The 44538-nt window shown below is 41.8% G+C and carries 31 protein-coding genes, 1 tRNA gene and 5 pseudogenes; 22 read left to right on the top strand and 15 right to left on the bottom strand.

The window, feature by feature from the left end:
* From HMPREF2794_RS29210 to HMPREF2794_RS00985, 9 genes are all read right to left on the bottom strand, one after another.
* Positions 1–278 (bottom strand): hypothetical protein (locus tag HMPREF2794_RS29210; protein ID WP_210403586.1); only part of this gene is annotated, 278 nt, incomplete at its 3' end.
* 229 nt (positions 279–507) lie between these two features.
* Entirely contained in the window at positions 508–2499 is a 1992-nt protein-coding gene (locus HMPREF2794_RS01020) for a glycoside hydrolase family 97 protein (protein WP_070750650.1), read from the bottom strand.
* 31 nt (positions 2500–2530) lie between these two features.
* Entirely contained in the window at positions 2531–4810 is a 2280-nt protein-coding gene (bglX, locus tag HMPREF2794_RS01015) for a beta-glucosidase BglX (RefSeq protein ID WP_070750648.1), read from the bottom strand.
* A 191-nt stretch (positions 4811–5001) separates the two neighbouring features.
* Positions 5002–5985 carry a glycoside hydrolase family 43 protein gene (locus HMPREF2794_RS01010; protein WP_083311991.1) on the bottom strand — a complete coding sequence of 328 codons (984 nt, stop codon included), beginning with the start codon at positions 5983–5985 and terminating at the stop codon, positions 5002–5004.
* Between the two features lie 152 nt (positions 5986–6137).
* A complete protein-coding gene (locus tag HMPREF2794_RS01005) occupies positions 6138–8096 on the bottom strand; it encodes a RagB/SusD family nutrient uptake outer membrane protein (protein WP_070750646.1) in 1959 nt (652 codons plus the stop codon).
* A gap of 11 nt (positions 8097–8107) precedes the next feature.
* The gene (locus HMPREF2794_RS01000) at positions 8108–11467 is read right to left on the bottom strand and encodes a SusC/RagA family TonB-linked outer membrane protein (protein WP_070750644.1); all 3360 of its coding nucleotides are present in this window, start codon (positions 11465–11467) and stop codon (positions 8108–8110) included.
* A gap of 272 nt (positions 11468–11739) precedes the next feature.
* A complete protein-coding gene (locus tag HMPREF2794_RS00995; protein ID WP_022301857.1) occupies positions 11740–12753 on the bottom strand; it encodes a FecR family protein in 1014 nt (337 codons plus the stop codon).
* 70 nt (positions 12754–12823) lie between these two features.
* A complete protein-coding gene (locus HMPREF2794_RS00990) occupies positions 12824–13414 on the bottom strand; it encodes an RNA polymerase sigma-70 factor (RefSeq protein ID WP_010539084.1) in 591 nt (196 codons plus the stop codon).
* A gap of 126 nt (positions 13415–13540) precedes the next feature.
* A complete protein-coding gene (locus HMPREF2794_RS00985; protein ID WP_070750642.1) occupies positions 13541–15733 on the bottom strand; it encodes a GH92 family glycosyl hydrolase in 2193 nt (730 codons plus the stop codon).
* A gap of 225 nt (positions 15734–15958) precedes the next feature.
* Between HMPREF2794_RS00985 and sppA the strand changes: the two genes are divergently transcribed.
* The 7 genes from sppA (at position 15959) to HMPREF2794_RS00950 (ending at position 22780) form a co-directional block, all read left to right on the top strand.
* Positions 15959–17737 carry a signal peptide peptidase SppA gene (sppA, locus tag HMPREF2794_RS00980; RefSeq protein ID WP_070750640.1) on the top strand — a complete coding sequence of 593 codons (1779 nt, stop codon included), beginning with the start codon at positions 15959–15961 and terminating at the stop codon, positions 17735–17737.
* 10 nt (positions 17738–17747) lie between these two features.
* On the top strand, positions 17748–18890 hold the full coding sequence (gene lpxK, locus HMPREF2794_RS00975; protein WP_070750638.1) for a tetraacyldisaccharide 4'-kinase: 1143 nt from the start codon (positions 17748–17750) through the stop codon (positions 18888–18890).
* Positions 18829–19638 (top strand): purine-nucleoside phosphorylase, encoded by an 810-nt coding sequence (locus tag HMPREF2794_RS00970; protein ID WP_010539088.1) that lies wholly within the window; start codon positions 18829–18831, stop codon positions 19636–19638. The genes lpxK and HMPREF2794_RS00970 overlap by 62 nt, the downstream gene beginning before the upstream one ends.
* A 15-nt stretch (positions 19639–19653) precedes the next feature.
* Positions 19654–20688, top strand: a complete 1035-nt coding sequence (gene thiL / locus HMPREF2794_RS00965) for a thiamine-phosphate kinase (RefSeq protein ID WP_010539089.1) — start codon at positions 19654–19656, stop codon at positions 20686–20688.
* Positions 20689–20853: 165 nt separating this feature from the next.
* Positions 20854–20926, top strand: a tRNA-Phe gene (locus HMPREF2794_RS00960).
* Between the two features lie 244 nt (positions 20927–21170).
* Positions 21171–22403, top strand: a complete 1233-nt coding sequence (locus HMPREF2794_RS00955; RefSeq protein ID WP_070750636.1) for a site-specific integrase — start codon at positions 21171–21173, stop codon at positions 22401–22403.
* 2 nt (positions 22404–22405) lie between these two features.
* Positions 22406–22780 (top strand): virulence RhuM family protein, encoded by a 375-nt coding sequence (locus tag HMPREF2794_RS00950; RefSeq protein ID WP_070750633.1) that lies wholly within the window; start codon positions 22406–22408, stop codon positions 22778–22780.
* A gap of 206 nt (positions 22781–22986) precedes the next feature.
* On the opposite strand, the gene HMPREF2794_RS00940 is transcribed toward HMPREF2794_RS00950, so the two are convergent.
* Positions 22987–23292 carry a helix-turn-helix domain-containing protein gene (locus tag HMPREF2794_RS00940; RefSeq protein WP_070750629.1) on the bottom strand — a complete coding sequence of 102 codons (306 nt, stop codon included), beginning with the start codon at positions 23290–23292 and terminating at the stop codon, positions 22987–22989.
* A 46-nt stretch (positions 23293–23338) separates the two neighbouring features.
* Entirely contained in the window at positions 23339–23650 is a 312-nt protein-coding gene (locus tag HMPREF2794_RS00935) for a helix-turn-helix domain-containing protein (RefSeq protein WP_070750627.1), read from the bottom strand.
* A gap of 540 nt (positions 23651–24190) precedes the next feature.
* Here HMPREF2794_RS00935 and HMPREF2794_RS00930 point away from each other — a divergent pair.
* From HMPREF2794_RS00930 to HMPREF2794_RS00890, 9 genes are all read left to right on the top strand, one after another.
* Positions 24191–24658: a DUF3408 domain-containing protein gene (locus HMPREF2794_RS00930; RefSeq protein ID WP_070750625.1), complete on the top strand. Its 468-nt coding sequence runs from the start codon at positions 24191–24193 to the stop codon at positions 24656–24658.
* A gap of 279 nt (positions 24659–24937) precedes the next feature.
* The gene (gene mobA, locus HMPREF2794_RS00925) at positions 24938–25360 is read left to right on the top strand and encodes a conjugal transfer protein MobA (RefSeq protein WP_070750624.1); all 423 of its coding nucleotides are present in this window, start codon (positions 24938–24940) and stop codon (positions 25358–25360) included.
* 1 nt (position 25361) lies between these two features.
* Positions 25362–26570 carry a site-specific integrase gene (locus tag HMPREF2794_RS00920; RefSeq protein ID WP_070750622.1) on the top strand — a complete coding sequence of 403 codons (1209 nt, stop codon included), beginning with the start codon at positions 25362–25364 and terminating at the stop codon, positions 26568–26570.
* A 256-nt stretch (positions 26571–26826) separates the two neighbouring features.
* The gene (locus tag HMPREF2794_RS00915; RefSeq protein WP_070750620.1) at positions 26827–28455 is read left to right on the top strand and encodes a hypothetical protein; all 1629 of its coding nucleotides are present in this window, start codon (positions 26827–26829) and stop codon (positions 28453–28455) included.
* On the top strand, positions 28452–29348 hold the full coding sequence (locus HMPREF2794_RS00910) for a hypothetical protein (RefSeq protein ID WP_070750617.1): 897 nt from the start codon (positions 28452–28454) through the stop codon (positions 29346–29348). Before HMPREF2794_RS00915 ends, HMPREF2794_RS00910 begins: the two co-directional genes overlap by 4 nt.
* A gap of 13 nt (positions 29349–29361) precedes the next feature.
* On the top strand, positions 29362–31869 hold the full coding sequence (locus tag HMPREF2794_RS00905; RefSeq protein WP_070750615.1) for an Hsp70 family protein: 2508 nt from the start codon (positions 29362–29364) through the stop codon (positions 31867–31869).
* A 5-nt stretch (positions 31870–31874) separates the two neighbouring features.
* On the top strand, positions 31875–32798 hold the full coding sequence (locus HMPREF2794_RS00900; protein WP_070750613.1) for a hypothetical protein: 924 nt from the start codon (positions 31875–31877) through the stop codon (positions 32796–32798).
* A 1-nt stretch (position 32799) separates the two neighbouring features.
* Complete coding sequence (locus HMPREF2794_RS00895) at positions 32800–34572, top strand: AAA family ATPase (protein ID WP_070750611.1); 1773 nt, start codon at positions 32800–32802, stop codon at positions 34570–34572.
* Between the two features lie 17 nt (positions 34573–34589).
* The gene (locus HMPREF2794_RS00890) at positions 34590–35048 is read left to right on the top strand and encodes a tellurite resistance TerB family protein (protein ID WP_070750609.1); all 459 of its coding nucleotides are present in this window, start codon (positions 34590–34592) and stop codon (positions 35046–35048) included.
* Between the two features lie 419 nt (positions 35049–35467).
* Here HMPREF2794_RS00890 and HMPREF2794_RS00885 read toward each other — a convergent pair whose 3' ends face one another.
* Both HMPREF2794_RS00885 and HMPREF2794_RS00880 read right to left on the bottom strand, forming a co-directional pair.
* Positions 35468–38503: a DEAD/DEAH box helicase gene (locus HMPREF2794_RS00885; protein ID WP_070750607.1), complete on the bottom strand. Its 3036-nt coding sequence runs from the start codon at positions 38501–38503 to the stop codon at positions 35468–35470.
* The gene (locus HMPREF2794_RS00880) at positions 38496–39299 is read right to left on the bottom strand and encodes a hypothetical protein (protein WP_070750605.1); all 804 of its coding nucleotides are present in this window, start codon (positions 39297–39299) and stop codon (positions 38496–38498) included. The genes HMPREF2794_RS00885 and HMPREF2794_RS00880 overlap by 8 nt, the downstream gene beginning before the upstream one ends.
* Positions 39300–39416: 117 nt before the next feature.
* On the opposite strand from HMPREF2794_RS00880, the pseudogene HMPREF2794_RS00875 reads away from it, so the two are divergent.
* The 5 genes and pseudogenes from HMPREF2794_RS00875 to HMPREF2794_RS00850 all read left to right on the top strand — a co-directional run.
* Positions 39417–39653: pseudogene (locus HMPREF2794_RS00875) on the top strand (IS4 family transposase); the annotation flags it as partial.
* A gap of 1 nt (position 39654) precedes the next feature.
* Positions 39655–40473 (top strand): annotated as a pseudogene (gene rhuM / locus HMPREF2794_RS00870) (RhuM family protein); the annotation flags it as partial.
* A gap of 617 nt (positions 40474–41090) precedes the next feature.
* Positions 41091–42301, top strand: a pseudogene (locus HMPREF2794_RS00860) (site-specific integrase).
* 48 nt (positions 42302–42349) lie between these two features.
* Complete coding sequence (locus HMPREF2794_RS00855; protein WP_070750598.1) at positions 42350–43000, top strand: S1 family peptidase; 651 nt, start codon at positions 42350–42352, stop codon at positions 42998–43000.
* Positions 42997–43443, top strand: coding sequence for a hypothetical protein (locus HMPREF2794_RS00850; RefSeq protein ID WP_070750596.1), 447 nt, complete (start codon positions 42997–42999; stop codon positions 43441–43443). The genes HMPREF2794_RS00855 and HMPREF2794_RS00850 overlap by 4 nt, the downstream gene beginning before the upstream one ends.
* Before the next feature lie 142 nt (positions 43444–43585).
* Here the strand turns inward: HMPREF2794_RS00850 and HMPREF2794_RS29355 are convergent.
* Positions 43586–43767 (bottom strand): annotated as a pseudogene (locus tag HMPREF2794_RS29355) (helix-turn-helix domain-containing protein); the annotation flags it as partial.
* A gap of 1 nt (position 43768) precedes the next feature.
* Here HMPREF2794_RS29355 and HMPREF2794_RS29350 point away from each other — a divergent pair.
* Positions 43769–44083 (top strand): annotated as a pseudogene (locus tag HMPREF2794_RS29350) (winged helix-turn-helix transcriptional regulator); the annotation flags it as partial.
* A gap of 89 nt (positions 44084–44172) precedes the next feature.
* On the opposite strand, the gene HMPREF2794_RS00840 reads toward HMPREF2794_RS29350, so the two are convergent.
* A complete protein-coding gene (locus HMPREF2794_RS00840) occupies positions 44173–44439 on the bottom strand; it encodes a hypothetical protein (protein WP_139147220.1) in 267 nt (88 codons plus the stop codon).
* Positions 44440–44538 lie beyond the last annotated feature (99 nt).

Raw genomic sequence — 44538 nt, 5'->3', positions numbered from 1 at the left:
ATACAAGCAAAAAGTGAGAGCATGGGAGCAAAACCTATACTGAATTCACTTGGAGAGAATCCTAAGTTCAAGTTATAAATGAGACAGTTGATTGAGAATATCGTGTAGAAATATAATTTTAGAGAAAAGTTTATAGAAAAGTTCCTATCTAAGAAATCAGGGAGAATCCGATACTTTACTTCAAGTCCTGCAAAGCGGCTCTCTTTGGGTTCCACTTTGAGTTTCTCTTTGAGTTGAACGATATCAAAATCAGCTTTTCCGAATATCAGTATCTTCATAAAAATACTTTATACACATAATTGCAGATAAACCATGTAAGATTTACGCAATACCGCACTGCTTTGCACATTCTATCATATATTAAAGCTGCTCAATGTCTTATGAACACAAAGAAACAAGCCACTCAAAACTTAATACAAAAAAACGATGCTGCATCAGAATATTCCGAAGCAGCATCGAATCTATCTCAAGCTTTCAGATAGTATAGAACTATATGAAATAACAATATTATTTTATCTTAAGGGCAAAGCCTCCTCCCGGAGCTAAATGGACTTTCAACTTACCACCCTTCTTTACCGGGAAAGACTCACACTTATAGTCACGACCATTCCGATGGGCATTCACACCATCTTTAAACAAAGTAGCATTATAAGATTTATCGCCCAGGAAAGAGCAGTCAACTTCAATATCACGTGCAGTCCAGTCTGTAATTCCACCTACATACCAGACATCTCCTTTCCGTCGTGCTGTCACAACATACTCTCCCATTTTACCGTCAAGAACGATACTTTCATCCCACACGGTTGGTATTTCAGCAATAAACGCTGTTGATTCCGGTTCACGCATGTAGTTGCTCGGAGTATCACACAACATATTAAAAGGAGATTCAAATATCATATACAGAGCAAGTTGACGGCAACGCGTTCCCTGACTCATCGGCTCCGAATAACAAGGATAATAATTACCTTTGGAAGCATTTCTCATCGCTCCCTGTGTATAATCCATCGGTCCGGAAACCTGACGAATAAAAGGAAGCATCACATCATACTTTACTTGATCTACCGAAGGAGCACTCCATTTCATCTGCTCCAGCCCATTTACTCCTTCGAAATTGAGCACATTCGGATAAGTACGATTCAAACCAGCCGGTTTATGAGTGCCGTGAAGATCGAGAATCAATTTATATTTAGCACACATTTCAGCAGCACGATAATTGAATGCGGTCATTTCCTGATCATCGCGGTCCATAAAGTCTACTTTGAAGCCCTTTACTCCCATTTCAGCATAATGACGGCAAACATTTTCCATATCCCGCTCGAACGCATGATAACCGGCCCAAAGAATAATACCCACATTTTTGGACGCCGCGTAATCCACTAATTCTTTCAGATCGATCTCCTTTACGACCTGCATCAAATCCGCCTGCAAATTCACTGCCCATCCCTCGTCAAGTATCACATACTCAATTCCGTTTGCAGAAGCAAAGTCTATATATACTTTATAAGTCGGATTATTTACTCCGGTAACAAAATCAACGCCATCCAGATTCCAGTCATTCCACCAGTCCCATGCCACCTTTCCCGGTTTAACCCACGAAAGATCACTCAGACGGGAAGGGGCACCCAGCAGGTAACTAAGATTGGTTGCGGCAAGATCTTTATCGGTTGTCGTAACCACAGCTATACGCCAGGGGAAGTTTCTTGGCTGATCCACTTTTGCAATGTAGTCTTCATGCTCCTTTACCAACATCTGAAGCTGATTGTGTCCACCCTGCACCGTACGTTTCGGATAAGGAGCGTGTTTACTGCTCAAACAGTTTCCACCTTTCTCGGCAGAAAGATAAAGTCCCGGATAATTCTCCAGATCAGACTCCGTGATACAAATCTTCACACCTTCGCCTGCATCCACCACCAACGGCAAAAACATCAGGCGTTGTTTATTCAGTTTCGACAGTTTGTCCGTTGTATACGTATTCTCGAAAGAATTAAAAAACTGTGAGTTATAATCACCATCTTTGCCGCTTCTTACATAAGGCACGGAGGCAACCATATCCGACGGGAAACAATAATCGGATACTTCATCTATAACGTGGAAAGGCTTTTTACCCCGATTGACAAACCGGTAGGCAATACCATCATTGTATGCACGAAACTCTACATTCCAGTCTTTTTTGAAACGCAATGTCAGTTCGTTATAATGATCTCTCAATTCGTTGGCACGGTAGAAAGGAGAAGGTATCATCTCGTCCACACTCTTTCTGGAGGTTCCGGATAATTTCGCTTTTTCTCCCCAGACATTCCCGTTATCCAATGTCATGGATATGGGAGAAGGAGCAAGAATCTGCCTGTTGTTGCAAGTGATATCATAAGTCAGCCGGTCACCTATGCTAATCGTCGTTTTCAGATTTCCATCGGGTGAGACCAGGGTAAACTGCTTTTGAGCTTGCAGTGAAAGCGTACACAATACGCATAATAACAATAGAATTGTAAGTTTCTTCATGGTTGTAACTATATATTAGATTTCAAAATAATTATTCCGCACTAAAGCGCTTCGTCTGTACATCACGACTATTCGTACCGATCATCACGTCAAACTCACCCGGTTCGTAGATATATTGCAATCCGGAGTTATAGAATTTCAGATCATCCTCCGTCATCACAAATTTCACTTCGCGGCTCTCTCCTTTCTTCAGGAAGATGCGTTCGAAACCTTTCAGTTCCTTCACCGGACGCGCTACCTCCGCATAAATGTCACGCAAATAGATTTGTACTGTTTCATAGCCGTCACAATCTCCTCGGTTGGTTACGGTAACGGAAGCTGTCAGAGTCCCGTTTTTGGGCAAGGTTTCCGAACTGAGTTGCAGGTCACCATATACAAAATCGGTATAGCTCAAACCGTAACCGAAAGGATAAAGAGGTTCGTTACTCTCATCCAGATAATTGCTGGCATATCGGTTGAAAACACGATTGTCCGGGTCCGGGCGTCCCGTATTCAGATGATTGTAAAACAGAGGAAGTTGTCCCACCGAACGAGGGAACGTAGTGGTCAACTTACCACTCGGAACGACTTTACCAAACAAAACATCGGCAACGGCATCTCCTGTCTCACTGCCTCCGAACCATACATTCAGAATAGCAGGAACATGTTCATTCTCCCAGTTCAACACCAAAGGACGACCGGTAAACAGAAGCAGCACCACAGGCTTGCCTGTTTTCACCAGTGCTTTCAACAAGTCCTGCTGAGCATCGGGAATCTCCAGATTAGTGCGGGAAGGGGACTCCCCACTCATTTCGGCACATTCGCCCACAGCAGCCACAATCACATCTGCACGGGCAGCCGTACGCAATGCTTCGGCCAACAATTGCTGATCGTTGCCACGTTCCAACGGACGGATGCCGACAGCTCCTTTTTCCATTTCCTCATCATAATACACATTGCTGCCTTTGGCATAAAGAATTTCTGCCTTGTCTCCTGCAGCCGACCGGATTCCTTCCAGCAATGTGCCATGTCCGGACGGAGTGCAAGTCATGCTCCACATACCACACATATTATTACGTGCATCTGCCATCGGACCTATTAAAGCTATTTTTCCTTTTTCCTCCAGTGGAAGAAGATTCTTTTCATTTTTCAGAAGGACAAACGTCTTTGCAGCAATCTCACGTGCAGCAGCACGATGATCAGCCGTATAAAGTTCTTTTTCTACACGCAGTGTATCGCAATATTTATACGGATCGGCAAATAAGCCCAGCTTATACTTGGCTTCCAACACACGGCGGCAAGCTGTATTAATTTGTGCTTCAGTGACTTTTCCTTCTTTCAGTGATTCTTCCAATGTATTCAGAAAGCCGCAGGAAACCATGTCCATATCCGTTCCCGCCTGCAAAGCGCGGACAGAAGCTTCCTCCAAAGGAGCTACCCCATGAACGGCCATTTCAGCAATGGAATTGTAGTCTGTAACCAAAAGTCCCTGAAATCCCCATTCGTCACGGAGTACATCTGTCAGCAACCATTTATTTGCCGTAGCCGGAATACCATCTACTATATTAAAGGAACTCATCACACTACCGACACCTGCCTCAACAGCAGCCCGGTAAGGAGCAAAATATTCATTATACATGCGCAGATGGCTCATATCGACCGTATTATAATCTTTACCGGCTTCTGAAGCTCCATAAAGGGCGAAATGTTTCACACACGAAAGAATTTCATCTCTTCCCTGCATATTATTCCCTTGATAACCACGCACATAAGCCTTTGCCAACAGTGATCCCAGATAAGGGTCCTCACCGCTTCCTTCGGCAATACGTCCCCAACGAGCATCCCGGCAGATATCTACCATCGGGCTGAATGTCCAGCAAATGCCATCCGCACTGGCCTCAATAGCAGAAATTCGCGCCATCTGCTGAACAGCCAACGTGTCCCAACTGCATGAGAGTGCCAACGGTATCGGAAAAATCGTTTCATAACCATGTATGACGTCCGCTCCGACTATCAAAGGAATCTTCAACTGGGTTTCTTCTACAGCCAGCCGTTGCAGGTCATAAATCTTTTTAACCCCTTTCACATTGAAGAAGCCACCTATTTCCTCTTTGCGAATCATATCGCCAAGCTCGGTATTCATCACAGAGCCTGTCACCAAATCGCCACCGGAAGGAAGGTTCAACTGTCCCAACTTCTCACGAATAGTCATTTTACCCATCAGATCCGTTATAAAACGATCCATTTCCGCATCTTTTCCTCCACCGGACGCCGAACAGGAAAAGAATGTTATGCCACAAAGGGCACCCAACACCAGATTTCTTATTTTCATAAGCTCTTCAAATTATTTATTTACTTTTCTGACTTAACCTTCTGTATAATAATGACTGTACCTGTCAGCAGCATCTATTTCGCCAAAGTTAACACTTCCTTCTAAATAATGAGACATATATTCACAAAATAGATTATTTATCTCTGCCAACTGATTCTATACTATAGACGGTTCAGAAAGAAAAAGCCACATTAATTCAGAGCTACAAATTTTCCATCTTTAATATAAATTGGTGTTATCACCGGATGTTCCGTTTGTGAATTAGGTGCATGGTAAGAAATCATCAACCTGCCTTTCAGGTCTTTGAACACCATCGCGTGTCCGCCATCATCGCTATTTAATGTTTCGGGTTCCTGTACCCAAGGTCCCAGAATGTCACCGGACGCTGATATCGCTTGTCCGATAGCATATTTTCCATCTTGCTTCCGGAAACTGGACCACAACATAATTAGTTTGCCGTCATCCAGGCGATGAATAAAAGGAGCATCCGTAACATAGCCCGTCACTCCGGAACTTGTAATAGTACCTGCCCAGGGAGCTTCTGAAGCTTTGAACAACAAATGCGGATCACCTTCGGTCGTCTTCAGATCTTTCGCCAGCCGTTGAGCATAAATCTCACCATCTACAGCCTCCAGCCACTCACGGCAGAACAGCAACCAGGGATTTCCTTCTTTATCGATATACAAAGAGCCATCCAGACACATCCAGTCGGAAGGAGTGATCGCTTTATTTACAAGCGGTGTAAATGGCCCCTTCGGGCTATCGGAAACCAAAATAGAAGTACCCCGCTTCACTCCTGTATTGCTGAAAGTGGTAAATAAATAATAGCGTCCTTCATATTCATACACATCCGGTGCCCAGAAATCCTGTTGTCCCCAAAAGTCACTTTTCGCTATAAAAGAATAGCCCTCATCTTTCCACGTTGACAAGTCTTTACTTTTATAAGCCCTGATTTTCAAGTTATTATTAAAATGAAGGTAATACATCGAAGTTTGCTTGTCGACCAGAATAAACGGGTCTCTCAAACGCAGACTCGATATAGGAATAGTGAAACTTTCTTCCTCCGCTTCACCCGGACCGGCAGAGGAAGTCTCCCCATCATCATTACTACAACTGACAATACATGCTCCCATCAACAGCAAGAGCGAAAGAATAGAATGCTTTAATTTTTTCATATCTCAATGATTAGTTAGTAAAATTCTTATTTACAATCCTATACCGGATAAACCGGGAGCTGAAGCCTGTATGCTTCATCGCTTTGCAGAAAAGCTACCTGCTACAACTCCCTATCTACTTACCTATTGAATACTGATAAATAAATTCATAATCAATAATGAGGATTCTGCTCAATATGAGAATTTTCAATAATGACCGAAGTAGGTATCGGGAACAGGAGATTCTTCTCTGAGAAATTACTGCTGTATTGCTTACCGGTTTCTACGTATTTCCCCATTCGAATCAAATCTTCCCTCCGTTTTCCTTCATACCAGAACTCCCAGCCTCTCTCTTTCAGGATCCAGTCTCGCAATGACTCCTTATCCGGAAAATCGGACAATTGCTTCATTACATCCTCTCCTCCTTCAGCAGCCTGTTCCATCGCTGTAAACTCTATCTCATCAATCCAAAGATCATAGCCGCTGCCTGAATTTCCCAAGGCAAGGAACAGGGCACAGTTTTTATCTTCCGTAGCCTTGCCTGTCTGCGTTGAGAATTCCTTAACTTCGCCAGCCTTCAAAGATATAGTTTCCATATGGCTCAATGGTCCTTCAATACGAATTTCAAACTGAACGTCTTTCGAGGCTTTCAGCTTCATCTTTATCGAATACTTGCGTCCTTTTGCCACCAAAGGCTCTGTCCGCATTTGCAAAGTCCAGAATTCCGTACCAGAAGATTCCACCTCCACATGCAAGCAATTTCCATTGTTCAACGTGTTGTTTTTATCCACATTATACTTCCAGGCAGATCCACCGGCCTGATCATAATTATTCATTGAGAATATACCTATTACATCATCGGCAAATTCCCCGTCAAAACTCTCTTTGAAAACGGGAGTCGCAGGCAGAGAAGTGCCGAAACCAAATGCACGTTTCCGGATATCATTAATCAAGTTAACGCTCTCCTGATTAGGACCATTCAGTTCATTCAATGCTTCTGCCTTAAACAACAACACTTCCGCATACCGATCGAGCACTTTGTCATTGCCTGCCCAAGTACCGGTGGCTTCAGGATCAATCCCATATTTCAAAGGCAGAGCTCCTACATCACCGCTTGCCCTCAAATCAATGGTAGCACCGGATTTTGAAGTATATTCGGCTTGTGCCAGAGCTCTTCTGCGATCATTTTCATCAAACGTATCATAGAACTCCCATGGCATCCGGTGTCCGGACCATCCTTCCACAATGTTTCCATGAGGTGAAGCATAGTCTCCCGGCAAGATATTGGCATAAGTATGATTACCATAATCGGCAAGCGGTTCCGCCCTCACGACAAACATCAATTCCTTATTGCCTTCATTCTGGGCAGAAAATATGCTTGCATAATCCTTTTCCAGTTCATAATAATTCAAACCGATTATTTCATTGGCTGTTTCCAAAGCATTCTGCCACAGTTTTTCGTGCATGTAATATTTCAGCAAATAATGAAGCGCAGCTCCTTTTGTGATACGTCCGTATTCAGCTTGTTCTATCGGAAGCGCGTCGGCGGCAGCCCGTAGTTCTGTTGTTATAAAAGTCCCGACTTCCTCTGCCGTCGGTCTATAAGGTTTATAATCCGGGTCCGGATTAATCGCCTGGTCGGCTTCCAGAATCATCGGCATAGGACCATAAAGCCTATATAAATCGAACATAAAAAATGCTCTGAGTGCCCGAACTTCCGCAATATACAAGTCTTTCACCGATTGTGTCACCGGAGACTCCTCCATTTTCGCTATTGTATAAGTGCAACGGGTGATATTAGGTGCCGTCCAATTATAGAATCCTTTCACCATCTGATCGGCATCCGTCCACGTGCCATTCAGAAAAGCAACCCATGACCATTTGGTAGTCCATTCTTCTGTTGAAACTTCGTCCATCACAAAAGAACTTCCATCGCAGAATAAATAAGGTCCCCAGCCTTTTTGGCGCAATTCATAATAAAGAGCAACAGTGGCAGCCGAAAGATCGGCAGGAGTACTAAACGCATTTCCAGTATCTACTACTCCGTACAAGTGAGGTTCCAAATTACCCTCACAGGCTGCAAACTGAATGCTTATAAATAGTAATATTAGTTTTTTGACAAATTTCTTCATGACATTCCAGTTTAAAATTTCACATCAAGCCCAAATGAAAAAGTTTTTTGTTGAGGATACGCCGCCCGATCGTTTTCGACTTCCGGATCAAGTCCTTTATATCCGGTAAACGTCAGCAGATTCTGACCGGAAAAGTAAAATCTTACTTTCAACTTATTTGCTTTAAACAGTCTGCTCAAATCATACCCTAACGTCACGTTCTTCAGACGCAAATATGTATTCTTTTCCCAGTTTGGAGCACCGTAACTATCATAGCTGTTCACCTCTCCACTAGGCATAGCAGACCCCATGTTATCGGAAGTCCAGCGATTTTTTATATCCGCCAGAAAGTTATTATTGTCTTTCAGGCGTTGAATGCCATTTCCACCATACACCCCATGTTCTACCTGGGTATAAGGATATGAATATCCGCCCACTGAAGCATAAAGATAGATATTCAAATCAAAGCCCTTATATCGGAAATCATTCGAAAAACCCATCGTAAACTTCGGTGCCCGTGTACCCAGATATACCACGTCTGCCTGATCTATTTTACCATCAGGCTTTCCCGTCAGATTCCCTTCCTCGTCGAGTCCGTTCACATCTTTATATTTGCGTTGTCCCGGCAACAGGTCCGGCATGGCAGAAGTATCTTCACCTGCCTGCTTTATACCGTCCGGAATCAATGTATAGATAGCACTCACCGGATCGTCTTCTTTCACATAAGGAGCCAGAATTACTTTCGGATCGCGTTCTTTCCATCTGTCTCGATAGGAAGTGTACGTCAAAGTCGATTCCCAATGCAACGGACCTTCCAGATTCACCGTATTCAATGTCAACTCAAAACCGGTACTTCTTGTTTTTCCAATATTGGACCATATACCGGTAGTGACAGCTGTATGCGGCAATGAACGCCAGCTCAGCAAGTCTTTCACTTCCTTAAAGAAAATATCGGCACTACCATTGATACGATTCCGGAAAAAGCCGAAATCCAGTCCGAAGTTAACTTCTGTGGTGGTTTCCCATTTCAAGTCAGGATTACCGAACTTTCCAAGGTTTACCCCGCGCTTTTCGACATCGCCCAGATAGTAATTTCTTCCTTCGAAGGAAAAATACTCGGAAGCGGCATCGTTAGGTAGATTCTCGTTACCTACCTGCCCCATGCTGACACGCAATTTAGCATCGGAAAGCCAGCTTACATCTTTCAGAAAATCTTCCTGATTCATTCTCCACGCAAATGCTCCCGAAGGAAAAAAGGCATAACGATTGTTCTTGCCGAAACGGTCGCTGCCATCAATGCGAGCTGTAAAAGTGAACAAATACTTGTCCTTGAAAGAATATTGAGCACGACCGAAATAAGAAGCCAGCACGTGTTTATTCTTGTAAGAACTGACAACCGGACGCGTTTCACCTGCCTGTAGTTTGTAATACATCAGTGCATCAGACATAAATCCCATAGCACGTGCATACGCTCCGTCATCATTCTGCACCTGATAGGAATATCCCAGCAAGGCAAGAAGTTTATGCTTCTCTTTGAAAGTCTTCTGAAAGTTGAAAACCATATCTGCCACATAATCTTCGCGGTTGGCGGAATTGATATTCGCGTCTCCATTCACACTACTTCCATATTTTGTAGTCATCGGATAATAACTATGCCGCACTCCGTCGCGAATATCCGCCCCGGCAGACAGTTTCAGCCAGAACACATCTTTTATAAAATAAAAATTCGTAAATGCTGTTGCCAGAAAGCGCTTGGTCTTTGTCTCATCCTCAATGTCCAGATAGGACAAGGGATGATTGAGTAATGCCTGTTTAGGGTCTTCAATCCATTTGCCGGTTGTAGGGTCTCTTTCTGCCTTCACTGTCGGGCTATAACTTAAAGCCGATTCAATAATACCTGCCGTACTGTCATATCCTCCCCCTAATGTCGCATTTTGATCGACTACATAAGAGGCTGTAGCAGAGATACCATAATCCCACCATTTAGTTATTTTATGATCCAGGTTATAGCGAAAACTGTAACGCTTGTAACCGGATGTCTTCACAACCCCTTTTTGGTCGAAGTAGTTCAAGGAAATCAATGATTTCATTTTCTCATTACCATAAGTGACTGTCAGGTTATGTTGCTGGATAAGCCCGGTACGGGTAATCATATCATACCAGTTCGTCCCTTTACCTGCTTTTGCTATTTCTTCATCTGTGTACACAGGTACATAAGGACTGACAGCACTCGGATCAGTATTTCCATAAGGATACACAAGGTTCTGCATTAAATACTGCTCTTTATAGTAACTGTTCTGAGTTGCCATCAACTCTCCTGCTGTCAACAATTCGGGACGTTTATTTATTGTCTGAAAAGACATATTCATATTATACTCAACTTTCGTATCCTGAGTACCTCTTTTTGTCGTAATCAATACAACTCCATTAGCACCCCGCGCACCATAAATGGCAGTTGCCGAAGCATCCTTCAAGATTTCAATGGATTCGATATCGTTAGGATTAATACTGCTCAAAGGACTGTTATTTCCGGCTGTCCACTGATTGCCGCTTCCCGGATTGACCCCTGCATTCACTATGGGAAAGCCATCGACAACATACAATGGATCGTTGCCGGCACCGGTGGAAGCCGCACCACGAATTAATACTTCCAGACCACCACCAGGCTGTGCACTTCCTTGTTTTACAGTAAGTCCTGCCGCACGCCCCATCAACATTTCCGAGAAGTTAGGTGAAGCTGTTTTATTGAGTTTCTCCGACTTTACAGAAACAATCGATGCATTCAGATCGCTCTTTTTCATAGTACCGTATCCCACTACTACCACTTCATCCAGCAGTTCCTGCTTTTCATACAAAACAATGGATAAATCGGTTTGATTTCCAACCTTCACCTCCAAAGGCTGATAGCCGATATAAGATAGTTCCAATACTGCTCCCGGCGATACTTCCAACGTAAACTTCGCATTCACATCTGATACAGTTCCGTTATTCGTCCCTTTTTCTTTTATAGTAACACCAATAATAGGCTCACCGTTCACATCGTTCACTGTCCCTGTTATCTTACGTTTTTTACCGTCTTTTGAAGTATTCTGTTTAGCTTGTCTTTTCTGAACAATTATATTCTTCCCTTTTACTTCATAAACAACGTCCTGTTCGTACAAAATCTGATCAATAGCCTCATTCAGTTCTTTTGCCTTTACGGTTATAATCTTCTTTGTATCCAGATCTCCGACTTTATAAACAAAAGAATATCCGCTCTTATTCTTCAATTGGGTCATTGCTTCTTTCACTGAAACGTTATCCATTTTCAATGAAACAGCCTGGGCCAGTATTGCTACATTAAGGCAAAACAGAGCCATGACCATTAATATGGCCTTCTTCCTGTAATTCATAAAATAAACAAATTATTAATTAAAACTTGAATAACTCGTTTTAAAAGAGATGTATTTTGCTAACTTTGCATATTCTCTTTTGAAAACATATTCACACTAGATGTTTGTTGAAAGAAGAGACTTAAAGGAGCCGGGAGATGTCCGAAATCTTCCGGTTTTTTAGTTGTCTCTCCTTATTAGTCAGCTAAAGATCATTCTGTATTTTTCTCTTTATTCATATTGCTCATTTTTTAAGGTTAAACAATCATAGCATCATAATCTCTGGTAACCGGTTAATAGATAGTTATATTGCGTTCTTCAATCTTATATTGCATTTTTTCCGTAGACGCCAATGCCTCCAGCACTTCCTGAATACTTTGTTCGCGGCGGACGAAATTACCATAAAAACGGAATGTCTTTAAAGAATCATTGGCTATGTGAATCTTCACATTATAGCTACGTTCCAGTTTTTTTGCGATATCCGGCAAAAGTTCTTCATCAAAAAACAAGTAACCGTCAGTCCACTGAGAAGCATTGGATGCAGTAACCGATTCTACTTTCAAAAGTCCGTTCGCCTTATTCAGCACCGCCCTCTCGTCAGGAGCAAGAACTGCTTCTTTTTCCTTCCTTAACAAATTATTTAATTCGACTTTACCCTCTAACAAGGAAACGATTACTTCATGATCTTCCGGATAATCACGGAAATTGAATTTTGTTCCCAGCACCTGCAACTGCAAATCTTTTGTCTTTACGAAAAAAGGAACCTTTTCATTCCGCTTTACCTCGAAATACCCCTCACCTTCCAATTCCACTTTCCGGTTGTCAACCCCGAAACCTTGCGAATAAGTCATTCGTGAACCGGCGTTCAACCAGACCAGTGTACCATCCGGCAAATAAAGTTTGGTTTTCGATCCCAAAGGGGCCTCTACTGAAATATCCGCAAAGGTATCTTTCACATTGACTTCTCCTTGCCAGTAAGAAATACATCCCACAGCTATCATGATTGCAACCACTGCTGCGTAACGCCATATCGCCGACAAGCTAAAACCTTGACGGGAAGTGCTCTGAGTTTTCTTCCGGCTTTCAACGCGGTTTCTAAAATTCTCAAACGCTTTATCCTTATTATAGACAGATGCAGCTTCACGATTTACAGCAGAAAACCAGATTTCCCGCTGCTGAATAAAATATTGCCGATTCTCAGCCGATGCGACAATCCACGTTTTCAGTTCGTCTAGAGCGTTCTTATCCAAACCTTCAGTCAGATAACTGGCAATCAGTTCATCAATATGTCTATTTTCTTCTTCCATATTTATGCTTTCTATAAAGGAGACAGTTGCTTTTTAATTGAGGGTAGTCAAAAAATGATTTTTTTTCGCTTTACCTGAAAAAAAGTAGTAATAGAGAGAGCAGGTACTTGCTCAAATCAACATGTAAAGAAGCTAAAGCATTCTTTATATGATATTTAACTGTATTGACAGATATTCCAAGTTCACGGGAAATTTCTTCGTATGATTTTCCTTCAAAACGACTTTTGGCAAAAACCCGACGGCATTCATCCGGCAATTTATCGATCGCCTTATATATTTCGTTTTCAAGTTCACGCTCCAGCAAAGTGCCCAACGGATACGAATCGGATAATATGATTTTATCATCTGTCATCTCATCAGGCATCAGAGCTGAAAATGCAATTTCCCGTTTTTCACGCTCCGAATTAAGATAGTTAATACAACGATTGCGGACAGCTCTCAACAAGTAACTGCGGATAGAAACTGAGATATCCAACGTTTCACGTATTTCCCATAAATGGAAGATAGTATCCCCTACAATGGTTTCGGAAAGAAACTGATCTTTTAGATAACCATTGGCAACATGACAGAGCAGGGCATAATGATGATCATAGAGGTAACGATAAGCATTTTCATTGCCTGCCTTCAGTTGTTCTACTATTAAAGTTTCAGTATTCTCCATTATGTATCAGCCGGATTAATGGCACAAATTTAGAGAATTATTCGAATTTAATGCATATAAAACAAGAAATCCCTCCAAAGAAAAATTTCTTTAGAGGGAGGTTCTTTATACTATTATATATAAGACCTATTTCATCTTATATACGAGTGTACCACCTTTCAGAATGTCTTCATGAGAAATCGTGTTCTTGGAATAAGGTTCACCGTTTAACGTGATGCTATCCACATATTTGTGCTCCTTCGACAGGTTTTCTGCAATTACAGTGAAGGTCTTCCCATCTGCCAGATGCAACACAATCTTCGGTAACTGAGGAGCACCGAACACATAATCACCGCTGACCGGATTTACCGGATAAAAGCCCATTGCGCTGAACATATACCATGCAGACATCTGCCCGCAGTCATCGTTTCCACAAAGCCCATCAGGCTTGTTCTTATACTGAGTGTCAAATATCTCACGGATTAGTTCCTGTGTACGTTCCGGACGACCTGCCAAGGCATACAAATAAGTAACATGATGACTTGGCTCATTGCCATGTGCGTATTGTCCGATCAGCCCTGTTACGTCAGCCTGAGTTGTTTCCAGTTTCACTGTAAACAAAGAATCCAACTTGTTCAGGAATGCTTTTTCTCCACCAAAGAGAGCAATCAAACCCGGAACATCATGTTGCACATGCCAGGTATATTGCCATGCATTTCCTTCCGTATAATCACCACCTGTACTTTCCGCATGTCCTACATCACTGGGATTAAACGGAGATTTCCATACCCCGTCAGCATTACGCGGACGCATAAAGTTAGTTTGCGAATCGAACAAGTTCTTATAATAATCAGCACGTTTCGCAAAGTAAGCGGCATCTTCTTCTTTTCCCATACGACGTGCCATGTCAGCTGCCGCATAATCATCATATACCGATTCCAAGGTTGAAGATACGGACTCTGCCTTTGTCAGGTCTGTCGGGAAATATCCGTACTTCGTATACACTTCCCAATCAGACTTCAGCGGATGAGATACGGTCTGCGTCTTCTTCACCATATTGAAAGCACGTTCAGCATCAAAGCCATGGAAACCTTTGCGGTAAGCCTCGGCAATGACAGATACACCATGATTGCCAATCATACAGAAGTTTTCTTTTCCCCATAACGCCCAGATTGGCAGGAAGCCTTGCACTTCACCCTGTTCGATTAATGAATTGACAAAACCATCCACACGCTCGGGAACCATTAATGTATAGAATGGATGAGCGGCACGATAGGTATCCCATAAAGAGAATGTTGAGTAGAACGTTCCTGTTCCGGCTTTCACGATCGAATCGGCAGCATTACGATACATACCGTCTACGTCCGAAATCTGGTTAGGCTGAATCAATGCATGATAGAAACAAGTATAGAAATTCGTCTTTTCATCATCAGTACCCTCTACATCAATACGACTCAGATAGCTATTCCATTCGTCATGGGCAGCCAGCTTCACACCGTCAAAGTTCCAGTCGGGAATTTCAGCCTGCAGATTTTTCTTCGCTCCTTCTACGCTGGTAGTTGAAAGAGCGACCTTCATCATCAGTTCCTCTCCCGGTTTCATATCGAAAGTGGCAATGATCCGTTTGCCTTTCTCTGTTTCTCTCATCGGCAGGTAAAGAGAATCTATAACAGGACGGTTAAACTTCATCACAAAAAAATAGTCCTGATCAACCCATACTGTATTGTTGACGTGTCCTTTCAGTGTCTGGGCATCTTCCCAGTTCACCTCACAACTATTCACTTGCGAGTGATATTGTTCTTCTCTCCAGGCGGGTCCATGCTGCAAGTCTATTAATAAGGAAGCCGAATCAGCTTTATGATATGTATAGCGATGAAGAGCCGCATGGATAGAAGCTGTCAGTTCTGCTTTTACCTGAGGGTCAGATAATTCTACTGTATAATATCCCGGAGTAGCAGCTTCCTTGTCTTTCGGGAAGTGGCTGCGGTAAGCATCCCATGCACGGGCACGAGTACCGGTAACCGGCATTACCAGAATATCTCCCAGATCCATACAGCCGGTTCCGTTCAGGTGAGTCTGAGTGAAACCCCAGATCAAAGAGTCCTGATAAGTATATTCCGAGCAGTATCTCCAGCCGACTGCCCCTGTCACCGGACTGGTCTGTATCATTCCGAAAGGATAACAGGCACCGGGAAACGTATGCCCATTGTCAGCCGCACCAATAAAAGTGTTCACATATTGAGTGTAGTCTTTTGTATCCGTTTTTTCTACCGGATCACAAGATGTGCCTAAAAACACACCCGCCAGAGCAGCGGCCATAAGAGGGATTTTTCTTTTCATGATAAGTATGATGTTAAGTTAATGTCGCATGATGACAGCGACAAAGATAAAAAAAATCCCTCTTATAGTAATGGTATAGTATGTTTATTTAAAGAGGGAGGTCCGAATAATTATATTGATTGACTGTGACAAAACAAAAATTCGCACGACTTATTGAATAAATATCAACTCAATTATTTATCTTTGTTAGCTTAAAAATAAGCTGGCTAAAAAAACAATAGTATAATGAAAGATTTCTTGAAATTTACGCTTGCCACTGTGACCGGTATCATCCTGTCAAGCATCGTATTATTTATTATCGGCATGGTAACGCTGTTCGGCATCGTATCTACTTCGGATACCGAGACAGTAGTGAAAAAGAATTCTGTGATGATGCTCGATCTGAACGGTACATTGGTCGAACGCACTCAGGAGAGTCCGTTAGGCATTTTATCAGAGTTGTTCAGCGACGACTCCAACACATATGGACTGGACGATATTCTTTCTTCCGTCAAAAAGGCAAAAGAGAATGAAAATATCAAAGGCATTTATCTGCAAGCAAGCATGCTTGGAACTTCATACGCATCTCTGCAGGAAATCCGCAACGCATTACTCGACTTTAAAGAAAGCGGAAAGTTCATTATTGCCTATGGAGACAGCTATACACAAGGACTGTATTATCTTTCCAGTGTAGCGGATAAGGTATTGCTCAATCCGAAAGGAATGATTGAATGGCGAGGAATAGCTTCTGCTCCTCTGTTCTATAAAGACTTGTTGCAAAAGCTCGGAATAGAAATGCAAATTTTCAAAGTAGGCACTTACAAATCTGCTGTAGAACCGTTTACTTCTACCGAGATGAGCCCTGCCAACCGTGAACAGGTGACCGCTTTCATCCACTCAATCTGGGGACAGGTAACCGAAGGAGTATCCGCTTCCCGCAGTCTTCCGGTCGATTCACTGAACGCTTATGCTGACCGTATGCTGATGTTCTATCCGGCAGAAGAGAGTGTACAATGCGGTTTGGCAGATACATTAATTTACCGCAATGATGTCCGCAATTATCTGAAGCAGTGGGTGGATCTGAAAGAAGATGATCGTCTCCCGGTATTAGGACTGAACGACATGATCAATGTAAAGAAGAATATGCCGAAAGATAAGAGCGGTAACATCGTAGCTGTTTACTATGCATCCGGAGAAATCACTGATTACAGCGGTTCTTCCGCCTCCGAAGAGGGTATTGTAGGTACTAAAGTGATCCGTGACCTGCGCAAACTGAAAGATAACGACGATGTAAAGGCTGTCGTACTCCGCGTCAATTCTCCGGGTGGAAGCGCTTTTGCATCCGAACAAATCTGGCATGCGGTGAAGGAACTGAAAACGAAGAAACCTGTGATTGTTTCTATGGGTGATTATGCTGCATCAGGAGGTTATTATATTTCTTGTGTAGCCGACACCATCGTTGCAGAGCCGACTACATTGACCGGCTCCATCGGAATCTTCGGTATGATGCCAAACGCAAAGGAACTATCCGAAAAGATCGGTTTGACCTATGATGTAGTAAAAACAAACAAGTTTGCCGATTTCGGAAATATCATGCGCCCTTTCAACGAGGACGAAAAAACGCTGATGCAAATGATGATTACACAAGGTTATGATACATTTGTCAGTCGTTGTGCTGAAGGACGAAACATGACTAAAGAAGCGATCGAAAAAGTTGCCGAAGGTCGTGTATGGACAGGAGAAGCAGCCAAAGAACTTGGACTGGTGGATGAACTCGGAGGCATTGATACTGCCTTGGAAATTGCTGTAAAGAAAGCTGGAATAGAAGGATATACAGTAGTATCTTATCCAGCCAAACAAGACTTTTTATCTTCCTTGCTTGACACTAAGCCTACCAATTATGTGGAAGCACAAATACTGAAAAGCAAGTTAGGCGAGTATTATCAACAATTCGGCATGCTGAAGAATTTAACAGAGCGTTCCATGATTCAGGCACGCATTCCATTCGAATTAAATATTAAGTAAACCGTACTACATGGACGAACACTTTATCAAGATACATAAGTGGCTTTACCCTGTCTCGTGGATTTACGGGGCAGTGGTAACAGTAAGAAACAAACTCTTTGACTGGGGATTTCTCCGGTCAAAGAGTTTTGACGTTCCTGTCATCTGCATCGGCAATCTGTCTGTAGGCGGAACAGGAAAAACACCGCACACTGAATATCTGATAAAGTTGCTTCGCAACAGCTATCATGTGGCTGTATTGAGCCGGGGATATAAAAGGCATAGCCGGGGATATGTGCTCGCAACTTCCCAAAGCACCGCGCGCAGCATCGGTGACGAGCCTTACCAGATGTACACCAAGTTCCCGTCTGTCACACAGGCAGTCGATGAGAACCGTTGCCATGGCATAGAACAGCTCCTTGCCATCAAAGAACCGTCTGTTGAAGTGGTATTGCTGGATGATGCTTTCCAACACCGGTATGTCAAACCGGGATTAAGCATCCTGCTGACAGATTATCACCGCCTCTTCTGCGACGATACTTTACTTCCGGCAGGTCGTCTACGCGAATCTGTCAACGGTAAAAACCGGGCACAAATCGTTATTGTCACAAAGTGTCCGCAAGATATTAAGCCTATCGACTATAATATTATCACGAAACGACTGAACCTTTATCCCTATCAGCAGTTATATTTCTCATCGTTCCGCTATGGAAATCTGCAGCCGGTATTTCCATCGGTAGCTCCGGGGGTCGATTCCCCACCTAATGAATTACCTCTGAGTGCTTTGGTGAATACGGATATTTTGCTGGTCACCGGCATTGCATCCCCCGCACGCATGCTCGAAGAGTTGAAAACATATACCGATCAGATCGATCTGTTTTCATTCGAAGATCATCATCATTTCAGTCATCGGGACATGCTACAGATCAAGGAACGATTCAAGAGACTGAAAGGCGAACATAAACTGATTGTCACCACCGAGAAAGATGCGACCCGTCTGATCCATCATCCGGCTTTGAGTGAGGAATTGAAACCGTTTATCTACGCCTTGCCCATTGAAATTGAGATATTACAAAATCAACAAGATAAATTTAACCAACACATTATTGGCTATGTTAGAGAAAATACAAGAAACAGCAGCTTTTCTGAAAGGGAAGATGCACACCAGTCCTGAAACAGCCATCATTCTTGGCACCGGACTTGGCAGTTTGGCGGACGAAATCACCGAGAAGTATGAAATAAAGTATTCGGATATTCCTAACTTCCCGATATCTACTGTCGAAGGTCATAGTGGAAAACTGATATTCGGTAAGTTGGGCAACAAAGACATCATGGCCATGCAAGGCCGTTTCCACTACTACGAAGGTTATTCAATGAAAGAAGTAACTTTCCCTGTGCGTGTGATGCGTGAACTGGGTATCAAAACGCTGTTTGTATCCAATGCCAGTGGCGGAACAAACGAAGCCTTTGAAATTGGCGACCTGATGATTATCACTGATCATATCAATTATTTCCCCGAACATCCTCTTCGTGGCAAGAACATTCCTTATGGTCCCCGCTTCCCGGATATGAGTGAAGCATACGATAAAGAACTGATTCGTAAGGCTGACGAGATCGCCAGAGAAAAAGGCATCAAGGTACAACATGGAATTTATATCGGTACGCAAGGCCCCACTTTTGAAACCCCTGCTGAATATAAACTATTCCACATCCTGGGTGCCGATGCAGTCGGTATGTCTACTGTCCCCGAAGTGATCGTAGCCAACCATTGCGGAATCAAAGTCTTCGGTATCTCCGTCATCACAGACTTGGGAGTAGAAGGAAAAATCGTAGAAGTATCACATGAAGAAGTTCAGAAAGCGGCTGACGCAGCTCAACCTAAAATGACTACTATCATGCGTGAACTTATCAACCGTGCTTAATACTAAACTCTATTTATGAGAACAGAAATAGCGACTCTCGGCGAGTTCGGGCTGATTGACCGCCTCACCGAGGGTATTAAACCAGAAAATGAATCTACCCGATATGGAGTAGGCGATGATGCTGCCGTCCTCTCCTACCCTTCGGAGAAACAAATATTGGTGACAACCGACTTGCTAATGGAAGGTGTACATTTCGACTTGACTTATGTACCTCTGAAACATTTGGGATATAAGTCGGCTGTAGTCAATTTCTCCGATATTTATGCAATGAATGGTACTCCACGGCAGATTACCGTTTCACTCGCTCTTTCCAAACGCTTCAGCGTAGAAGATATGGAAGAGCTTTACTCAGGTATTCGTCTGGCATGCCAGCAGTATCATGTAGACATTATCGGAGGAGATACTTCTTCTTCTCTTACAGGACTCGCTATCAGCATTACCTGCATTGGAGATGCTGACAAAGACAAAGTGGTCTATCGCAACGGAGCCAAAGAAACAGACTTGATCTGTGTCAGCGGTGACCTGGGTGCTGCATATATGGGACTGCAACTCCTTGAGCGTGAGAAAACTGTCCTGAAAGGTGAAAAGGATATCCAGCCTGATTTCACCGGCAAAGAATATTTATTGGAACGCCAGTTAAAACCGGAAGCCCGTAAAGATATTATCGAAAAGCTGGCGGCTGCCAACATTGTCCCGACATCCATGATGGACATTTCCGATGGCTTATCATCCGAACTAATGCATATCTGCAAACAAAGTAACGCCGGATGTCGTGTCTACGAGGAACATATTCCTATTGACTATCAGACAGCCGTCATGGCAGAAGAATTCAACATGAACCTGACCACTTGTGCTATGAATGGCGGCGAGGACTACGAATTACTTTTCACCGTCCCTATTGCCGATCACGAGAAAGTATCACAAATGGAAGGTATCCGCCTCATCGGACACATCACCAAACCCGAACTTGGCTGTGCATTGATTACTCGCGACGGGCAAGAGTTTGAACTGAAAGCCCAAGGATGGAATCCACTGAAAGAAGATAAGTAGATTTTTTCGGTATATTACAGAAAAATATTTCATTCTATACAACACTGATAATAAGCAAACTAGCTTTTTATCAGTGTTTTTTATTTATAGAACCCTTGCAGAATCCAAAAGTTTAACTACCTTTGCAACCGCAAAAGAGAAACAACTTAGTTGAATTAGCATTATGGTGCCATAGCTCAGTTGGTAGAGCAAAGGACTGAAAATCCTTGTGTCCCCGGTTCGATTCCTGGTGGCACCACTTTGAAGAAAAGCAAAAAGAAGTAAAATCCTGATTTCCAAACGAAATCGGGATTTTTTGTTTTCCGAGGGGACGCAAAAAACGGCAGAATATTACCGTTTTCGGTGTTCCAATCGGTGGAGCAAGAAAGGTGGAGCGTGAATCTCCACCGAACAAGATTATTTCTCTCTGATTTGCAATGTTTTGCGTATCGAGAAAGCGTGTATGGTTTCCTACTTTTGTCCAACGAAAAAACTGTAGGAACATGAAACGAAACTCAATGAATGTGCTTTTCTTCATCAAGAAAGCCAAACTGCTGAAAAACGGGGAAGCCTCCGTGTGTATGCGCATCACAGTGAACGGTGTGCGAGTGGAAAACAACATCCGCATGAGCATTGAACCTGCCCTATGGAATCAGGCGAAGGAGTGTGCCAAAGGCAAGAGCCGCAAGGCTTGTGAACTCAACCTCTACATCGAGCAAGCCAAAATCAAGTTACGCAAACTGTTCGATGAACTGGAGGAGCGGAACCACCCTGTCACAGCCCGAATCTTGCAAGAAAAGTTCTTCGGGATTAACGAGGAAGTGAAAGAAGTCCGCACGCTCATCAAAACCATACAGGAGCATAACGACCAATGTCGCGAACTTGTAGGCAAGGACTATGCTCTGATTACCGTCCGCCGTTATGAAAGCTGCAAACGCTATCTGGCAGAACTTATCAAACTGAAATACGGTAAGGAGGATTTGCCATTGCCGGAAGTTAACGGTGAATTGGTTCGCGCCTTTGAGTTTTATCTCAAGACAGAAAAGGAGTGCCAGCAAAATACGGTCATCCGCTATATGAAGTGCCTGAAGAAGATAACCAACCTCGCACTTGCCAACGAATGGATAACCAAAGACCCATTTACAGGCATCAAGTTCCACGAGAAGGAGGTAATCCGCGAGTTTCCGACTTTGGATGAACTGCACCGTATCTACAACAAGGTGTTTTCCCTTGACAGGATTACGGTTGTGCGAGATGTTTTCATCTTTGCGTCGTTCACTGGATTGGCGTTCATAGATGTACAACAGCTATCCGCTGAACATATCGTTCAAGACAATAATGGCAATTATTGGATTCGGAAGCCTCGCCAAAAGACGAAGAATATGTGTAACATTCCCTTGCTTGATATTCCGATGCAGATTTTGGAAAAATACAAAAGCCATCCTACTTGCCAAAAGAAAAATGTGTTACTCCCCGTTCCCTGCAATCAGAAGATGAACAGTTACCTGAAAGAAATTGCAGATTTGTGTGGCATCTCAAAATGCTTGACCACGCACACTGCCCGGCATTCGTATGCGACCTCTGTGTGCCTCGCCAATGGTGTAAGCATTGAGAATGTGGCGAAAATGCTTGGACATTCCAACATAAAAATGACGCAGCACTATGCCCGTGTGTTGGATTCTTCCATCCTCAAAGACATGATGAATGTGAAAAGTGTCTTATCAAAAAGTCTTTGATTATGGACAGAGGAGTAATAACAATCAGTGAAACAGGTGCAGTAACCATATCGACTGCACCTGTATGGATGACCAAGTTTGAGATTGCCGACCTGTTCGGGATATTCTCTTGCGACATCCGCAAGGCGATACGTGTAATCTACAAAAACAAGGAATTGAGTGAGACTGATACGATGAAATATATCAAGCAAACTGATGGTATCAGCTATGATGTATATAATCTTGAGATGATTATAGCCATTGCATTTAGAATATGCAGTAAAGAAAGTATCCTGTTCAGACGGTTTGTAATAAATGAAATCTGCGCCACCAAGAAGGGAAGCCCGGTCACATTGTTCTTTTCTTGTGGCAAGGGCGGTAACCTATGGTATAGTTGAGGTTCATCCCGTCAACCGCCCGTTCCCGATGCACGGATACAAAGGTAGCGTGTGGCTTTGACGGCATTGGCAAGGTCGAGCGGCAGAGCCGTTTCGGGCAGAATCTTCCTCAAACGGGGTTGAGCGTATTCCGCCCGAAAACCTTGCCACTGCCAGCCACACGCTTGAAAGGCATCCGGCAACGGAAACAAGCGACTGATGGGAAATCAGGTTGCCGTCAGTCTGTAAGCGGAGCGGTAGCTGTCAGCCAGCATCCTTTCTATGTCGGATTCACGGTAGAGGATTTTGCCACCCAACTGGATGTAGGCTATCCGTCCCTCGTTGCGGTAGTCCTGAAGCGTCCGGCGGCTCACCTTCAATCGTGCCGACACCTCCTTGTCGGTGAAGAAACGCTCCCCGTTCAGTGTCGGGCGGTAGTTGGCGGTCAGATGCTCTACGTTGTCAAGCAGACGGTCGAGGCTGCCCATGAAGTGGATTATCCACTCGTTTTCTTTGTTAATCAGTTCATTCATATTACTCTGGATTTAGTGGAATTGTTATCATTACCCTATTCGGTTGTCAGATTGTCCTGCCTTTGAACTTTGCTTCCTTTCTCCTGTCCTCCACAATCGGGACGATGCGCTGCACGTCTTCGGGGCGGTAATAGGTCTTGTGGTTTATCTGTGAATAAGCCAACGTGCCATTGTCCCGAAGTTTTTGCAACGTGCGTGGGCTGATGTTGAGCATCTGGCACACGTCCTGATTGTCCATCCACTCGCTCATCTTCTTTTCTCCATGCCGATGGCAGATGGCATCCATACGACTGATGAAGCGGTCGAACTTGGCGACCAGTTCCTCAAAGGTCTTTCTTTCGATTGCTACGATTTCCATATTGTCTTTCTTTTAGTTGTTACTATCTCTTTTGCCACAAAGGAATATATAATCTGTTATCCTGCAATGGATTTTTCGGAAGTGGCAGCGTGTTGCGTCAATAGGTAGCCCTTGTCCGGGATGCCGTCTTGCCTTTAGCCGTTATCATTCCTTCTTCCGCAAAGAAATACATAATCCGGCATCCGGCAATGGATTCAATCAGGTCTGGCAGCAAGTGGCACAGGGTGGTAGAGGTTGGCACAGGCACAGGTCAACGATTGCCCTTAATTCCCATATTTAATGAGGAAACCACAGCCGAGATAAGGGCTTAATTCAAATTCGCCTACGATTGAACCCTTGCCCTCTCGTGTATTCACATCCGGCAAAACGGAGAAGTCCTCACCGCTTTGTCAACCGCCATAAAGCAAAACCATACAAAATAGCCGAAGCGAACCCAAGTGCTTGACCGACTGCATTAAAGCACCTTACTTTGCTCCCGATAATCGGTCGAGGTGCTTACCAAGACCACAATTAATAACTTAATCAATTTGTTTTTTTACAATGAAGAGAGAACCAAACATTACAGAGCAGCAGGCTCGTGAAATCGTGGAAAAGATGGGACGCAGGGAATCCTACACTCCCAAGTCGATGAATGACATCTACAGACGTATCGGTCTGGAGCCGGATGAGCCGGAACAGCCCGGCAAGACCGTCACAGAAGAAACGGAGACCGCTATGGCGGATGAACCGTCAAGTGAGGCGACCGAGGAAGCGGCAATGCCGCAGAAGCGTGTCAGCAGCAAGCAGCGCAAGCTGTCACTGGAAGAATACCGCACCACTTATCTCCAAGTCCCCAAGATTGTAAACCGCAAGCCCGTGTTCGTCAGCGAGACGGTGCGAGACGAACCGGACAGAGTTGTCCGCTTCCTTGGAGGAAAGGGCATGAGCGCATCGGGGCTGATTGAAAACCTCGTCCGTCTGCACCTCGACAGCTATCGGAACGACATCGAGCAGTGGCGCAAGCTCTGACGGAATTACAGAAAGTCGGTTGGACTGGTGAATACACTTCATCGGTTTAACCGATACCCAAGATGAGTCATTACACTCGGAAACCAATCCGACAAGCGGAGGATTTTTGTGTCCTCAAAGACACAGCAAGATATATTTTCAGTTACCCGAATAATTCTAAGTAACTGAAAACACCTTCACTGCCGTGGGCAGAATTATCCTCCGCAGTCGGATAATTTCGGGATTCATTAATCAAAGATTAAACAATGGACAAGCCATAAAATTAAAAAAATAAGAAGTATGAAAAAGAAGAGCAAGTACGGGAGAAATCCCAAGTTGAACCCGAAGACGCACTGCGTGATGGTGCGCTTCGACGACGTGGAATGGAATAGGTTCCTGACGATGTACGAGGAATCTAACGTGTACGCGAAAGCCGTCTTTCTCAAGGCGCATTTCTTCGGGCAGAAGTTCAAAGTACTGAAGGTGGACAAGACGATGCTGGACTACTACACCAAGCTGTCGGACTTCCACGCCCAGTTCCGCTGCATCGGCACGAACTACAATCAGGTTGTGAAAGAGTTGCGCATCCACTTCTCGGAGAAGAAGGCGATGGCGTTACTCTACAAGCTGGAGAAGTGTACCATCGACCTTGTGAAGCTGAGCCGGGAGATTGTGGAGCTTTCAAGGGTAATGGAGAAGTGTTACCAAACCAAATCCGACTGACATGGCATCGGTCAAGGTCAAGTTTCGCCCTTCCACAATAGGCGGCAAGGAGGGCACAATCTACTATCAGGTGATTCACAACCGTGTGGTTAGGCAGATATATACCGACTATAAACTTTTCGCTTCGGAATGGGACTGCCATTCTGAAGCGGTCATCCTGTACCATGTTCCTAATGAACAAGAGCGGAACAACTATCTGCATTCGATAAATTCACGTATCAGATGGGACATGGACAGGTTGAACAAGATTATACAGACCTTATCACAATCCGGTACATTCGTGACGGATGATATAGTCGTGCGCTTTCAGGACAACAGGCAGGAGCAATCGTTCAATGCCTACATCCGTCAGCAGATAGCAAGGCTGAAACGCTTGGGTAAGATACGTACATCGGAAACCTACACGGCATCACTCCGAAGTTTTAGCGGCTTTATGAATGACAAGGAAGTCTTGTTTGACCAGATTAACGCTGACCTGATTGCGGAATACGAGGCTTATCTGAAAGGCAGAGGAAACTCGCCCAATACCATATCGTTCTATATGCGCATCCTGAAAGCGGTCTATAACCGTGCCGTGGGAGACGGACTGACCGGACAACGGCATCCGTTCAAGTCTGTTTATACGGGAGTGGAGAAAACCTTGAAGCGAGCCGTATCGCTCAACGACCTCAAACGCATCAAAGGGCTGGACTTGTCTTTGAAGCCCAACCTTGACTTTGCCCGTGATATGTTCCTGTTCTGTTTCTACACAAGGGGCATGTCGTTCATTGACATGGCTTATCTGAGAAAGAAGGATTTACAGAACGGTATCCTTTCCTACCGCAGACGAAAGACGGGGCAGCAGCTTTTCATCAAATGGGAAAGGTGTATGCAGGAGATTGTTGACAAATATCCCGGAAATACAACAGAGTATCTTCTACCCATCATTACACAACGGGATGTGGATTATCGGAAACAATACACCAACGAGCTTCACCGGGTGAACCATCTGCTGAAGAAAATCGGGAAGCAGTTGGATTTACCGATGCCCTTGACAATGTATGTCGGGCGGCACTCGTGGGCAAGTGTCGCTAAGAGTCGCAACGTGCCTATATCCGTCATCAGCGAGGGGATGGGACATGATTCGGAGAACACCACACAGATTTATCTTGCATCGCTGGACACTTCTGTGGTGGACAGAGCCAATAAGAAGATACTGGATTTGCTGTGAAGCCGTGAATGTTTTGCGAATCGGTCCAACGCTTGCCAAGAGACGGATATTATAGTGCAAAGTTAAGCAAAATAATGATTTTTAGGTCATAAAACGCTGAAAATCTCACTTGTTGCCATGCTTTTGTTTTGCGAGGGATGTCAGATGTTTTGCGAATTTATCTGTGGAAATGGATAACACAACTCAATATCAATGAAATAAGGTAATTCATCCGTCTCTTGGCAAGAGACGGTAGTATAAATGGATATTTTAGACAATGATTAAACTTATAAAACATAACCCATATCGTACTTTAGGGGTGTTATCAAACACCCCTTTAAGGGAACGCATCGCCAACCAAAACAAGCTCAATGCTTTTGCTAAGATTGGTAAGTCGGTTATATTCCTTTATGATTTTGATGGAATTATAGAGGAAGTACCTTTAAGAACCCCAGAAAACATCGCAGCAGCTATCACAGCAATTAACCTTGACAGCAATCAACTGAAGCACTCCTTGTTTTGGTTTATAAATGCGTCTCCAATAGATGGAATAGCATTGAAATACCTACAGTCCAAAGATATTATCAAGGCTAAAGAGTTATTCCAAAAGAGAGAGTCATTCTCGTCTTTAATCAATCTTGGAGTACTTGCGTTTATTGAGGGTAATTTTGCGGAAGGTTATGCAAATATTTCAAAGGTGATTCATAATGAATCTTATAGAACTGATTTGCTTGAAACACTTAGTCTGCAAAATATTACCTTATCAGAAAATGAGATAGCGGAAATGTTCATTGCCGACCTACTCACGGAAATACCGGTGACAAAATTGTTATCAGCTGTAAATAATCCTTCGGACAAAGAGATTATCAGCGAAAAAGCAGTTAATGAACCTATTGCAGAGATTAATACCGCAATATCTGCCGCCAAGTCAGTAAATTCCAAAGATGCCAATGCAAATCTCACCGCAGGAACGGTGCTGATGAATTCAACAAAAACAGCACTCAAACAAGTGAGAGATATTGTCGGCGCCACCAGCACTAAATATCAGATAGTAGCAGACAATCTTGCCAAACAAATACTCCAATGTGGTATCAACTACTACAATAATGCCTCCGATGATGATGTAGAAAGTCCTCGAAAAGCAATGTCCTTTCAGGCATATGCCTTACAAATCGCAATCGGCAAGCTCACCAAGGATAGATGCCAAGAGAACTATGACATCTTGAAAAAAGCTGTTGATAATATGCCTCCAGCAGAAGTTGCTATTGAAACCCGCAAAATCAAAGAAGAACTACGTAAGTTCTGCCAGCAGCCTGATAAAATTTCACATTCAATAACGCTGCTTAATAACACTAAACCACTGCTTCAGACAATAAAGGCTAAAATTGGTACAGCCAATATGTTCTACCTGTCGCTTTCTACTCAGGTTGTAGGAAATGCTTTACACAATCTCATCGAAGAGGTAAACACGGCACAAAATTATTTTAGCGCGGTAATAAAAGTTATAAAGGAAAGTGGAATAGACCCAAAACTATTAAATTATTTAGACGATGAGCATTCACCAGCGAAAATTATAGATAGTAAGGTGAAGCCTGTTTTACGTGAAGCCTGGAAAGCAACTACAATTATGGATGGGTTTGACATGGAATCTGATTTCCGCACAAAGCGATATATTCCCAATAGAAATTCGCTCAAAGACATGTGCGAAACTCTTCATATCTCCACGTCTTCTTCGAGTTACCAGTCTTCCTCTCGTGCATCCACAACCACCACAAGGACAACAACGCCACCACGTACCACGCCCCCATCTTCTTCAACGTCATCATCTGATGATGGACTACCAGTAGGGTGCTGGGTGGTTATTATAATAGCAATCATAATATTTTTAGCAAACGTTTTAGGATGACAAAAATTACTACATTATTATTTGCGCTCACAGTTCAAGTTGCCGTAAGTGCAAATGCTAACGATTCGCTTCGTCATTGCTATCAGCAATTGGACATTGCGAAGTCAGGTATTCAAACTCTCAAAACGGAGAATCGTGAGCTTAAAGCTAAAATCAGGACTTTGAATAAAACAATTGATACTCAAAAGACTGAAACAGACTCTCTCAAAGGTGAACTGACCGCAGCAAAAAATGACATCACAGCTCTTGCTGATAGTCTTAATGTCAACATCTCAAACACTCGTTCTGAACTTCAAGCAAGTTCAAACACTCTCAATCAAACGATTCATAAAAAATCACAAATAGGTCTATGGATTATCATTGTGATTGCACTGATTTTCATTATACTGGCATTCATATTTGGAAAAGCAATAGCGAAACGTAAAAACGAGGTGGAGAGTTTATCTGCCAAGGCTGACAAACTCAACGAGGAAATAGTCAACAGATTGTCTACTGAGATGAATGACATACAAGCAATCTCTAAACAAATTGGAACACTTGTATCTGCACCGGGAGTTAATACCGAAAGTGAACAGAAGCTGATTACCACTCTTGCTGACCGTATCACTTTTATGGAGATGACACTATACAAAATGGACAGCTCTGTAAGAGGTCATAAACAGCTTTCCAAGTCAATCAAGCAAATGAAAGACAATCTGCTTGCCAATGGATATGAGCTTGTAGATATGCTTGGTAAAGACTATCATGAGGGTATGAAAGTTACAGCAAATTTTGTTGAAGATGAGGAACTACCAGAAGGCAAGCAAATAATCACGGGCATCATCAAACCTCAAATCAATTACAAAGGCAAGATGATTCAATCAGCTCAAATTACAGTAAGTCAAAACATTTAAAAATATATTCAACATGGCTCAATCTAAAATGAAATTCGGAATTGACCTTGGTACAACCAATTCCGCAATTTGTAAAATGGAGAGTGGCGAGCCTGTCATTAAAAAGACAGACACGTTAAAAGACACTTTGCCATCGTGTGTATCTTTTACAAAAAAGAAAATTGCAAAAGTTGGAGACAGTGCCTATAATGACCTCCGCCAAGACAAATCACGTGCCACGAAAAAATGGTCTAATGACCGCGAAAACGTATTCATTGAGTTTAAACGAAATATGGGTACGGACAAATCGTATGAAAGTTCTAATATGGGAGAATCTTTTTCTCCAGAGCAACTTTCTGCCGAAGTTTTGAAGGCTCTCAAATCGTTTATCGCTGATGACAATATTACGTCTGCCGTTATCACAATCCCTGCCAAATTCAAAGCAGACCAAATCGCAGCTACTAAACGTGCAGCTCAAAAGGCTGGCATTGAACATTGCGAACTTCTCCAAGAGCCTATTGCCGCATCTATGGCGTATGGCCTGAGCGCATCCAACAAAAATGGTCAATGGCTTGTGTTCGATTTTGGAGGCGGCACATTTGATGTTGCTCTTATCAAGGTAGAGGATGGCATCATGCAAGTTAAGGACACCGAAGGAGACAATTACCTCGGCGGCAAAAACCTTGACTATGCAATCGTTGATAGCATTATCATTCCTTACCTAAAAGAGAATTACTCTATCACAAACATCATGGAGAATGAAACCACAAGAAACATTCTTCGTGATGCCATGAAGTTCTATGCTGAACAAGCGAAAAATCAACTTTCATTCAAACCACAAGCAGACATAACCTCTCAACTTGATGAGTTTGGCGAAGATGATGAGGGTGAGGAAATCGAACTCGACATGGTTATCACTCAAGAGCAGCTTGCATCTGTACTCACACTCGTGTTTCAAAAAGCAATCGACATAACCAAGCAGCTTCTTAAACGTAACGGTTTGTCCGGTAGCGACCTTGACAAACTGATTCTTGTAGGTGGACCAACTTATTCTCCAGTTCTTCGTGAAATGCTACGCAAACAAGTCACGCCCAATGTTGATACCGACATTGACCCCATGACAGCTGTTGCAAAAGGAGCGGCACTGTTTGCTTCGGGTATAGACAGCGATGTCAAGGAAGAATTAGCTATCGGTACTGTTGCGCTTACACTTTCTTATGAAGCAAATTCAGTTCAACCAATTGAATTTGTAACCATACAACTTTCAAAAGAAGAATGCACAGGTTCTATTCCTTCCAGACTGTTTGTGGAACTTGTACGCAGCGATAATGGTTGGTCAAGCGGAAAAGTCGAAATCAATGAGATTGGTGATGTCATAGAGTGCCAACTCATGGATGGTAAAAATAATGCGTTTACCGTCAACGCTTATGATGAAAAAGGAACAACTGTTCCTTGCTTTCCTAAAGAGATAAATATTATGCAGGGCATTGTTGTCGGCAATGCTGTTTTGCCGTACAATATCTCAATCGAGGCTCACGATAGCGGTCTTGAAAAAAATGTAGTGAAGTCGGTAAAAGGTCTTGAAAAGAACCAGCAGCTTCCTGCTGTCGGTACACTCAATGGACTTAAAACACGTAACCAATTGCGTCCCGGCATGACAGAGGACACTTTGGTGATACCCATCTATCAAAGTGAACACAACGCAGACGGCACATCTGCTATTCATAATGACCATGTCTTTGATGTGGTCATAACTGGCGATGAGATTGGACAAGTCATCCCTGTCGGAAGCGATGTTGACATCACTATCAAAGTGAATCGTTCGCAAATGTTGAAACTTGAAGCATTCTTTCCTATCAGTGGAGATACCGTAGAAAAAGATGTAAAAATCGAAGCTCGTTCGGTTATAACATCTCACGAACTGGAAAGGCTCAAAGACTCTGCGAACTTAAAACTCTGTGCCCTTAAATCTTCTTCAGCAATTAAAGATTTAGAGACAGTAGAAGCTGAAAAACTCATCAATGAGGTTAACGACCGTTTCGACGGTGAAAAAAGCTCCGAAGATGGCAGGATGCATCTTCGAGCTGACATTTGCCGTGCTTTCCTGAAAATGGAGGAAGTCGAGCAGGGGCATGAATGGGATTCCATTGAAGCTGAAATCAGGGAGGAATTTGACCGCCTTGAAAAAGCAAATAATGAGCTTGGTAACAAATATGACCAACAAGTAACTGCTGTTCGCTCGCAGGTTGATACTGTTATCCGTTCAAAGGATGTTCGCCAAGGACGAATTGTTCTTGATGATATCAATAGCTTGTTTGTCGCAGTGACACTCATCTATCAGTTAATGGGTTTCATTGACTTCCACCTTCGCAACTTTAGTACCATACAATGGAAAGATGCGACCAGAGCACGTCAACTTCTGCAACAAGGCAAGGAAATTGCTAATACCAATCCGTCCGAAAGTTCACTTCATCCCATCGTACGTTCGGTCATTGATTTGATGATTGAACCACCAACGAGTGGTCCCGGCGTTAGTTTCTAAAGTATATGGAAAAGATATGGAAAGCGGAGCAACTTGAAAAAATAGCTGCTAATACATCAATATTTAAGCATATTCCCACAGAAATCGGGAATGTGCTATACTGCGATACCAATCAGCCTGAAACCGTAAAGTTAGGTGACAAGGAAGCTAAAAAAACAAAGGTTATTGCTATTTCAATTTGTAGCATAATTTTATTATTGTATTGGTCCTTTCTTTATGAGCACTATATATGGGGAGTTATAATTACAGTGATAGCTCTGTTGGTTACTATTGGAGTTTGTGATACCACTTTTTCGGGTACAGATTACTTTGTAGGTAATAAAGGATTTGCTACAGTATCGTTTGTAGATTCAAGAGACAACATTACATCTTCCAATGTTTATCTTTTCAAGGACATGGAATATCTCTTTACTGGTGAAACCATCGTAAAAACGAATTATACCTATAGTAATACTCAATATTACTTTTCAATATTCGGTAAAGAAGATAAGGAGACCCATCAATTCAACAGAATATTTTTTGCCGAGGGTTCTTATGATGATAAACATCCGAAAGACCCAATGAATCCTAATGGTGCAAATGAAGAATACAGTATGATGAAAATGGTAGAAAAGGTATGGACAACACACTTCGTACTTGAACATTCCCAAGATGAGAAAGTCAATTTCGGCATTCTCAATAAAGAAACGTTATACTCTGATGCATTATCTATTTCTCGTAATGAAATAGATGTGTATGGGACAATATACAATCCTTCAAATACCAAAAGTATATCTACATCTAATGGAAACTTGGTCATTGAACATATTAATCATTCAAAGAAATTTTTCGGCTTTGTTGAAAAAGGAAATATTAGCAGTATTCCGTTGTCCTCATTAGGCAATCGTCAGGCATTCTTGATTTTTTTCGACAGACTTTATAGGGGATAGTATGTTTACACTTGCAAAGAGACAACAATTAGGTAATTACATAATTACATTTCAAATCAAAGAAGGTGATTATGCAGAAACCTACCGTGTGAAAGACGCTGGTGGAAAAAATCGCTTTCTCAAACTCATTAACTGTGCTAAACTCCACCGTACCCAATTTGATGCAGACGGCAACATATTGGAAGTACAGATAGCGAAATCACTTAATCATCCTAATGTTGTCAAATACCATGATAACGGCGAGGTAGTTTTAGATGGTCGCAAATTTGCTTATATCGTATTTGATTATATTAGTGGAGAGACGGTTTCACAGTACGTTGCTCGTGAAGGGTATCTTAGTGTCTATGATGCAAAGACTATCGTAATAGGCATTCTTAATGGAGTTAAATTCCTTCATGCTCTACAAGAGCCTGTTATTCACAACGAATTGACCATTCAAAACGTCATGTTGGATATGTCGAAAGGTACTAACGTACCTCGCATTATTGACTTCGGCTATGCTCGTTACCTTTCACAAGGCTCTTCCGCCTTTAATAAAAAGGGATTGAATCCATTTTATTCAGCACCAGAGGTCTTGAACGGAGTGTTTTCAGTTAAGTCTGACATTTTCTCGGTGGGTGCCATCCTTTATAATTTAATCTTTGGCATTCCACCATACTTTGTTGACTTAAGTGAGTGTAAAGATGATTTGACTGCTCAACGAGTAAAAATAGAGGCTCAACAAGAGTTGCCGTTGCACATCCCCGATGAAAACAAGTTTGAACTTGACGAACAAGTTACGAATATAATGCGGAAAGCTCTTGCAACTGATATTGCAGAACGATTTGAGTCTGCAGATGAGTTCATTCGGGCTTTGAATGGCGAAATAAAAGTCGTTCGTATAGACAATCAAAAGAAAATCAAAAGTGGGGAGTCTTCAACAAAAAAAGTTCCACATTCAGTGCCAAAAGGAAAAGGTTTTTCTGCCATTGCTGGAATGGATGAACTTAAAGAACAATTACGAGTTGAGGTAATTGATGCTCTTAACTCTCCTGAAGAGTATGCTCGCTATGGTTTGACGATACCTAACGGTATGCTACTCTATGGACCTCCTGGATGTGGAAAGACCTTCTTTGCAAAGCATTTTGCCGAGGAGGTTGGCTTTAACTTTATGTTGATTAAGCCCAGCTCGCTAAAAAGTCGTTTCGTGAATGCCACTCAAGAGAACATTGCTCAGATGTTCAAAGATGCTGAAGAAAACGCACCTACCATCATTTTTATTGATGAAATGAATGAATTGGTACCCAATCGTGACAGCGATGTACACGAGATGGCACGTAGTGCTGTCAATGAAATGCTTGCTCAAATGGATAGAACAGGAGAACGTGGTGTATTTATTATAGGGGCAACTAATTATCCCGATATGATTGACCCTGCAATACTTAGGGCTGGTCGTCTTGATAAAAAATATTATATTGGCACTCCCGATTTTAAGGCTCGTTCCTTGATGTTTGAGCTTTACCTAAAATCAAGACCGTATGATTTCGGTTTAGATTATGAAAAGCTTGCCCAACTGACAGAAAATTATGTTTCTGCAGACTTGGAAATGATAGTCAATGATGCTTCACGAATAGCTCTGCGACAGAAATCAAGAATTACAATGGCTATTCTTGAAGATGTTATTAGTAAAACCAAACCGTCATTGACAAAATCCGAACTTGACAAATATTTAAAGATAAAAGCGACAATGGTTGGTGAACAAATACAACAATCTCGTCGCAGAATCGGTTTCTAAATAAAAATGCTACGAATATGAAAACAAATGAATTATATCTCAAAACGTTGTTCTGTTGCTGTGCTTGTGATGGAGAAATTGCACAAGAAGAAGTGGGTATGATTAAAGAATTAACCGAAAACAGTACCCTTTTTCAGGACATTCAAGTAGAATACTCAATTAATGAGTACGTCAATCAAATTAATAATCAAGGAAAAGCCTTTTTGAAAGATTATCTTAGTGAACTTTCAAATGCTGTTCTTTCCGATGATGAGCAAATCACACTAATTGACCTTGCCATAAAAATGATAGAAGCAGATAAACAAGTCCTTTATTCGGAGGTTAAATTTTTCAAGAAAATCCGAAGCCGAATATCGATAAGCGATGAACAGATTCTATTAAAATTATCTGGTATAGAAGATTATTTACAGCCTGACATTTGTGCTGAAAATAAAGATTTCGAAGATATTGGAGGATTTAAACAAATATCTTTCTAATGTTTTCCTTTACCATCGATTTTTTGATTGAATGAATTTGGTGTAGCATAAAATGCCACACCAAATTTTATCGGACTGCATTTTTATATACCTTTAATAATATTTGTTCTAAATATCTTTTTCATCTGTTCACTGCCTTTTGGACTAACAGCTGTAATTTTTATTGGAAAATCATCTAATGTTATTTCTTGTCTTTCATTAAACTCATTTACAAAGTCGAATATAAGCATTTTGATGTATCATTTATTCCGCGACACATCACGAACGTTCTGCATCAATTTCCATATAGCTCTATCGCCAGCATTTGCTGACATATTCTCCAGGCCTTGGCTTATCTTTTTATACAGTACTATAAATTCTTTTTTCCACCTGCTCTTTTAGAAGTGCGAATGGATGCAAATCTATCCCTGTTCCATTCGTTATTCTTTAAATCTCCTGTGAGCCTCAACTCTCATCATTCTTCTCTCTGTCTTAAATCGTAACATATCTTCCGATGTCACGCCTTCCTTCAGGTAGGTGGCAAAGTTCTTCACAATCATGGGAATATCTTCTTCCAATAAGTAAAACTCTTTCAACACTTGTATATGAACCATAGCCAACACACTGAATGCATAGCTCAATTCTGGCAAAACCTTTATTACAAATTTTCTCGTCTGCGTCAGGTATGGATCGTTCTTGCTTTCATCAAACGATGCTCCGATTGTTTGCAGATCACAGCCCATAACATATTGTTTTAGTACCGCATACAATTTCCTTATAAAATTAACATTCAGTTCTTGTCCATCACCAAAAAGTTTCAACATCTGTTCCAAGGTGCTCTCGTAAATCAATAACTCTTTCAGTGCAACCGGTCTCTCAAACAGCCAGCAACAATAGAGTTTCAACAAGTCTATAACAGTCGAAGCCCTATCTGCATTTGATTCCTTTAACCAGTGGTAGAAATCTTCCAGTAACTGTCTGTCGATTCCAGACTTAAGGGACAACTCCAGCAATATATCTCTTCCGACCTCCCCATATTGAGATGACAGATGGACCATTTTTTCCAGAAACTCATCTGTCTCCTTCTTCCTTTTTCTAAGTTGAAAAGCATAAAGAGATTTAGACAATATCCGTCTTTCATTCTCACCTGCCAAATTCAGTTTCATCAGCACCAACTTCTGCTCCTTGTTCACCTCCGCTTCTTCCATGAGCTTTCCAAACGGATCGTTAACCGTTAGACAGTTATCACCCTTGGAGAAGATATTGTTTTTAAGCGAAAACCAGGCATCAGTTAATTCGTTGTTCTGAATTCCGATCACACTATTCGACACCAGTATGGCGGCACCTTGCGAACGGAACCCCGCTCTACCGGCCCTTCCTGCTGCATTCAGTATTTCATGGGCATCCATCTGCCCTCTACCGTCTTTATCTACATCATAACGGTCTTCACCAGCTATCAGCACCACATCTACAGGTAGGTTCACGCCTTGCGCCAAAGTAGCTGTAGCTACCATAATGTCGTGCTTGCCTCTGAACAAGGTTTCCATCACATGCCGTTCTTCTGGTAAAAGCAGCGAATGATGAGGAACGGCACCCATTTCATCTTTTATATATGTACAATTTGCATTACCAAGCTCTTCATATATACTTCTTATCTTCCTCTGTAATGTCGCTGGATATGATTGAAGTCCTATTTCTCCATCCAATTGCTTTACTAACGAATTCGCTTGCGCCGGGTTTTCCACAAACACGATAATTTTCATCCCTAAAGCCGAAAACTTCTTCGCCAGTTCCTTGGCTACCTGATTCCTGTTGCCTATCAGATTCCAGAACTTATTCACTCCTATTGTCACGTCATGGTCCAATACGGGAGTCAGATAATAATCAGCCATTTTGTCCGACTCCCATGTGTTCTGAAGGCTGAACAAACAATAAGGCGTTGCTGTAAGCCTTTTCTTCAAATTAGATGAAGGCCCTTTCCGGTTTCCTCTGTTCTGCTTATCTTGCAATGCGAGTTTCCTCAATTCCAGACATCTATCTAATGGATACACCACACAACCCTGCAACTGACTTGTAGGCTTCCACGCCATCGAGAGATTCAGACACGTTCTTCCTGTTACATCCGCAATCCACTCAGACATTTCCTTCCCATTTTCCACCATTGCAGATGATAACACAAAGTCCGCATCTGGCACAGTACTAAGAAGAGAAACCAGACAGTACATAGCGCCAAGCGATCTATGTCCGTCTTCGCCAATGATGTGAAATTCATCCATCACTACGAGTGTCACTCCCTCGAAAGCAGAAGGTTTTAGAGCTAAAAGCGTAGAGCACCGTTCTGGTGTCATCACTTTCACTGGCTCGTCATCTTCCTCTTCTGTCGTAAATTCCTTACCAAGACTTATATCTTTATATTCTTCTGTTTGTAGCAGGTGTTCCATCATACCCTTAACTTGATATTCCAAAGCATGAGTCGGAACCAAATAAACCGCCTGACCACCGACTGCCACATGCTGGAGTATTTTCAACTCTAATAGTGTTGATTTTCCCGCACCTGTGGGGAATGTTATTACCGATGACACTCCGGCTTTTAGAAAATCTTGTTCAATGGCATTTATATGATTCTGCCACAAATAAGGCCTTTGCACTATCTTGTGCAATATAAGTTCATAATGGTGCGATGTTATCAGGTAGGGTCTTACTCCCCTCAACAAAGAATGATGTTCAAGCACGTTCATTGCCATCAATAGCAGATGGCCCAATCTACTCACACCAACAAAATCAAACCTATATCCAGTTTCCTCATCTTTAAATGTAGCAAGCTGTATTACACTTCTGACATATTGTTGCCAATCTTCACCTTCCCCACCTAACAGTTTATTTGCAAATGCTTTTATTCCAACAGTCAACTGTATCCATAGCAACTCTTGAGCATAGAGTTCTAAATCCCCCACTTCCAACCTTGCCTCTTGTATTTCCAGAAGTTCTTTCAATTTACCTTTTGCTAACAAAGAAATACAGGTCTTCAGTTGCCATCCCGCATCACTTTCCCCTTCATATCTCGTTATGCGGTTAGCCAGTTCTTCCGCATCTGCTATATAGCCGCCAATGATAAACATCAGTATTGCTGCAACATCAGCAGGGATAGCATCTGTATCCAACGCCTTCGGTTGTCTTGTTTTCAGTTTATCCATCAGCTTATGCGACATAGCAGCCACGTATGCTATGGCATTCTGCTTTTCTTCAAACTTACCAGACTCAAGATAAAGTTCCAACGTAAAAGCCAGTTCGCTCAAGGTGCGATAGTCATCACCTATTTCCTCCGCTTCAAATTCGAGAATTCCAACCTCATACTTAGTTTTCAGACCAACGATATGGGCATATACCTTCGATAACAGTTGAGGCATGCGTTCTATATCAACACCCTTAACTGGTGGCAGCATTCTTAATATGTCAGCAGTTACCTTATTAAACATCCTTACTCTTCTTTGATTCCAATATCTTTATTACTTTCTGACTGAACCCTTCCATCCATTTTCTAACGTCATCCAGATTAACTGACGCCGCACATCTTCTTTTAACACCACCACCGACCTTCTTGTCATAGTCTTTGTACAAAGCCTTTCTCCCAGCCTCATCATCATGCTCCGACTGACGTGTCACACCTATTCTATACATCCAATACTTGTTGTCCACTATATCGTCTTGTATGTTTATCAGAAAATCTTCGCTTCTAATAATCGAACTCACCTCCGCCAAAACACGATTATCAAATTCGCTATTCTCGAAATTCACAAATTCTGGGTATATCTGGCTTGTAATAATACTCCTTGCGTCCTCTGTACACTTATCTTCACAGAGTACAATGTGTTTTATCATCTTCTTATCATCTATCACTAGAGCAAATCCGTCAATGCCATGCTGTGCCGGAGCAGAGTGCGGAGCATTCATAAAAACCTTGCCGCTGCCGTTATCTTCATGCAATTTAATTTTCAGCGCTATCCATGAAATCATTTGGAACAGCCATCCATCCCGTTTATATACACCAACCGTATTCAGTTTTTTGATGATGCAATCTATCGCCTTATCTTTCATTGACACAGCACTCGAATCAAGACATTCAATGACACGCGCAATGTGCAGTGAGTTGCCAAGCAATAGCTGTGCTACCCACTCCGCAAGTACATCTTCCTCCACCACATGATAGCTATTGTCTATCACTAATGGAGAACAGTCTATAAGTGTTATTTGTAGTGGATATGTATCTGTCATTTTAGTAGATGATAATTTTTGAAAGCATGTTATTAAATATCTAAATATTAGTATATTGTATTTATAAAAACTCTTAAAATTCAGCAACTTGAAAGAAATGTTTAACGGTTTTTTCCTATGAAGATTACTGATTCCAAGGACGTGGTCAAAGTTAACCAAATTCTCCTGATTATGCAAGAACATTTTGGCAATACGATGAATTTGGCCCGTATAAAGCTCATGGCCTTATGCTTCATGCCCTGTTTGGTGCAGATGGTGAGTCTGCACAAATTGGCTTCAGCGATGCCGACCCCGGTTGAGCGTGATTCCAATCTGAGACGTATTCTGCGGTTCATCACATATTATGCGTTGAGCCGATGGGGAACTTGCCATAGAAGCAATTAACAAGAAAATCTTGTTAATTCGTCAGGAGGGAAATCGCCAGGTAAAGCGCAATATTGACCATTACAATCTTGATATGATAATTGCTCTTGGGTATCGTGTTCAATATCAGGTTGCAACTCGTTTTCATCGTTGGGCTACACAGCGGTTTCACGAATATATCCCAAAAGGGGGCGCGATGGATGATGAACGCTTAAAGCAAGGCGGCACTCGCTGTTTACGTGAGTTGTTACAACGTATCAGAGATATTCGCAGCAGTGAGTACAACTTCTACCAACAAGTCACAGATATATATGCCACAGACTATGACCCACGAGACAGCATGACAAAGATGTTCTTCGCCACCGTACAAAACAAGTTGCATTACGCTGTTCACGAAAATACTGCTGCCGAAATCATATACAATCGTGTGGATAATGAAAAGCCGTTTGTAGGCATGACAAACTTCAAAGGTAACTATGTAACTAAGGATGACATGAAGATTGCTAAAAACTATTTGTCTGAAATAGAATTACAACGCTTGAACCTGCTCGTTTTCGGTTTCTTGGATTTTGCGGAGTTTCAGGCATTGGAGATGAATCCTATGACAATGAACGATTGGATAGAAGCACTGGACAGCCAAATTATAGCACACAAGCGAAAGGTTTTGATTGGCAAGGGAAACATTTCGCATAAACAGGCGATTGAAAAAGCGGAAAAAGAGTTTGAAATCTATTGCAAACGCGAAATGGAGTTGTTGGAAAGCGATTTTGATAAAGAAATAAAGAAGTTGAAAGACAATAATTCAAACTAAATCACTACCTTTGCATCAAGAAATCATCCGCTGCAACGATACGCAAAACGTAGAAGTCCAACGGTGGAGCAATAGGAGGAAATTACTCTTGCGCTGTTTCTGAAAAGTAATGATATACAGCTACTTGCGAATTTATCACGATTCCTGGTGGCACCACTTTAAACTCAGTAAGTTTCTTGAAAACCCTTGAATTAGAGATAGTTCAAGGGTTTCTTTTTACCCTCCTATCAGGCAAATAAACACATATTTAAGAATTTAGGAATTGCCCATTCAGTGGTTTTTTCCGAGTCCCTAAAAAAAGCCACCGAATACGATATATTTCACTGTTTTTCAATGATTTGCAATTATCACCTTTAGATGCAAAAGTAATACTTTTGCATAGCTGTTCAGAAGTCAAGATGAATAACAGAAAAGAGTGCAGAAATACAAAAGTAAGTTCTTTTTTAATGGTAAGCTCATAACGAGTGAAATCTAAAAAACCACCGAAAAAAAGGTGGCTTTTCATTCCATCACCATAAAAAAGCCACCGAATTTAACTCTTCAAAACATTCTTCACAACATCCGAATTTGACGAAATAACTGAATGTACCACTTTTAAAGAAAAAGATTATGGAACAATGAACATTCTTTTTTTCGTGCTCAAAACGAAATTATTGAAAAATGGAGAAGCACCGATTTTGATGCGCATCACAATCAATGGGCAATACGAAGAAACCCGTATCCAAAGAAGTATTTCACTAAAACTGTGGAATGCAGCAAAAGGATGCAGCAAAGGAAAAGACAGACTCTCTAGTGAACTGAATAACTACATTGCAGAACTAAATGCACGTGTACTTGAAAAACATAAAGAGCTTATGCTGGAGCAGGCCCTTATTACCCCTAAACTGCTGCTAAAGCGCACATTTGGGAAAGATACGGAAATGCGTACATTGCTTGGCACCATGCAACAAGAGATTGGAGAAATGGAGAAGGTTATCAATATGGACTATTCTCCAATTACCATAAACCGTTACAAGAATGTACTGAACAAACTACAAAAAGCCATTCTTAAGTTTTATGAGAAAGAAGATATTACTTTCCATGAATTAAGCCCAGAGTTTATTAAGGCGTTTGATATATACTTGAAAACAGAAGCAGGGTTATGTCGCAATACTGTTGTGCGATACATGAAATGCTTAAAGAAAATAACAAATATGGGCCTCGCTAAAGAATGGATGCGAAAAGATCCTTTCTATGGTTACAAGATGCAGCAGGATGAAACAGATCCAACATTCCTTACTTATGAAGAACTACAAACCATTATGAATAAGGAGTTCACTATTCCACGTCTCGCACTGGTCAAGGATATTTTTATCTTCGCCTTATATACCGGGTTGGCATTCATAGACGTGTATAATCTACGCCCCGAACACGTTTCAGAGAACAACAACGGTAATCTGTGGATAGTGAAACCCCGTGAAAAGACAAACAACCTCTGTAACATCCCGCTTTTGAGTATTCCAAACAGATACTTGAAAAGTATAAGAATAATCCCTACTGCATGGATAAAGGAACTTTATTACCCGTTCCCTGCAATCAGAGGATGAACAGCTACCTGAAAGAGATTGCCTACCTGTGCGGTATCAAAAAGAACCTGACCACGCATACCACCCAGCACAATTTCGAATCGGTTATCGCACTGGCTAACAACGTGTCACTGCCGAACGTGGCTAAAATGCTGGGGCATTCATCCACCCGAATGACACAGCACTACGCAAAGGTATTAGACCAAACGATATTAAGGGATATGCAAGAAGTTGAAAAACAAATTAATAATTTGGGAGACTGAATTTTTTCTGCTAAATTTGACAATAAAAACATTATAAATATAAAAGCCATGTTTGATTTTACACAAATAACACTTGTAATAGGGAAGTACAATAAAAATACTCATGCAATTGATATGTTAGGAACCGGATTCCTTATTTCTAATGAGGGTAAAGTAGTTACAGCACGGCATGTTGTAGGAAATGAAACAAATGATTTATGTGTTTTATTACCTCATATTCCGAATATAAATGTTTATCAAGACGTAACAGACTTGTCATGTCATCCTGCCACTGCTATTATTGAGGATATAAATCCAATTACTGATTTATGCATATTAAAAACGGATTTAGGATTTAATGGCAATTTACCTCCATTGGAATCATTAGATAACATTCCAGTGGGAGAGAAAATTGGTATGTTTGGATTTCCACATTGTGTTATGGGCAGAAGAGTACTGACATATCAAGAAACAGAAATTGGAGCTAAAATGTTATTAGAAACATCTGGAATCAAATCAAAATATGCAACGATTAATATACAAACAAGACCTGGACAATCAGGTTCTTTAGTGTTTAATATTAGGACTGGGGCAATTATTGGCTTATTAATAGGCACTTATGCACCTGCATCAGGAGTTATTATAGCTGGAATAAACCCTCATGAATTAAACCAAACTTCTTATTGTATTTCTGCAAATCACATAAAAGAAATGTTATGATAGAAATAGATGATTTATCACTTAACGAGTGGTATGCTTGCCTTAAACCATATCAAAAAGTTGTTATTGAACAATTAGTATCTAAATATGGAGAAGAGAAAGCAGCCGAGGAATGGTTAACAGCGAGAGGCCCCATTCAAACAGCGACATTCGGAGGTAGTCAAACCAACACGACAGATGCCCAAAGCTATTGGAGCAGGCTAAAAGATGAATTTGACAAACTCATTTGTGGACATCCTGATTATGAAAAAGAACAAAAGAAATTTTTAGCAGCAGGAAAATCTATCGGTTTGGGAAGTGTTACTGCTCTATCAAATTGGTTATCACCAATTATAGGAATGACACCTGCCATTTTAGTTCCTGCCATTATCCTAATATTACACACTACATCCAAAATGGGAGTTAAGGCATATTGTTCTACAAAGCACTTTGTTACTGAATAATTTTTGAATAATTAACAAAGCCAGCAAACAGTTTTCAAGAAACCGTGATTGCTGGCTTTCAACCAAACAATATAGAAAACAAGACAGCTATATTTCAATCTTTTAAGAAAGCAAGAAAACAAGATTCCATGTTTTCAAGATTTCATTTCTGATAGAACCCTTCCAACAAATCCATGATGTCACTTTCCCGGTAGATGATTTTTCCCGGAAGCTGCACGTACCCAGCAGCCCCGTGTCCCTGTAATCCTTCAACGTCCGTTTACTGATGCAAAGCCGCTTGCATACTTCCTCACCCGTCAGGTAATGTTTACCATTCAATACCGGGCATCTGCCCGAACCAGAATTTCATACGGAGGGAATGTTTACGGTAGTATTTAAACGTCAAATCTCTAACTCTGCCAACTATGACACAGTAAATGGCAGAGTAAATGATACTATAAACGAGAATGAACAAGCTATTCTCAATCTGCAGACAACCACTCCCGGTTTAAATGCTTCTGAAATCAGTAAGCATATCAACAAGAGTTTAAGAACGACTATGCAATATATTAAGACTTTACAAGACAAATATTTGATAGAGTTCAAGGGTGTACCTAAAACAGGAGGATATTACTTAAAAAGTAATAAAATAAATCCTTAACTTTTTAGCTTTATATAGTGTTGCAGTTGATAGCGTCGAACCAAGAATGGCTCCTATCTATTCTATACAGCTGCAACTTAAAAAAACAATTAGGACAGTGCCCCAAATTCCATAGATATTACCTCTATTTCGGTTATATCACATGATGATTTTCCTTTCATTTTTACAAGAATTTTATTACTTTTTCCACAATTAGGACATTTGATCTTTTGTGAAACAGAGAAATCATAAACATCAGAATCTGTATCAGTTTCTCCTGCATCATTAATATGTTCCCACTCAATGTCCTCTGTTGCAACATCAAACTTTTCGTGGCAAAAACCACACTTGATAGAATTAATAATTTCTCTTGCCATAATCAATATTTTAAAATGGATAATATTACCTAACAATAAATTTTACAATGATTATACCATTATATTGGGGCTGTGTCAAAACTAAGGCACATCCCCTTC

This window comes from Bacteroides sp. HMSC067B03 (assembly GCF_001811315.1).
GTDB lineage: Bacteria > Bacteroidota > Bacteroidia > Bacteroidales > Bacteroidaceae > Bacteroides > Bacteroides faecis.
Note: the sequence above shows the minus strand (reverse complement) of the source record. Positions and strands in the feature narration are given on the sequence as shown.

Coding starts and splice junctions, on each gene's coding strand:
- HMPREF2794_RS00905 (WP_070750615.1), top strand. CDS start 29,362: ATGGCTCAATCTAAAATGAAATTCGGAATTGACCTTGGTACAACCAAT.
- HMPREF2794_RS00855 (WP_070750598.1), top strand. CDS start 42,350: ATGTTTGATTTTACACAAATAACACTTGTAATAGGGAAGTACAATAAA.
- HMPREF2794_RS00890 (WP_070750609.1), top strand. CDS start 34,590: ATGAAAACAAATGAATTATATCTCAAAACGTTGTTCTGTTGCTGTGCT.
- HMPREF2794_RS00955 (WP_070750636.1), top strand. CDS start 21,171: ATGAAACGAAACTCAATGAATGTGCTTTTCTTCATCAAGAAAGCCAAA.
- HMPREF2794_RS00995 (WP_022301857.1), bottom strand. CDS start 12,753: ATGGAAGAAGAAAATAGACATATTGATGAACTGATTGCCAGTTATCTG.
- HMPREF2794_RS00885 (WP_070750607.1), bottom strand. CDS start 38,503: ATGTTTAATAAGGTAACTGCTGACATATTAAGAATGCTGCCACCAGTT.
- sppA (WP_070750640.1), top strand. CDS start 15,959: ATGAAAGATTTCTTGAAATTTACGCTTGCCACTGTGACCGGTATCATC.
- HMPREF2794_RS00950 (WP_070750633.1), top strand. CDS start 22,406: ATGGACAGAGGAGTAATAACAATCAGTGAAACAGGTGCAGTAACCATA.
- HMPREF2794_RS00985 (WP_070750642.1), bottom strand. CDS start 15,733: ATGAAAAGAAAAATCCCTCTTATGGCCGCTGCTCTGGCGGGTGTGTTT.
- thiL (WP_010539089.1), top strand. CDS start 19,654: ATGAGAACAGAAATAGCGACTCTCGGCGAGTTCGGGCTGATTGACCGC.
- mobA (WP_070750624.1), top strand. CDS start 24,938: ATGAAAAAGAAGAGCAAGTACGGGAGAAATCCCAAGTTGAACCCGAAG.
- HMPREF2794_RS00935 (WP_070750627.1), bottom strand. CDS start 23,650: ATGGAAATCGTAGCAATCGAAAGAAAGACCTTTGAGGAACTGGTCGCC.
- HMPREF2794_RS00970 (WP_010539088.1), top strand. CDS start 18,829: ATGTTAGAGAAAATACAAGAAACAGCAGCTTTTCTGAAAGGGAAGATG.
- HMPREF2794_RS00895 (WP_070750611.1), top strand. CDS start 32,800: ATGTTTACACTTGCAAAGAGACAACAATTAGGTAATTACATAATTACA.
- bglX (WP_070750648.1), bottom strand. CDS start 4,810: ATGAAAATAAGAAATCTGGTGTTGGGTGCCCTTTGTGGCATAACATTC.
- HMPREF2794_RS00840 (WP_139147220.1), bottom strand. CDS start 44,439: ATGGCAAGAGAAATTATTAATTCTATCAAGTGTGGTTTTTGCCACGAA.
- HMPREF2794_RS00910 (WP_070750617.1), top strand. CDS start 28,452: ATGACAAAAATTACTACATTATTATTTGCGCTCACAGTTCAAGTTGCC.
- HMPREF2794_RS01005 (WP_070750646.1), bottom strand. CDS start 8,096: ATGAAGAAATTTGTCAAAAAACTAATATTACTATTTATAAGCATTCAG.
- HMPREF2794_RS00900 (WP_070750613.1), top strand. CDS start 31,875: ATGGAAAAGATATGGAAAGCGGAGCAACTTGAAAAAATAGCTGCTAAT.
- HMPREF2794_RS01010 (WP_083311991.1), bottom strand. CDS start 5,985: ATGAAAAAATTAAAGCATTCTATTCTTTCGCTCTTGCTGTTGATGGGA.
- HMPREF2794_RS01000 (WP_070750644.1), bottom strand. CDS start 11,467: ATGAATTACAGGAAGAAGGCCATATTAATGGTCATGGCTCTGTTTTGC.
- HMPREF2794_RS00990 (WP_010539084.1), bottom strand. CDS start 13,414: ATGGAGAATACTGAAACTTTAATAGTAGAACAACTGAAGGCAGGCAAT.
- HMPREF2794_RS00915 (WP_070750620.1), top strand. CDS start 26,827: ATGATTAAACTTATAAAACATAACCCATATCGTACTTTAGGGGTGTTA.
- HMPREF2794_RS00930 (WP_070750625.1), top strand. CDS start 24,191: ATGAAGAGAGAACCAAACATTACAGAGCAGCAGGCTCGTGAAATCGTG.
- HMPREF2794_RS00940 (WP_070750629.1), bottom strand. CDS start 23,292: ATGAATGAACTGATTAACAAAGAAAACGAGTGGATAATCCACTTCATG.
- HMPREF2794_RS00920 (WP_070750622.1), top strand. CDS start 25,362: ATGGCATCGGTCAAGGTCAAGTTTCGCCCTTCCACAATAGGCGGCAAG.
- HMPREF2794_RS00850 (WP_070750596.1), top strand. CDS start 42,997: ATGATAGAAATAGATGATTTATCACTTAACGAGTGGTATGCTTGCCTT.
- lpxK (WP_070750638.1), top strand. CDS start 17,748: ATGGACGAACACTTTATCAAGATACATAAGTGGCTTTACCCTGTCTCG.
- HMPREF2794_RS00880 (WP_070750605.1), bottom strand. CDS start 39,299: ATGACAGATACATATCCACTACAAATAACACTTATAGACTGTTCTCCA.
- HMPREF2794_RS01020 (WP_070750650.1), bottom strand. CDS start 2,499: ATGAAGAAACTTACAATTCTATTGTTATTATGCGTATTGTGTACGCTT.